The sequence below is a fragment of the Pseudomonas vancouverensis genome (genome assembly GCF_004348895.1).
Lineage (GTDB): Bacteria > Pseudomonadota > Gammaproteobacteria > Pseudomonadales > Pseudomonadaceae > Aquipseudomonas > Aquipseudomonas vancouverensis.
Genome location: NZ_RRZK01000022.1, coordinates 1 through 57,671, shown reverse-complemented (window position 1 = coordinate 57,671; position 57,671 = coordinate 1). Strand labels below are relative to the sequence as shown.

At 62.8% G+C, this 57,671-nt stretch carries 45 protein-coding genes (1 of these 45 running past the window's edge); 13 read left to right on the top strand and 32 right to left on the bottom strand.

The features are described 5' to 3' along the window. The 5 genes from EIY72_RS16410 to EIY72_RS16390 form a co-directional block, all read right to left on the bottom strand. Positions 1–179: the start of an NAD/NADP-dependent octopine/nopaline dehydrogenase family protein gene (locus EIY72_RS16410; protein WP_093221105.1), read on the bottom strand. Its footprint begins 931 nt before the window's first position; the window shows 179 of its 1,110 coding nt (coding positions 1–179); the start codon lies at positions 177–179; its stop codon lies off the left edge, out of view. 95 nt (positions 180–274) lie between these two features. Next, on the bottom strand, positions 275–1,249 hold the full coding sequence (locus EIY72_RS16405) for an AraC family transcriptional regulator (protein ID WP_093221107.1): 975 nt from the start codon (positions 1,247–1,249) through the stop codon (positions 275–277). Between the two features lie 84 nt (positions 1,250–1,333). Further along, positions 1,334–2,689, bottom strand: a complete 1,356-nt coding sequence (locus EIY72_RS16400; protein WP_093221110.1) for a spinster family MFS transporter — start codon at positions 2,687–2,689, stop codon at positions 1,334–1,336. 489 nt (positions 2,690–3,178) lie between these two features. Continuing rightward, complete coding sequence (locus tag EIY72_RS16395) at positions 3,179–3,874, bottom strand: tRNA (adenine(22)-N(1))-methyltransferase (protein WP_279433211.1); 696 nt, start codon at positions 3,872–3,874, stop codon at positions 3,179–3,181. A 150-nt stretch (positions 3,875–4,024) separates the two neighbouring features. After that, positions 4,025–5,098 carry an NAD(P)-dependent alcohol dehydrogenase gene (locus EIY72_RS16390; protein ID WP_093221112.1) on the bottom strand — a complete coding sequence of 358 codons (1,074 nt, stop codon included), beginning with the start codon at positions 5,096–5,098 and terminating at the stop codon, positions 4,025–4,027. Positions 5,099–5,295: 197 nt separating this feature from the next. Between EIY72_RS16390 and EIY72_RS16385 the strand changes: the two genes are divergently transcribed. Further along, positions 5,296–6,579, top strand: coding sequence for an arsenic transporter (locus EIY72_RS16385; RefSeq protein ID WP_093221120.1), 1,284 nt, complete (start codon positions 5,296–5,298; stop codon positions 6,577–6,579). 9 nt (positions 6,580–6,588) lie between these two features. On the opposite strand, the gene EIY72_RS16380 is transcribed toward EIY72_RS16385, so the two are convergent. From EIY72_RS16380 to EIY72_RS16345, 8 genes are all read right to left on the bottom strand, one after another. Continuing rightward, the gene (locus EIY72_RS16380) at positions 6,589–7,011 is read right to left on the bottom strand and encodes a heme-binding protein (RefSeq protein WP_093221123.1); all 423 of its coding nucleotides are present in this window, start codon (positions 7,009–7,011) and stop codon (positions 6,589–6,591) included. Positions 7,012–7,033: 22 nt separating this feature from the next. Then, entirely contained in the window at positions 7,034–8,677 is a 1,644-nt protein-coding gene (locus EIY72_RS16375) for an ABC transporter ATP-binding protein (protein ID WP_093221126.1), read from the bottom strand. Beyond that, entirely contained in the window at positions 8,667–9,539 is an 873-nt protein-coding gene (locus EIY72_RS16370) for an ABC transporter permease (RefSeq protein ID WP_093230531.1), read from the bottom strand. Before EIY72_RS16370 ends, EIY72_RS16375 begins: the two co-directional genes overlap by 11 nt. A 32-nt stretch (positions 9,540–9,571) precedes the next feature. After that, the gene (locus EIY72_RS16365) at positions 9,572–10,528 is read right to left on the bottom strand and encodes an ABC transporter permease (protein WP_093221129.1); all 957 of its coding nucleotides are present in this window, start codon (positions 10,526–10,528) and stop codon (positions 9,572–9,574) included. 55 nt (positions 10,529–10,583) lie between these two features. Next, positions 10,584–12,185, bottom strand: a complete 1,602-nt coding sequence (locus EIY72_RS16360; RefSeq protein WP_093221132.1) for an ABC transporter substrate-binding protein — start codon at positions 12,183–12,185, stop codon at positions 10,584–10,586. Positions 12,186–12,286: 101 nt separating this feature from the next. Next, on the bottom strand, positions 12,287–13,780 hold the full coding sequence (locus EIY72_RS16355) for an aldehyde dehydrogenase family protein (RefSeq protein WP_093221135.1): 1,494 nt from the start codon (positions 13,778–13,780) through the stop codon (positions 12,287–12,289). Continuing rightward, positions 13,777–14,883 (bottom strand): mandelate racemase/muconate lactonizing enzyme family protein, encoded by a 1,107-nt coding sequence (locus EIY72_RS16350; protein ID WP_093221138.1) that lies wholly within the window; start codon positions 14,881–14,883, stop codon positions 13,777–13,779. Before EIY72_RS16350 ends, EIY72_RS16355 begins: the two co-directional genes overlap by 4 nt. Further along, positions 14,864–16,519, bottom strand: a complete 1,656-nt coding sequence (locus EIY72_RS16345) for a GMC family oxidoreductase (protein ID WP_093221141.1) — start codon at positions 16,517–16,519, stop codon at positions 14,864–14,866. Before EIY72_RS16345 ends, EIY72_RS16350 begins: the two co-directional genes overlap by 20 nt. A 165-nt stretch (positions 16,520–16,684) precedes the next feature. On the opposite strand from EIY72_RS16345, the gene EIY72_RS16340 reads away from it, so the two are divergent. From EIY72_RS16340 to EIY72_RS16330, 3 genes are all read left to right on the top strand, one after another. Further along, positions 16,685–17,578 (top strand): LysR substrate-binding domain-containing protein, encoded by an 894-nt coding sequence (locus EIY72_RS16340; protein ID WP_093221144.1) that lies wholly within the window; start codon positions 16,685–16,687, stop codon positions 17,576–17,578. A gap of 165 nt (positions 17,579–17,743) precedes the next feature. Then, the gene (locus tag EIY72_RS16335) at positions 17,744–18,793 is read left to right on the top strand and encodes an alpha/beta fold hydrolase (RefSeq protein WP_093221147.1); all 1,050 of its coding nucleotides are present in this window, start codon (positions 17,744–17,746) and stop codon (positions 18,791–18,793) included. Positions 18,794–19,077: 284 nt separating this feature from the next. Further along, positions 19,078–20,019 (top strand): helix-turn-helix transcriptional regulator, encoded by a 942-nt coding sequence (locus EIY72_RS16330; protein ID WP_197678836.1) that lies wholly within the window; start codon positions 19,078–19,080, stop codon positions 20,017–20,019. A gap of 56 nt (positions 20,020–20,075) precedes the next feature. Here the strand turns inward: EIY72_RS16330 and EIY72_RS16325 are convergent, their stop codons facing one another. Next, the gene (locus EIY72_RS16325; RefSeq protein ID WP_093221155.1) at positions 20,076–21,995 is read right to left on the bottom strand and encodes a tyrosine-protein phosphatase; all 1,920 of its coding nucleotides are present in this window, start codon (positions 21,993–21,995) and stop codon (positions 20,076–20,078) included. A 473-nt stretch (positions 21,996–22,468) separates the two neighbouring features. On the opposite strand from EIY72_RS16325, the gene EIY72_RS16320 reads away from it, so the two are divergent. Both EIY72_RS16320 and EIY72_RS16315 read left to right on the top strand, forming a co-directional pair. Then, positions 22,469–23,971, top strand: a complete 1,503-nt coding sequence (locus EIY72_RS16320) for a DUF1254 domain-containing protein (protein WP_093221158.1) — start codon at positions 22,469–22,471, stop codon at positions 23,969–23,971. 19 nt (positions 23,972–23,990) lie between these two features. Next, positions 23,991–25,277 (top strand): peptidase MATCAP family protein, encoded by a 1,287-nt coding sequence (locus EIY72_RS16315; protein WP_093221162.1) that lies wholly within the window; start codon positions 23,991–23,993, stop codon positions 25,275–25,277. A 6-nt stretch (positions 25,278–25,283) separates the two neighbouring features. Here EIY72_RS16315 and EIY72_RS16310 read toward each other — a convergent pair whose 3' ends face one another. From EIY72_RS16310 to EIY72_RS16230, 17 genes are all read right to left on the bottom strand, one after another. After that, positions 25,284–26,426, bottom strand: coding sequence for an acyl-CoA dehydrogenase family protein (locus EIY72_RS16310; protein ID WP_093221166.1), 1,143 nt, complete (start codon positions 26,424–26,426; stop codon positions 25,284–25,286). 13 nt (positions 26,427–26,439) lie between these two features. Continuing rightward, complete coding sequence (locus EIY72_RS16305; RefSeq protein ID WP_093221170.1) at positions 26,440–27,633, bottom strand: acyl-CoA dehydrogenase family protein; 1,194 nt, start codon at positions 27,631–27,633, stop codon at positions 26,440–26,442. An 85-nt stretch (positions 27,634–27,718) separates the two neighbouring features. Then, positions 27,719–28,801, bottom strand: a complete 1,083-nt coding sequence (locus EIY72_RS16300; RefSeq protein WP_093221175.1) for a Zn-dependent alcohol dehydrogenase — start codon at positions 28,799–28,801, stop codon at positions 27,719–27,721. 28 nt (positions 28,802–28,829) lie between these two features. Beyond that, positions 28,830–30,182 carry a coniferyl aldehyde dehydrogenase gene (locus EIY72_RS16295; RefSeq protein WP_093221180.1) on the bottom strand — a complete coding sequence of 451 codons (1,353 nt, stop codon included), beginning with the start codon at positions 30,180–30,182 and terminating at the stop codon, positions 28,830–28,832. A gap of 132 nt (positions 30,183–30,314) precedes the next feature. Beyond that, on the bottom strand, positions 30,315–32,264 hold the full coding sequence (locus EIY72_RS16290; protein WP_231985564.1) for a helix-turn-helix transcriptional regulator: 1,950 nt from the start codon (positions 32,262–32,264) through the stop codon (positions 30,315–30,317). A 614-nt stretch (positions 32,265–32,878) separates the two neighbouring features. Then, the gene (locus EIY72_RS16285) at positions 32,879–34,246 is read right to left on the bottom strand and encodes a DUF1329 domain-containing protein (RefSeq protein ID WP_093230534.1); all 1,368 of its coding nucleotides are present in this window, start codon (positions 34,244–34,246) and stop codon (positions 32,879–32,881) included. A gap of 44 nt (positions 34,247–34,290) precedes the next feature. Next, positions 34,291–36,123: a DUF1302 domain-containing protein gene (locus EIY72_RS16280; RefSeq protein ID WP_093221184.1), complete on the bottom strand. Its 1,833-nt coding sequence runs from the start codon at positions 36,121–36,123 to the stop codon at positions 34,291–34,293. A gap of 166 nt (positions 36,124–36,289) precedes the next feature. After that, positions 36,290–37,078 carry a crotonase/enoyl-CoA hydratase family protein gene (locus EIY72_RS16275; protein WP_093221188.1) on the bottom strand — a complete coding sequence of 263 codons (789 nt, stop codon included), beginning with the start codon at positions 37,076–37,078 and terminating at the stop codon, positions 36,290–36,292. A gap of 9 nt (positions 37,079–37,087) precedes the next feature. Further along, positions 37,088–38,077, bottom strand: coding sequence for an acyl-CoA dehydrogenase family protein (locus EIY72_RS16270; RefSeq protein WP_093221191.1), 990 nt, complete (start codon positions 38,075–38,077; stop codon positions 37,088–37,090). A gap of 25 nt (positions 38,078–38,102) precedes the next feature. Then, complete coding sequence (locus tag EIY72_RS16265; RefSeq protein WP_093221195.1) at positions 38,103–39,260, bottom strand: acyl-CoA dehydrogenase family protein; 1,158 nt, start codon at positions 39,258–39,260, stop codon at positions 38,103–38,105. Next, positions 39,257–40,465 carry a lipid-transfer protein gene (locus EIY72_RS16260; RefSeq protein WP_093221199.1) on the bottom strand — a complete coding sequence of 403 codons (1,209 nt, stop codon included), beginning with the start codon at positions 40,463–40,465 and terminating at the stop codon, positions 39,257–39,259. The genes EIY72_RS16265 and EIY72_RS16260 overlap by 4 nt, the downstream gene beginning before the upstream one ends. 28 nt (positions 40,466–40,493) lie before the next feature. Next, positions 40,494–41,633 carry an acyl-CoA dehydrogenase family protein gene (locus tag EIY72_RS16255; RefSeq protein WP_093221203.1) on the bottom strand — a complete coding sequence of 380 codons (1,140 nt, stop codon included), beginning with the start codon at positions 41,631–41,633 and terminating at the stop codon, positions 40,494–40,496. A gap of 236 nt (positions 41,634–41,869) precedes the next feature. Beyond that, entirely contained in the window at positions 41,870–43,393 is a 1,524-nt protein-coding gene (locus EIY72_RS16250; protein WP_093221208.1) for a long-chain-fatty-acid--CoA ligase, read from the bottom strand. Next, positions 43,384–43,824: a PaaI family thioesterase gene (locus EIY72_RS16245; protein ID WP_093221213.1), complete on the bottom strand. Its 441-nt coding sequence runs from the start codon at positions 43,822–43,824 to the stop codon at positions 43,384–43,386. The genes EIY72_RS16250 and EIY72_RS16245 overlap by 10 nt, the downstream gene beginning before the upstream one ends. Then, positions 43,824–45,380, bottom strand: coding sequence for an acyl-CoA synthetase (locus tag EIY72_RS16240; protein WP_093221220.1), 1,557 nt, complete (start codon positions 45,378–45,380; stop codon positions 43,824–43,826). Before EIY72_RS16240 ends, EIY72_RS16245 begins: the two co-directional genes overlap by 1 nt. A 51-nt stretch (positions 45,381–45,431) precedes the next feature. Further along, the gene (locus EIY72_RS16235) at positions 45,432–46,235 is read right to left on the bottom strand and encodes an enoyl-CoA hydratase/isomerase family protein (RefSeq protein ID WP_093221224.1); all 804 of its coding nucleotides are present in this window, start codon (positions 46,233–46,235) and stop codon (positions 45,432–45,434) included. Between the two features lie 56 nt (positions 46,236–46,291). Continuing rightward, complete coding sequence (locus EIY72_RS16230; protein WP_093221227.1) at positions 46,292–47,452, bottom strand: CaiB/BaiF CoA transferase family protein; 1,161 nt, start codon at positions 47,450–47,452, stop codon at positions 46,292–46,294. A 196-nt stretch (positions 47,453–47,648) separates the two neighbouring features. Here EIY72_RS16230 and EIY72_RS16225 point away from each other — a divergent pair, with 196 nt between their 5' ends. The 7 genes from EIY72_RS16225 to EIY72_RS16195 all read left to right on the top strand — a co-directional run bounded on the left by EIY72_RS16225 (position 47,649) and on the right by EIY72_RS16195 (position 56,759). Continuing rightward, positions 47,649–50,477 (top strand): winged helix-turn-helix domain-containing protein, encoded by a 2,829-nt coding sequence (locus tag EIY72_RS16225; protein WP_093221230.1) that lies wholly within the window; start codon positions 47,649–47,651, stop codon positions 50,475–50,477. Between the two features lie 316 nt (positions 50,478–50,793). After that, entirely contained in the window at positions 50,794–51,894 is a 1,101-nt protein-coding gene (locus EIY72_RS16220) for an acyl-CoA dehydrogenase family protein (RefSeq protein ID WP_231985594.1), read from the top strand. Positions 51,895–51,919: 25 nt separating this feature from the next. Then, complete coding sequence (locus EIY72_RS16215) at positions 51,920–53,104, top strand: lipid-transfer protein (protein ID WP_093221241.1); 1,185 nt, start codon at positions 51,920–51,922, stop codon at positions 53,102–53,104. Between the two features lie 27 nt (positions 53,105–53,131). Further along, positions 53,132–53,572, top strand: a complete 441-nt coding sequence (locus EIY72_RS16210; RefSeq protein WP_093221246.1) for a MaoC family dehydratase N-terminal domain-containing protein — start codon at positions 53,132–53,134, stop codon at positions 53,570–53,572. Positions 53,573–53,586: 14 nt separating this feature from the next. Then, the gene (locus EIY72_RS16205; RefSeq protein ID WP_093221251.1) at positions 53,587–54,003 is read left to right on the top strand and encodes a MaoC family dehydratase; all 417 of its coding nucleotides are present in this window, start codon (positions 53,587–53,589) and stop codon (positions 54,001–54,003) included. A gap of 30 nt (positions 54,004–54,033) precedes the next feature. Next, entirely contained in the window at positions 54,034–54,858 is an 825-nt protein-coding gene (locus EIY72_RS16200) for an SDR family NAD(P)-dependent oxidoreductase (RefSeq protein ID WP_093221255.1), read from the top strand. 314 nt (positions 54,859–55,172) lie between these two features. Continuing rightward, positions 55,173–56,759, top strand: coding sequence for an arylsulfatase (locus tag EIY72_RS16195; protein WP_093221260.1), 1,587 nt, complete (start codon positions 55,173–55,175; stop codon positions 56,757–56,759). A 157-nt stretch (positions 56,760–56,916) separates the two neighbouring features. Here the strand turns inward: EIY72_RS16195 and EIY72_RS16190 are convergent, their stop codons facing one another. Next, positions 56,917–57,372, bottom strand: a complete 456-nt coding sequence (locus tag EIY72_RS16190; protein ID WP_093221265.1) for a YMGG-like glycine zipper-containing protein — start codon at positions 57,370–57,372, stop codon at positions 56,917–56,919. Positions 57,373–57,671: the final 299 nt, after the last annotated feature.

Below are 57,671 nucleotides of genomic sequence, written 5' to 3'. Positions count from 1 at the left end.
TGGCCGACAGACAATTGCCGGGTGCCACGATAGTCCTTGATGATCAGGCTGCCGATGTCCAGCAGTTGCTTGAGCGCTGCACTGTCACGCCGCCACAGGCGGGTCTGGTACCCTTTCTCAGCCATCTCGACCGCCGCGGCGTAACAGCCATGGCCCCCTCCCAGTACGGTGATGTTCATGCACAGACTCCTTTGGTAAGAGACTTGATGCTATCGGGCAGCCCGCGTACCGGCTTATCCGATTGCGCAAGCGAATGACGGAATACGCAACAGTCTCAATGCTTGCGCCGGCGCAGGGTGTCCGACGGCAGGCAGCCATAACGTTGCCGGTAGGCGCTGGAAAAATGCCCGAAACTGTTGATGCCGTGACGCAGCAGGATATCGGTGACGGTTTCTCCGGCCCTGCCCTGCTTCAGCGACTCATGGATCATCGCCAGGCGCCTGTCGCGGATGTACTCGACCGGCGCTTGCTGGAGGAACTGGTTGAAGCCGTTTTGCAGGGTGCGCACTGAAACGCCACAGAGTTCGCTCAGGGTCGTGAGGCTGATCGGTTGGTCGAGGTGTTCCTCGATGTAGTCACGGGCCTTCTTCACGTGGTGGGGCAAGGGTGCGCGGGTATCGCTCAGCAGATCCGCCGAATAGTTGTGCGGCAGTTGGGTGAGCAGTAACTGCATCAGGTATTCGGACAGGCTGTCGGCGATCCGTGGCCCTTCCACGCCGCTGCCGTACAGGCGGCAGATGTAGTCGAGGGTGTGATAGAGGCTGACGACGCCGGCACCCAAGTGATCGACGCTGACGTCGAAAATCACCGACTGTCGCAGGCTGCGCCCGAGCAGGCGTTGCAGTTGCGTTTCCAGGGCATCGCGATCAACCCGCAGGATCAGGTTGCGGCACTGGCCATCGGTGACGATACGGCTCTGGGCAAAGGGCGAAGACACGCTGAGGTTACCCGTTTGCATCGCCGCACTGCGTCGGCCATGGGCCACTTCGCAGTGGCCTTGCAAGGTGATGCGAAACAGGTACTGGTCGGCTATGTCGCCCACGGTGATCTCCACCGGTGCGCCGTAATGCAGGTCGAGCAGCGCCGAATCACCGAAGAACACGCCGTTGAGTCGCGTATGAATCGGTTCGTCACGCAGGACGTTGAAGCTGTGTGGACACAGGTAATGGCTGACCTTGTCCTTGATCTCGCGGTAATCGGCCGAGCTGAGCAGGCTGTGCCGTTCCAGCAGGTGTACGTCATTCAACATCGAGGTTCTCCTGACCTGAAGCGGGTCGGCCCCGTTCCTCTGAAAAGGAACGGGGCCGTGTCAGTGATGGTGAACGCTGGGGTGTCAGGCCAGCGTCGGGTTGACCCGGGCATAGCTCTCGCGGAAGTGACGACAGCCCTGCCAGAGCAGGAGCACAGTCAACACCGACGCGCCGATGATCACCAGCGACATCGACGAGCCCACCGCTGCCGGCGAGCCGAAGTAACGGTCGGTCAACAGCGCCACCAGCGTAGTGCCCAGGCCCAGGCCCAACAGATTGCTGATCAGCAGGAACACCGCCGAGACCTGCGCCCGCACCTGGTTCGGTGCAAGGATCTGCATGGCCGCGGTGGACGCCGGCATCGGGAACGAGGCGAAGAACATCGCCGGCACCAGCAGTGTCACTGACAGCCACAGTTGATCGACCTGCGGAAACAACACCGCCGGTACCGTCATGCCTAGAGCACCGATGACACCGGTACGCATGGCGGCGTCGTGATGACCGCGCTTGGCCAGGTAGTCGGTGAGCCAGCCACCGAACAGTACCCCGGTGGTGTTGGCCAGCAACAGCACAGTGCCGAGCATGTAGCCTGCCTCCACGGGCGTCAGACCGAACTTGCGGATGTACAGCGCCGGGCTCCAGCTCATCATGCAGAACAGCACCATCGCATAGAAGGAAAAGCCCAGGTAATGGCAAGTGAAGGTCGCACGGTGCCGAGCGAGAAAACGCAAGCCATCACTCAGGGCGACTTTCTTTGCCCGACCCTGCGCATCCACCTGCAAGCCTTTGCGCGCCGGATCGCGCACGGTCAGCCAGATCAACAGGCCAACCAGCACACCGGGCAAGCCGACAATGAAAAACGCCAGTTGCCAGGCTTTCATCGCGCCGAAAAAAGCCACGTCGATGGTGTGCAGGTCCTTGAGCAAGGCGATCACGTAGCCGCCGACCAGGAAGGCCAGGCCACCACCGACGAACGAGCCGATCGAATAGATGCCCACCGCACGCCCGAGCTTTTCCTTGGGGAACATGTCGCTGAACATCGAATAGGCCGAGGGTGACAATGCCGCCTCGCCGACACCCACGCCAATCCGGGCGAGGAACATCTGCAGGAAGTTCTTGCTCAAACCACAGGCTGCCGTAGTCAGGCTCCAGAACACCACGCCGACGGCGATGATCTTCGGTCGCGAAAAACGGTCGGCCAGGTAGGCGATGGGCATGCCCATAAAGGCGTAGAACAGGGAAAACGCCAGCCCGTGCAACAGGCTGAACTGGGTGTCACTGATTTGCAGGTCGGCCTTGATCGGCTCGATCATCAACGCGAGGATCTGCCGGTCCACAAAGGAAAAGATGTAGGCGACCATGAACAGGCCCACCACGTACCACTCATACACGTAAGTCTTGTTGCGTTGCAGGACGGGGTCATCAACCTTGATATTCACGGGTGTTTGCTCCTTATGAAATCCATTCACGTGCGCGTTATGCGGCACGAGGGTGAACAGCAGTTTTCTGCCCCGCAAAGGCGGATGGCATAAGGAACATCGGGGGTGACGGCTTTGAACATGGTCTGGCCTCTTATTGTTATGGGTGTCATCGCCAGGCGGACGCAATAAAGCGGCTCGCGCTGCCGGCACGCAGGTTGCCTATGCAAGGTAAGTCAGCAGACGCCTTATCGGTATCAAGATGAACAGCATCCATTGAGGGGTATTCGTGCAGTCGGCTAAAGGTTTCCCTTAGTCGACTCAAAAACGAAAGGTGGTGCGCACCGAGAGATACATAAGCCTTCCTGTAGCAAGGTCTTGTTATTGGGTGGCCCCTAACCTAGCTATTGCCGTGCTTGCCAGCTTCCCCGAATGCGCAGGCGACTCCCCGATTGCGCAGGTGTTATCCCCGCCCTGCTCGACGCTTTTTCATCTGTACCAAGGGTTCGTTCAACCCAACAGCGCGGTGATCCAGCCTGTCTGCCGGACCAGCTCTTGGCGTTTCTCTTCAGGCACGGCAGTGTTTGCCCGTGTGAGATGCGCCAGGGTCTTTTGTTTCTGTCGCAGCCTGCGCTGCCATTTGCCGAGAAATGCCGCCGTACGTGCTTGCATCTGCAACGGGCCGAAGTACAGCTCCTGCTCGGTGTACGACACCGGGTCGCCACGCTCGGCGACGATGATTTCATAGTCGAAACGGTTTTCCCGCAGCACCTCTTCGCAGAGGATGCGGTAGTCGTTGTCCATCAACCACTGACGCAATGGCTGCTCGCCGCCGTTGGGTTGCAGGATCAGACGCTCCAGGCCGCTCAGGCGAGCCTTGCCGCTCTCAAGGATGTCACGAATGGTCTCGCCACCCATGCCACAGAGGCTGACGGCGGTGATGCCGTCGCCCGGTTCAATGGCATCCAGTCCATTGGCCAGGCGCACAGTGATTTGCTGTTCGAGGGCATTTTCATGCACGGTGCGGGTGGCTGCGTTGAATGGCGTCAGTGCAACCTCACCCGCCACGGCAGCCGCAATCACCCCACGACGCATGAGCGCCACCGGCAGGTAGCCGTGATCGGAGCCGATATCGGCCAGGTGTGCGCCTGCCGGTATGTGTGCGGCCACGCGCTCCAGGCGCATGGACAATGTCTGTTCGTTCAACTGCCCTTCCTTCTCACCGCCGATGTGCGGCCTGATGGCCGAACCGGGGGATTCTGGCGAGCATCGCGCTGCATTTCAAATTTATGCGACCAGGACCAGGGCTGGGTGACCTGCAGTACAGCCGCAGGCCAACCAACCCTGCCGAGGTGATCAAGGGGTAATGGCTATTTTCATCACGCCATCGCGCTGATGGGCAAACAGGTCATACGCCGCCTCGATGTCTTCCAGCTTGTAGTGGTGCGTCACCAGGGGCGACAGGTCCACGCCCCCGCTGTCGACCACCGCCATCAACCGGCGCATACGTTCTTTGCCGCCCGGGCACAGCGTGGTGATGATGCTGTAGTCGCCCAGCCCGGCGGCGAATGCATCCAGCGGAATACGCAGGTCACTGGAATACACCCCGAGGCTGGACAGCCGACCGCCGGGGCGCAGCACACGCAACGCAGATTCGAAAGTACCCTGGGTGCCGAGGGCTTCGATCGAGACATCGACGCCACGGCCATCGGTCAGCGCCATGATCTGCTCGACCACGTCGCCGTCCTTGAAGTTGACCACATGGGTGGCGCCCAGTTTTTTCGCCACGGTCATGCGCTCGGCCACCGCGTCGACACCAATGATGGTGGTCGCGCCCTTGAGGCGTGCACCGGCCACAGCGCAGAGCCCGATGGGGCCGAGGGCGAACACCACCACGCTATCGCCGATCTCGACATTGGCGCGCTCGGCGCCGGAAAAGCCGGTGGACATGATGTCCGGGCACATCAACACCTGTTCGTCGCTGAGGCCGTCCGGGATAGGGCAGAGGTTGGCCAGGGCATCCGGCACCAGCACGTACTCGGCCTGGCAACCGTCGATGATGTTGCCGAACTTCCAGCCACCGGTGGCGCGAAAGCCGTGTCGCGTGTCGGGGCCGTCCTGGGAGCCGCAGCCGCACAGGCACGCGTAACTCTGCCCGCTGGGGGTAATGGCGCCGGCAATCACCCGTTGCCCTTCGCTGAAGCCGCGCACCTGGGAGCCCAGCTTTTCAATGACCCCTACCGGCTCGTGACCCACGGTCAGCCCTTTGGCGACCGGATACTCCCCGCGCAGGATATGCACGTCGGTGCCGCAGATGGTGGTGGTGGTAATGCGCACCAGTGCATCGAGCGGGCCGACTTCCGGTATCGGTTTGTCGTCGAGCACGATGCGGTTCTTTTCAACGAAGATTGCCGCTTTCATGGTGGCCATGATGAATCCTCCTGTGTGAACTGCGGTTGAGTTCAGCAGGTAATCGAGGTTCTGCCTTGTTGTCCGATCAGAGGTTCGCCGCGCTCTGACGCGCTGTCACACAAGCTTCATGCCCCGCCATTTATTCAGCAGTTGCACGCGGCAGCTGGATATCCGTACATTCCCACGCTCGACCTTGCCGGTAGCCGAATCCCGATATGCTCATTGCCCTCAGTATTTTCCTGTTCACCATGGTGCTGGTCATCTGGCAGCCCAAGGGCCTCGGCGTTGGCTGGAGCGCTGCACTGGGCGCAATCGTGGCCTTGCTGGCCGGTGTGGTGACTCTGCAGGACATACCCGTGGTCTGGGGCATTGTCTGGAATGCCACCGGCACCTTCATCGCGTTGATCATCATCAGCTTGCTGCTCGATGAGGCCGGTTTCTTCCAGTGGGCGGCCTTGCATGTGGCGCGCTGGGCCAAGGGCGATGGCCGCCGCCTGTTCGTCTTCACGATCCTGCTCGGGGCGGCGGTTTCCGCGTTGTTTGCCAACGACGGCGCGGCGCTGATCCTCACCCCTATCGTGATTTCCATTCTGCTGGCCCTGCGTTTTTCGCCGGCCTCGACCCTCGCCTTCGTCATGGCCGCCGGGTTTATCGCCGACACGGCCAGCCTGCCGCTGGTGGTGTCGAACCTGGTCAACATCGTTTCGGCCGACTATTTCGGCTTGGGCTTCAGCCAGTACGCCTGGGTCATGGTGCCGGTCAACTTCGTTGCCGTGGCCGCGACACTGGTGGTGCTGTACGGGTTTTTCCGCCGCGACATTCCACGCCAATACTCACTGGAAGACTTGCAGGACCCGCGGCGCGCCGTGCGTGATCCGGCGACCTTCCGCGTCGGCTGGGTGGTGCTGGGCCTGTTGCTGGTGGGCATGTTTGCACTGGAACCGCTGGGGATTCCGGTCAGCGCCATCGCCGCGGTCTGCGCGGCGCTGCTGTTTGCGGTGGCGGCGCGCGGCCACGTTATTTCAACCCGTCGGGTAATGCGCGAAGCGCCCTGGCAGATCGTGATCTTTTCCCTGGGCATGTACCTGGTGGTGTACGGGCTGAAAAATGCCGGGCTGACCGCCTACCTCACCCTGCTCCTCAATCGTCTGGCCGATTCCGGTCTCTGGGCCGCGACCCTGGGCACGGGCGTGCTCACGGCGCTGCTGTCATCGGTGATGAACAACCTGCCGACGGTATTGATCGGCGCCCTGTCGATCCAGGCCAGCGATGTCAGCGGCGTCGTGCGCGAAGCAATGATCTACGCCAACGTCATCGGCTCTGACCTCGGGCCGAAAATCACCCCCATTGGCAGCCTGGCCACCCTGCTCTGGCTGCATGTGCTGGCGCGCAAGGGCATCAGGATCACCTGGGGCTACTACTTCAAGGTCGGTGTGGTCCTGACCGTGCCGATTCTGCTGATCACCCTGTCGGCACTGGCGTTGCGCCTGAGCCTTTGACTCAGCAGATCAAGTGGGCTCGGACAAATGCGCCAGTGCAGCGGCGCCGGCCCTGGCAATCTGCGCATCCTGTTCCGGCTTGACTCCGGAAACACCGATAGCGCCCACCACCTGCCCCGCCACATGGATCGGCACGCCACCTTCGAGGGTGGCGCTGAGCACCGGTACCGACAAAAACGCCGTGCGCCCGCCGTTGATCATGTCTTCGTAGGCCTTGCTTTCCCGACGGCCGAGGGCCGCCGTGCGCGCCTTCTCGGTGGCAATGTAGGCGCTGACCGGCGCGCAGCCGTCCAGGCGCTCCAACGCCAGTGGATGGCCGCCGTCGTCAGCCACGGCAATGGTCACCGCCCACTGATTGCGTTGGGCCTCTGCCCGTGCTGCCTGGACGATGAGTGAAACCTCAGTCTGTGTCAGTACCGCTTTGCTGTGCATGGTTCGGTTTCCTTTGGAAAGTTCAGACAGTGCCCGGCACGCGTTCGGCCAGTCGGCGGGTCAACCACTCGGGGTCCATTTGCGGAACCGACGCGAGCAGTTTCGCCGTGTAGTCGTGGTGCGGCGGGCTGAAGACCTGGGCAATTGGCCCCTGCTCGACAATCCGCCCCTTGTGCATCACCACCACCTGGTCGGCGATGCCTTTCACCGTTTCGATGTCGTGGGTGATGAACAGGTAGGAAATGCCCAACTGCTCCTGCAAGCGCTCGAGTAATTGCAGAATACCCTTGGCGACGATCTGGTCCAGCGCCGAGGTCACTTCATCGCAGATGATGACCTTGGGCTCGGCGGCCAAGGCCCGGGCAATGCAGATTCGCTGCTTCTGCCCGCCGGACAGTTCGCCGGGATACCGGTCGATGATCCGTGCCGGCGACAGTTCGATCTGTTCGAGCAATTGATGGATGCGTGCCTCTTTAGCCTTGCCGGTCAGCCCCAGGTAGAACTCCAGCGGCCTGCCGAGGAAGTCACGGACCCGTTGACGCGGATTGAGCGCGGTGTCGGGCATCTGGTAGATCATCTGGATGTGCCGCAAGGTGTCGCGGCTGCGCTGGCGGTAATCCAGCGGCAGGACTTGCCCGTCGAAATGCAGTTGCCCCTGACTCGCCGGCAACAAGCCGGTCAGCACACGGGCCACAGTCGATTTGCCGGAACCCGACTCGCCAACCACCGCCACCGTCGCGCCTTTGGGCACTTCAAGGGAAATATCGTGGAGGATCGGCAGCCCACCGTAGCCGGCCTGTATCCCTTGCAGTTTCAGTACCGGTGCTGCTTTGGCGAAAGTCTTCGGTTGATGGCACAACTCACGCACGGCCCACAGCGTCTTGGTGTAGTCCATCTGCGGCGCGCTGAGCATCTGCGCCGTTTCGGCCTCTTCAACGGTGTTGCCGTGGCGCAGCACCATGATCCGGTCGGCCATCTGTGCGACCACCGCCAGGTCGTGGGTGATGTAGATCGCCGCCGTACCGAACTGTTCGACCACATCACGAATCGCCGCCAGTACCTCCACCTGGGTGGTGACGTCGAGCGCCGTGGTCGGCTCGTCGAAGATGATCAGGTCCGGCCGGCACGCCATGGCCATGGCGGTCATCGCCCGTTGCAGTTGCCCGCCGGAGACCTGATGCGGGTAACGAAAGCCGATCTGTTCCGGGTCAGGCAGGCGCAGGCGTCGATACATCTCGACGGCATCGGCTCGCGCCTGTTCTTCGCTGAGCACGTTGTGCAGCACTGCGGTTTCGACGTACTGGTCGATCAGGTTGTGCGCCGGGTTGAACGCGGCGGCCGCCGATTGGGCGACGTAGGCTATCCGTGAGCCCCAGAGTTTCAGCTTGTCCTCTTGAGGTGCCTGCGTAAGGTCGGTGCCATCGAAGACGATCGAGCCTTGAGTGATACGGCATCCCGGCCGTTCGAAACCCATCGCCGCCAGGCCCAGGGTCGACTTGCCCGCGCCGGACTCGCCGATCAGGCCGAGAATCTCGCCGCGATGCAGTTCCAGGTCGATGCCTTTGACGATCTCCTGCCAGCCGCCCCCGCTCTGCGCCTCGATGTGCAGGTCGGTGATGGTCAGCAGCGTTTCCCGTGGGGTGTGCTTGTGGTTTTCATTGGTCATCGCGCAGGCCACTCGTCAGATGCAGGAACCAGTCCACGACAAAGTTGACCCCGATGGTCAGCAGCGCAATGGCCGCCGCGGGCAACAGGGGCGTGATGTCGCCGTAGGAAATCAGCGTCGCGTTGTCCCGCACCATCGAGCCCCAGTCCGCCGTCGGCGGCTGGATGCCCAGGCCGAGAAAACTCAGGGCGCTGATGAACAGGAAGGTGAAGCAGAAGCGCAGGCCGAACTCGGCCACCAGCGGCGCCATGATGTTGGGCAGGATCTCGCGGAACATGATCCACAGGTTGCCCTCGCCACGCAGCCGCGCCACTTCGACGAAATCCATCACCGCGACGTTACTGGCGACTGCGCGAGTCAGGCGGAACACCCGCGTCGAATCGAGCACGGCAATGATGATGATCAGCGTCGGGATCGAGGTGCCGAACAGCGTCAGCAGCATCAGGGCGAAAATCAGTTGCGGGATGGCCATCAACACGTCGACCACCCGCGACAGGATCTGGTCGACCCAGCCGCCCCGCGCTGCGGCCAGCAAGCCTGCTGCGCCGCCGAGCAGAAACGCCAGGCAGGTGGCCAGGGCGACGATGCCGATGGTATTGCGCCCGCCGTAAAGCAGACGGGTGAGCATGTCGCGGCCCAGATTGTCGGTGCCCAGCAGGAACTGCGGGCCCCAGGGTTCGAAGGCTTGCGCCACCACCTGCGACTCGCCGTAGGGCGTCAGCCACGGTGCGAAGATCGCCCCCAGGGTATAGAGCACGATCACCAGCATGCCCAGGCGCGCGGTCCACGGCGCCGAGCGCAATCCGCGCCACAGGCGCTGGCGCAGGTTCGTTTGTGAAGAAGGTTCCAGCACGGCAGTCATGCCCGGTGCCCCGATGTTCATGGTTGGCTTGGTCATTTTGGATGCCTCAGCCGTGGGTTGGTCAGGACCGACAACACATCCGCCGTCAGGTTGAGCAGGATGTAGGTGGCCGCGAACACCAGGCTGCAGGCCTGGACCACGGGCATGTCGCGTTTTTTCACCGAGTCGACCATCAACTGGCCCATGCCCGGATAGACGAAGACCACCTCGACCACCACCACGCCAACGATCAGGTACGCCAGGTTGAGCACGATGACGTTGATGATCGGCGCCCAGGCGTTGGGCAAGGCGTGGGTCAGGATCACCCGCCAGCGCGGCACGCCCTTGAGGGTGGCCATTTCGATGTAGGGGCTGGCCAGCAGGTTGATGATGGCCGCTCGGGTCATGCGCATCATGTGCGCGGTGACCACCAGGGTCAGGGTCAGCGCCGGCAGGATCACCCGATAGACCCGCTCGAACAGCGGCTGGGACGGATCGACATTGGCCAGGCTGGGCAGCCAGCCGGCCTTGACCGAGAACAGCAGGATCAGCAGGTAGGCGAGGAAAAACTCGGGGAAGGATATGAACGTCAGCGTGGCGCTGTTGATCATCCGGTCGAAAAAGCCGTTACGGTAGATCGCGGCCAGAAACCCCAGCCCGAGGGCCAGCGGCACAGCGATCACCGCCGTCACCGAGGCCAGGAACAGGGTGTTGAGCAAGCGGCTGCCGAGCAACTCGGCAATCTGCCGACCGTTGGCCAGCGAGCTGCCGAAGTCACCCTGCACAAAGGCCCCCAACCAATGGATGTAGCGAATGTGCAGCGGTTGATCGAGGCCCAGCGCCTGGCGAAACGCGGCGACCGCTTCGGGGGTGGCCGACTGGCCGAGGATTTCCGTGGCGATGTCGCCGGGGAGGAAATCCACCCCGAGCAAGATGATCACCGAGACAAACCACAGGCTGAGCAAGCCCAGCGCCAGACGCTGGGCCAACAGGGTGCTGATCTTGTTCATGCTGCCCTCCTTCTACGGTCACTGCGCGCCTTGCGGCGCATACCGCCCCGGCCGATCACGCGAACCACCAGCGTTCAGCCGCACGCAAACCATCGAGGTCCCAGTTGCTGGCGAGTTTGTCGTGACCGATGCGCCGCGAGATGCCATCGACGTAGTTGGCGAACAGCGGTATCAATGCGCCGCCGTCGTCGCGCAGGATGCCCTGCATCTCGCCGTACATTTGCCGGCGTTTGCCGTCATCGAGTTCCGAGCGCGCCGACAGCAGCAGCGAATTGAACGCTTCGTCATCCCAGAAGGTTTCGTTCCAGCTCGCGCCCTTGCCGTACACCAGTGAAAACGCCCAGTCCGCCGTGGGCTTGCCGCCCCAGTAGTCCATGCTCCAGGCCTTTTTCATCCAGACGTTTTTCCAGTAGCCGTCATTCGGTTCACGCACGACGTTGATGTCGATACCGGCCTTGGCCGCGTGCTCCTTGAACAGCACGGCGGTGTCGACCGCCCCGGCGAACGCGGCATCGGCGGCACTCAGGTCGACCTTGAGGCTGTCGAGCCCGGCCTGTTTGAGATAGAAGCGCGCCTTGTCCGGATCGTATTCACGCTGGGCCAGGTCCTTGTTGAAGTAGCGGTAGCCGGAGCTGATCGGGTGATCGTTGGCCACTTCACCGTGCCCGTGGAGGATGGTCTCGAGCATGGTCTTGCGATCCACCGCATGCTTGAGAGCCAGGCGCACGTTTTTGTCGGTGAAGGGCGCCATGGTGGTGTTCATCGGCAGGCTGTAGTGCTGGCCACCGTTGATCGAGGAGATTTCCAGTGCGTTGTTGCGCTTGAGCAGGTGCACGGTCTTCAGGTCGCAGCCGTTCATGGCGTGGATTTCGCCGGTGCTCAAGGCATTGGTGCGCGCGCCGACGTCGGCAATCACAAGGAACTCCACCGAGTCGAACCAGCCGCGATTGGGTTTCCAGTAATTGGGGTTGCGCTTGACCAGGGTACGCACGCCCGGGTCGAACGCCTCGCGCATGTAAGCACCGCAACCGATGCCGTCGGTGGCATTGACCTTGCCGTCCTGGGCCGGCATCACCGGCAAGTGGTAGTCGGACATCAGGTACGGGAAGTCGGCGTTGCCGCCATTAAGGGTAATGACCACGGTGTCCTTGCCGTCGGCCTGAATGTCGACGATGGGCGCCAGCAGGCTGTTGGCGGCGGATTTCGAGTCGGGGCCACGGTGGTGATTGAGCGAGGCCACGACGTCGCTGGCTTCCAGGGCTTTGCCGTTGTGGAACTGCACCCCCGGGCGCAACTTGAAGCGCCACACTTTCGCATCCGGCGAAGGCTCCCAGCTCTGCGCCAGTTCACCGACCAGCTCGCCGGTGTTGGTGACTTCAGTCAGGTAGCTGTGGATCGAGTGCCCCACCGACTGCATGTAGTTGTCGCCGTAGGTGCCGGGGTCGAAGGAGTCGGTGGTCGAACCGCTGGCAATGCCCAGCTTGAAGTTGCCGCCACGTTTTGGCGTCGACGCGGTCGTGTCGGCCAGGGCGTTCCCCGGGAAGCTGGTGGCCAGTGCCACACCGGCACCAGCGGCCAGCATGCACTGCATGAAAGTACGTCGATCGATTCGCCCTTGTTGCAGGCCCAGTTTCAGATCGTCAATGAGTTTGCTCATGAGGTGTCCCCGTTATTGGCTGTTGTTATCAGGAGTTGCCCTGGCGGACGGTCTTGCCGTCGCCGGGCCCACGCACGTGTCGCCGTACCTCTAACCGCTGTTTATATCCGCGCTGTCACCGCCTTGACCCGGCAGTAGCTGCGCAAGCCTTCCAAGCCCTTTTCCCGACCGAAACCGGACAGCTTGTTGCCGCCGAACGGTGTCTCGACACCGCCGGCGTAATATTCGTTGATGTAGACCTGGCCGGCATCGATATCCCGTGCCAGGCGCAACGCCTTGGTGATGTCGCGGGTGTAGATGCCCGCCGCAAGACCGAACGCCGTGCCGTTGGCCAGGGTCAGGGCATGTTCGACCGAATCGGCCACTTGCACCGACAGCACCGGGCCGAAGATTTCCTCCTGGACCAATCGATCCGCCGCCGCGACCCTATCAAGAATCGTCGGGGCAAAAAACCAGCCAGCGCCGCTGCGTGGATCGCTCAGGCGCGTGCCACCGGCGGCGACCTTGATGTCACGGGCCTTGGCGTCTTCGACAAAGGCGCTGATCTTTTCCAGTTGCTCCAGCGAGCTGATCGCGCCGACGTGGGGGTTGTGCAGGCCATGGCCGAGGGTCAGTTGGTTGGCCCGCGCCGCCAGGCGCTCGATGAACTCGGCATGGATACTGCGCTCGATCACCAGGCGCGAACCGGCCGAGCAGATCTGCCCGGCGTTGGAGTAGATCGCCCACAGCGCGTCTTCGACCGTGGCGTCCATGTCGCAATCGCTCAACACCACCATCGGCGATTTACCGCCCAGCTCCAGGGTTACGCTGGTGATGTTGCGTGCCGCAGCCTGCATGACGGTGCGCCCGGTTTGCACCGAACCGGTGAAGGTCACGTGACGCACCTTGGGATGCGCCACCAGGGGCGCGCCAACCTTGGCGCCGGTGCCGGTGACCACGTTGCAGACACCCGCCGGCAACCCGGCGTGGTGGAGGATTTCCGCCAGCAGCAGTGCAGTCAGCGGTGTCTGCTCGGCCGGTTTGAGCACTGCCGTGCAACCAGCGGCGAGCGCTGGCGCCAGGCCACGGGCCGCGGTGGAGAACGGGTAGTTCCAGGGAATGACATGGGCAGTGATACCGACCGGTTCCAGGCTGGTCTGCGACACATAATCCGGGCCCAAGGCCATGGTCTCGCCGTGCAGCTTGTCGGCGGCGCCGGCGTAATACTCGAACAGCCGCGCTGCGGAACGCACATCGGACTGGGCTTCGCTGAGGGTCTTGCCATTGTCGAGGGTCTCGATCACCGCCAGACGCTCGGCGTTGGCGCGAATGCCTTCGGCCGCGCGGTACAGGATCCGGCTGCGTTCGACAGGCGTCGCCTTGCCCCACACACCTTGCTGGGCACGCTCGGCGGCGTTGACCGCGCGCTCGACGTCGGGCTCGTCACCGGCGGCGAAGCTGGCAAATGCCCGGCCAAGCCCCGGATCGAAGGTTTCCATCTGCCCACCGTTGAGCGGCGCGTACCATTGCCCGTCGATCCAGTGGTTATGCGGCAGGCCTTTGAGCGTGCCCGTGGCAAAGTACTCGGCGATCAGCGCCTCGGTTTCGGCACTCATGAATTGACCTCGCTGACTTGATAGGTGGAACGTTCCAGCCACTGTGGCGAAACTTCGATGCCCCAACCCGGTGCCTCGCTGACGGTGACATGGCCGTCTTCAACGGTGTACGGCGATTCGACGAACAAACCGTCCTGCCACGGGTAGTAATCCAGGCCTTCGATGGACAGCTCCAGGTACTTGCCGGCATTGGGTATGGCCTTGAGGAAGTGCATGGTGAACAGGGTCACCAGCGACAGGTTGGCGCTGTGGGGCGTGCATGGCAGGCCGGCCTTGGCGGCCATCGCCGCGACTTTCAGCGAGCGACTGATGCCGCCCAGGTACAACACGTCCGGTTGCACCACATCAACTGCGCGCATCTCGATCATGCGGCGCCAGGTCGACAGGTCGCAGTCCTGCTCGCCGCCAGTAACGTCCAGGCTCAAGGCTTCAGTCACCTGACGGGTTTGCTCCAGCTCCCAGTAAGGGCACGGTTCCTCGAAATGCTCGATGCCGTAGTCCTGCAACAGGCCGCCGACCTCGATCGCACGCTTGGGCGAGAACCCGGAATTGCCATCCACCAGCAACGACACCTTGTCGCCGAGGGCTCTGCGCACGGCCGGCACGATCTGCTCGGTGCGCCCCGGCCACTCATCGACATCGTGACCGCACTCGCGACCGACGCGGAACTTGAAGGCATCGAAGCCGTAGGTGTCACGCAAACGCAGCAGGCGCTGGGCTTCGTCTTCGGCGCTGATGTCGCGACGCATGGACGAGGCGTAAGCACGCAGTTTTCCCGGCGTGCCGCCGAGCAATTCGACGACCGGTTTGCCTTCGACCTTGCCGCGCAAGTCCCACAGCGCCGTGTCCAGCCCAGCCATGGCCCGGCACAGGTAGGTGCCGGGAAACTTGTGCTCGCGCTCGGGGATCAGGGTGATCAGGCTGTCGATGTCCAGCGCATCGGCGCCCAGGGCCCAGGGCGCGACCTGACGGTGAAAGATCTGCGCGGTGATGTCGGCGTTGTAGGTCGACAACTGGCCCCAGCCAACCGCCCCGCTGTCACTGGTGACGCGGACAAAACCCACGTAGGGATCGCAAAAGGTCTCAAGCTTCTTGATGCGCATCACGCCTCTCCATTGTCTTGTTGTCAGCCAGAATCATGTCCGCCGCTTTCTGCGCGACCATGATGGTCGGTGCATTGGTATTGCCCGAGGTAATCGAAGGGAAGATCGAGGCATCGACCACGCGCAAACCGTCGAGGCCATGGACCCGCAAACGCGTATCGACCACCGATGTCGCCGGGTCCGGCCCCATGCCGCAGGTGCCGATGGGGTGGAACACCGAGCCGCAGCGCTGGCGGAAATCTTCAAGGATTTGCTCATCGGACATCTGGCCCAGGTCCGGTGCGATGGGTTCCTTGATCAAAGCCTGCAAGGCGCGGGTGCGGACCATCTTCTGGATCAACCGGCCACCGGCGATGACGCTGGCGACGTCCTCGGGATCGGACAGGTAATTGGGACGAATCTGCGGACCGACCCGCGGGTCGGCGCTGCAAATATCGATACGGCCACGGCTCTTCGGTCGGCAGGGCTGAAAGGAAATGATGAAGCCGGCAAAGGGGTCCGGGTTCATCAATGGGCGCTTGCCTTCCGGCGCCGTCGAATAGGTGACCGGGTTGAAGTACAGTTGCATGTCCGCTGCGCTGCTCGAAGGCAAGGAGCGGACGAAGCCGCCGGACTGATTGACGCTGACGCTCAGCGGGCCCTTGCGGGTCAGCACATAGCGCAGGCCGGCCCAGAGTTTGCCGTGCAGCGGGTACAGCAGGTTATTCAGGGTCGGCTCGGTGGCCTTGTAGTAATAGTTGATGCCCAGATGGTCCTGCAGCTGGCCGCCGACGGCCTCGTTGTCCAGCAGCACCTTGATGCCATGACGGCGCAACAAGGCTGCCGGGCCGACACCCGAGAGTTGCAGCAACTGCGGCGAGTTCACCGCCCCGGCGCTGAGAATGACTTCGCGCCGGGCCTTGGCCACCTGGACCTGACCGTCGTGCTCGTATTCGATCCCCACGGCGCGGCGCCCCGAAAACAGCACGCGGTGCGCCAGGGCATGGGTAAGCAGTTGCACGTTGCTGCGTTGCAGGGCCGGACGCAGGAACGCATCGGCCGCCGAACAACGCATGCCTTTATAGGTGTTGATCTGGTAGACCCCGACGCCTTCCGGGCTGCTGCCATTGAAGTCGCGGGAATACGGCAGCCCGACTTCCTCGGCGGCGGCAAAAAAATGCCGTCGCAACGGGTGCAGTTGCGCCGAGACATCGGAGACATACAGCGGACCACCCTGCCCTGCACGGCCCTCGGCGTCGACGCGGCATTCCGAGCGCTGGTAGTACGGCAGCACGTCGCTCCAGCCCCAACCGCTGTTGCCCTTGTGCACCCAGGCTTCGAAATCCACCGGCAGGCCACGGCAATAGACCATGGCATTGATCGAGCTGGAGCCGCCGATCACCCGGCCCCGAGGCCAATAGCTACGGCGTGAATCAATGGCTGACTCGGGTTCGGTTTCGTACTTCCAGTTGACCCGCTCGTCGAAGAAGGTGCGCCCGTAGCCAATCGGCATCTTGATCCAGAATCGGCGGTCGCTGCCTCCAGCTTCCAGGACCAGCACCCGGGCCTGCCCGTCGGCGGAAAGCCGGTCGGCAAGTACCGAACCTGCCGAACCGCTGCCGACGATGATGTAGTCAAACTCCCCCGCTACCGCCATGTTACCTGCCCCTTGTAGGAGGTTCGCTGCAGAACCCCGCAGGATTCCAACAGGCCCTGGATTGTTCTTATGGCCTACTTGTTCGCCCCCATCTTTTCGGTAAAGCTGCGTCAAGACAAACAAGAAAAAAATGGCCTTTGGGTCAAAAATATTTAAGGCAGGCCGATGTCCTACAAACTCCCGCATCTCCCCTGGTTGCGCACCTTCGAAGCGGCCGCGCGCAGTTTGAGTTTCACCGCCGCAGCCGAAGACCTGCACATGACCGCCGCAGCGGTCAGCCTGCAAATTCGCTCGCTGGAGCAGTACCTGGGCTTCCAGTTGTTCGAGCGATTGCCCCGTGGCGTGCGCCTCACCGACATGGGCAGTGCCTACCTGCCTTCGGTACGCAAGGCCTTCGATGAATTGGCGGTATCGACTGTGGGCCTGTTCGGCAGTCGCGGCGACTGCTCGATCACCGTTCGCTCCACCGCGGCCTTTGCGGTGCTGTGGTTGGCGCCGAAGCTTCAGGGGTTTCTCGATGCCTATCCCCATGTCGAAGTGCGTTTGCTGGCCGACATCTGGGCGGACGCCCAGGGCGCGGACCAGAGCGCCATCGACATCCGTTTCGGTGACGGTCAGTGGGAAGGCTTTGATGCCGAGCTGATCCAGAAAGAGGCTTCGATCCCGGTGTGCAGCCCGCGCTGGCTGGAACGGGCGCAGTCCCCGGAGGCGCTGGCCAGCCTGGCGCAACAGAACCTGATTCACATCATGGGTTGTGAGGATCTGTGGACCCGCTGGTTTCGTCGCGCCGGCATCCAGGAAGACAGTAGCCGCAAGGGCTTGCAGGTCGACACCTCGCTCACGGCGCTGGAACTGGCCAGCGCCGGCTCGGGCTTCGCCCTGGTGCTACGCAGCCTGACCCGTTCCTACACCGATTCCGGGCGGCTGATTTCACCGTTCGAAGGCGAATTGCCGATCGAGCAGGCGCATTACCTGCTGCAACCGAAAGCCGGTAAACGTCCGAGCCCCGAGGTACTGTCCTTCAGGCAGTGGCTGCTGGACACGGCCCGCACGCCTTGAACAACGGGTTTGTATCGCTGTGTATCAACGCTTGGCGTCGATACACAATCTTTCAACCTGGCGAGAAATCGACACAGAGCAGATACCTCAGCGCGTTCCAATGCACCCAAGGCTTGAAGGGGATCAGCCAGACCCCGGCCAACGGCTTGCAATGGAGACATCACCATGAACAAGGTACTCACCCAAACCCGCCGCTTCGCCGTCCCATCGATGCTCGCACTCGGTCTGTTCTGCGCGATTGGCGCGGCCAAAGCGCAAACCGCTGCGTCTGCTGAGCCAGCGACCAGCACTGTCAGCACCCCCCATGCTGCGCCATCCCCCTTCGGTCCGCTCAAGCACATCAAGGCTGGCCTGCTCGACGTGGCCTACGCTGAAACCGGCCCGGCCGATGGCCCGGTGGTGATTCTCCTGCACGGCTGGCCCTACGACATTCACAGCTATGACGAGGTCGCACCGCTGCTCGCGGCCAAGGGTTATCGCGTACTCATGCCTTACGCCCGCGGCTACGGCGACACGCACTTCCTCTCTGACAAAACCCTGCGCAACGGCGAGCCGGCGGCACTGGCCAGTGACGTCATCGACTTCATGGATGCCCTGAAGATCAAGCAGGCGGTGCTCGGCGGCTACGACTGGGGCGCACGTTCGGCCGACATCGTCTCGGCCCTGTGGCCGGAGCGGGTCAAGGCGCTGGTGTCGGTCAGCGGTTATCTGATCGGCAACCAGGCGGCCGGGAAAACCCCATTGCCGCCCAAGGCTGAACTGCAGTGGTGGTACCAGTTCTACTTCGCCACCGAGCGCGGTCGTGCCGGTTACGAAAAAAACACCCATGACTTCGCCAAGCTGATCTGGCAAACCGCCTCGCCGAAGTGGGCTTTCGATGACGCCACTTTCGAGCGCAGTGCCAAGGCGCTGGACAACCCGGATCACGTTGACATCACCGTGTACAACTACCGCTGGCGCCTGGGCCTGGAGCCGGGCGAACAGCAATACGCGGCCCTTGAGGCGAAGCTGGCCACCGCACCGGCGATCAGCGTGCCGACCATCACCCTGGAGGGCGACGCCAACGGTGCGCCGCACCCGGCGCCCGAGGACTACGCCAAGCGGTTCACCGGCAAGTACCAGTTCCGCTTGATCGACGGCGGCGTCGGCCACAACCTGCCCCAGGAGAATCCGCAGGCTTTTGCCAAGGCTGTGATCGACGCCGATCACCTTTGAGTCAACCGCCTCACCTCAGGTGTGCGGCTCGGATTTGTGGCGAGGGCTCTAGCACGGCCCCCGCCAAAGCCTGCGCCGTTCGAGCAACAAACCGTGAAAAAAGACAACCCTCAAACATGGGTCGTCACGGGACTGTCACTAGTCCTTGATAACGTCCTCGCGCTTTTTGATCCACGCCCGTTCAAATCCGATCGACCGTGCCCTGCGTGCAGGGCCCAGCTCAAGGCGACACTGCGGTGTACTCAAGCTCGACGCGTAAATCATTCATCCTCAGGTCCGGCGACATGCGCAGCGACGACTTCGGCCTGCTGTTCTCGAAAATGTTCGGCAATCTCTATGCCGATTCCCCGCCACCACCCAAGGACATCATCATCGGTGGCGTCTACGGTCGACACGATGGCGTAAGTTTCCGGCGCATGCATTACCGGGGGGATTTCTCCGTAGCATTTCCCGCACCGCTGGACGAAATCTCCTTTGTCATCCCCACCGCCGGCACGATCATTTTCAACCATGCCAGCGAGTCGGTCGGCTATACCCAGGTCGGCCTGGCCATCGACAAGGCCGAGGTGCGTTCGGCACGTTTCATCGACAACCATGCGCAGCACGGCATCTCGATCAATCGCGGCCTGCTCACCGAACGACTGTCGACCCTGCTCGGCAAACCCATCGTGCAAAAGCTGTGCTTCGAACCCGTGGTCGATTTGAACGCCTCGGCGTTCCAGGGCATTCGCGCATTGATCGAACTGGCAACAGGCAATGAATTCGATTTGCTGCTCAACGCAGGATCATTGATGCCCTCGCGCCTGCGGGAAATGCTGATCGACGCGGTGCTGGAAAGCTGGCCGCACAATTTCACCGAAGCCCTGCAACGCCCGACACTGCTCATCGCACCACGGCATGTAAAGCTGGCGGTCGAGTACATTCAGGAGCATCCCGACAACCTGGTCAGCGGCACGGACCTGGCGCGGCTGACCAACGTCAGCTTGCGCGCATTGCAGGAAGGGTTTCAGCGATTCGTTGGCACCTCGATCGTTGCCTACCAGCGGCAAGTGCGTCTGGAGCGGGCGTACGCGGCACTGGCTGAAGGCGCTGCACCTTCGGTGACGGACGTCGCCTTGCAGTATGGGTTCAGCAACGTCGGCCGGTTTTGCCAGTATTTCCAGAACGCTTACGGCATGAGCCCCGCCGAGGTCAGAAAAGGCCTGCGGATGCGGCACTCGGCTTAATCCCTGCCCTTGGGTTCACAGCACCAGCGCGATGCTGCGAGCCCAGGGATATCTCATCAGAACAGGTAGCTGGCCTTCAGGCTGCCATAACCGCCATGGCTGTCACCGCCACCAGCGGCACCGACTTCAGCACCCACACTGAACGCGCCCAGATTGGCCATGACATTCACGCCACCGGTGAACTGGTCGCGGTTGTCGAACGCGGCGCGTTGCTCAATGTCCAGGCCCAGCAAGTGCCCCTGGCTGTCGACTTCGTGATCGCCCAGCACGTGTTCGTAGCCCACCTGCACACCCGGGACCAGTTGCCAGGCACCCATCGGAATGGCAGCGAATGAAGCGTTGAGGTTGGCCACGGCGCTCTTGCGGGTTTCGTTGATACTGTCGACATCGAGGGCCAGCTCGCTGCCTTTTTCCTGGAAGCTCGCAATATTGACATGGCTGACACGCACGCCAAGGCTCGGTTCCAGGGTCACGCTCTGCATCGGCATGCGGTAGCCGACGGCCAGGGTCAGCCCCGTCAGGTCGCCATGGCTGTCGCCCTTGGCCCGACCGAGGCCGCCGCCGATATCGCGTTTGCTCGAGTAGTCCAGATAACCGGCACTGGCGTCGGCATCGATGAACACGCCGCGCTCCAGACCGTCCGGGGCAAAACGCGCACCGACGCTGAAGAAGGTCAGGTCGGTATCCGCTTCGCCACCGGCACCACCGACGTTGCCGTTGCTATAGCCGAAGCCGCCGTGGGCGCTGAGCTGCTCGGAGAAACGCTGGGTCAGGCCGATCATCACGCCCTGGCTGTGCTCGTTGCTGCTTTGTGCCTGGGACGAACCGTCGGTGCCCAGGTAACCCACCAGCGCGGTGCTCCACAAGCGGTACTGGCCGGCCTTGAGGTCGGTGCCGCTGGTGAACGGCGCAGCGGCCTGATCGATCATCGCCGTCTGACGCAACAGGTAGCTGGCTGCGTCGGCGTGCACCTGGCCACCCACCGTGGACTCGACACCCCCGAGGCTCTGGGCGTCGATGGCCGATTGCAGGTAGTAGTTGTAGTCGCTGTAGGTGCCCGACAGGCTGCTGTTCTGCAGTTGTTGCAACAGGCCCGCGCCCGCCGCGGCGTTGCCCGACAGCCCGGCCTGACCCGGCAGGCTGTTGAAGAACACCATCTTGCCGCGCAGCACGTAGATGGTTTCCTGGGACAGGCCCAGGCCCTGCTTGAGGTAGTTGTCCATCGTGCCGTACTGCGCGGTCACCTCATCCAGACCCGCTTGCAGGTAGCTGGCGTCGACCCCGATCAGCGGCGCGTAGATGGCCGCCATGCTCGGCGGCATCGCCGCCAGCGTCGCCTTCATGCGCGCGGCGGTGTAGTCGTTGGTCGCCAGGTAGTTGCTCATGATGGTGGCGCTGTCGACCCCGGCGATGCTTTGCAGCACGGCGGCGGTCCAGCCGGTGCGGTCCTTGCCGGCGGTGCAGTGGAACAGCTCGGCGCCGTCGGCGGCAGCCAGGTCATTGAACAACTGGCTGAACTGGCTGCGCATGCCCGCGTTGCGGACGAAGTCGCGGTTGGTGTCCTGCATCATCTGCGTGGCTTCGGCGGCGCTGTGGAAGGCCACGTTGGTGATGTTCGCACCGGAAGTGGCACCGCCGACGATGTCGATGTTGATGTAGTTCGCGCCACTGGGCAGGGTGTCGGGGGTGGCGGCGATTTCGGCGGGGGTGCGCAGGTCGTAGACGGTCTTGATGCCCAGGCTGTTGAGGGTCGCCAGGTCCGCTGCCGACGGGGTCAGGGCATTGGAGCGATAAAACACCCCGGCGCGCATGGTGCCGTCATTGGCCGTGTTATAGGCCGTGGTGGTGCCGGCGATGTCGCGGAAGTTGTCCAGACTCTTCAGGCGTGGGGTATTGAGGGGGACCGTCTCCGCGGCTTGGGCGGCAGCGATGGACAGGCTTAGAACCGAGAAGGAAAAGAGAAGACGTTGAAACACGATGCAGCCTCATTGATGAAACGTTGGGCTGGCCACTATTGGGCAGTGATTCGACGCTGAATATTACAAAACCGGGTTTTCGGGAAATGCCTGCGCGATGTGTCCGGGAAGCTCGTTTTCTGTCCGTGGGAGCAGCAAAAATCCTGCTCGGGGCAGGAGTTCTGGTCGCCTAAGAAAATCTTCAGCCTTTCCAGTTCTTGTGGCGAGCGAGCTTGCTCGCGTTGGGCTGCGCAGCGGCCCCAAAAAGATGGTACTTCAGCACCTTTTTTTGTGAGTGCTGCGCACTCAAGCGTCGGAACGCCGCCCGGAGCAAGCTCGCTCGCCACAGGTTTTTCATCGCCTAAAGAATTTTCAAGTGAACGGCATTCTCCGCAGGGCACGGTTTTCGTCGTTTGCCCCGCGCAGCATTTGATGCAGCTGAAGATGAGCTATCTTTTCCTGCATCAGCTGACTGTCAACGGTAAGGACGCTTTATGACCCCACTGCACCGGTGCCATGTGCTTTTCGCCCTGACGCTCTGCGCCACCGCGCTGCTGAGCGTCCCGGCTCACGCGACACAAGCCAAGCCAAAACCCAAGCCCAACACCATTGCCATCGCGCCTGCCACCTACACGGTCACCGGTCCCGTTGCCGGCACCAAGGTGACCGAGTCCTACGTGCGCATGATGGCCCGCGAGGCGTACTTCTGGGGTTGGCCGATGGCCAACATCTACAACCGGCGCCAGGCCTTCAAGAGCGTGCCCGAGCCGGGACTGATGGGCGGCATCGTGCCGGTTGCCCCCGTCAACCGTTTGGCGATGCTCAGTGACTACATCGACCCCGCGCAACGGCTGGTGGCCTGCCCCAATCAGGACGTGGTGTATGGCGCCGGCAGCATTGCCCTGGATTTCGAGCCGGTGGTCTTGCAAATACCGGATTTCAACGGTCGCTTCTGGGTGTACCAGGTGGTCGACCTGCGCTCCGACAGCTTTGCCGAACTTGGCAAGATGTATAACACCCAGCCGGGTTTCTACCTGCTGGTCGGCCCGGACTGGAACGGCAAGGTGCCGCCCGGCATCACCAAGGTCTACCGTTCGCGCAGCAACACCGGTTTCGTGATTCCGCGGGTGTTCCAGGACGACACCCCCGCCGACCGCCAGGCGATACAAACGACCCTGGCCGGTATCGACATGTACCCGTTGTCCCAGTACGACGGCAAGGTCAAGCGACGCGACTGGGCGCGCTTGCCGAAATTTCCCGCCCAGGCCGGCGACGGCAAGGGCGAAACCCGTTGGGTGCAACCGGAGCAGTTCTTCGATGACCTGCCGGTCTTGCTCAACGATGCCAAGCCATTGCCCGGGGAAGAAGTGCGCTATGCGCAAATGACCGCCCTGGCCAATATCGCCAAGTCCGACCCGGCACTGCGCGCGGCCATGATCGACGAAGCCAGGAAAGCCGACAGCGAAGTGATAGACCCGCTGCTGCAGTTCAGCAACTACGGCCTGCAACTGTCCGACCACTGGAGCACCGTGAGCAACGGCGCCGCCTTCGGCACCGACTACTTCACCCGCACTGCCGTGGCCCGTTCGAACATCTTCGTCAACCAGAACAAGGAGACCAAGTACTTCTACCAGGACCTCGACGAGAACGGCGTGCGCCTCAACGGTCGCTACGACTACAAAGTGACCTTCGCCAGGAACAAATTGCCGCCGGTTCGGGGCTTCTGGTCGCTGACGCTGTACAACGAACAGCATTTCTTCGCGCCGAACGATTTGAAGCGCTACTCAATCGGCACCAAGAACAAAACCCTGCAAACCAACCCGGATGGCTCGTTGACCCTGTACGTGCAAAGTGAGTCGCCGGGCAAGGACAAGGAAAGCAACTGGCTGCCCGCGCCGAAAGACGCCGACTTCTCGCTGTACCTGCGCGCCTACTGGCCGGAGGTCGACGCCATCGATGGCAGCTGGACGCCGCCGGCCGTGGTCAAAACCGAATGATATTCCCGAGGTACACGCCATGAGCGCTGCGTCGCTGTCCGAACTGGATGCCGCCCTGCCGGGGCTGGCCCGCAAAATCCGCGTGCTGCCTGCCCTCGCCTGGCCAGACGGCGTCGAGGAAGACTTTCTGCAGCACTGGCGCAACGGCAAGGCGCAAATGCCCAGGGTCGAGCTGCAACCCCGCGACCACAGTGCGGACATTCAAGCCCTGGAAGCCTTTATCGGCTGCTGCGACCGGGGGCATCCCGCCGGCAATTACCTGGCCATGACCGCCCAAAGCTACGCCACGGCCGGGCGCATGCTGGGTGCCATCGGCACGCCGGACTTCACGCATTTTTCGGCGGCCTTGTACCGGCGCCCGGATTTCGTCTACCCGCGTCAGGAACTGAACATGCTCGACGCGGCGCGGTTCTTCCTCGACACCACCGATGCACTGCTCGGTGGCGCCCGGATTCCCTCGACTGAAAGTGATATCACTGCCGAGGACTTCGCGGCGTGGATGCAACCGGAACTGGACGGTTTTTTCGGCCCGGGCCAGATCAATGTCATCCTCGATCCGACCTTGGCCTCAAAGGCCATCGCCGGAGCGACACGTGTTCGCTTGCGCGCCAGCGCGCTGTTCTCGGAGCTGGACAAACAGCAGTTGCTGCAACACGAAGCCTTCGTGCACGTTGCCACTGCACAGAACGGCGCGTTGCAACCCAACCTGAAAAGCATGAGCCTCGGCGCGCCACGCACCACCCAGACCCAGGAAGGCATCGCCACCCTGGCCGAACTGTTCACCGGCAGCATGGACATCAACCGCTTGCGGCGTTTGGCCCTGCGCGTGCTCGCCGTGCAACAGGCGCTGGACGGTGCGGATTTCATTCAGGTGTTCGAAGGGTTTCTCGCCGGTGGTCAGTCGCCGGAAGAGTCCTTTCGCTCCAGTCAGAGGATTTTTCGTGGCGCCGACCTGCGTGGCGGTTCGGCCTTTACCAAGGACGCGGCGTACCTGACCGGACTGCTTGGCGTGCACACGTTGCTGCGGGTGGCGATCCGCGACAACCGCCCGGAACTGGTCGGCCACCTGTTTGCCGGACGCCTGAGCCTGGGTGATACCGTGCGCCTGGCGCCGCTTTTCGAATCCGGCTGGCTGCAGGGGCCGGTGCACGTACCGGCCTGGGCCAGTGACTTGCGGCGCCTGGCGGCCAACCTGGCGTTCTCGGCGTTTATCTCGCGAGTGAAACTCGATGTACTCGATCTCGAGAAATTCCTCGCCTTCGCCGACGAACACGAGGCGGACGCCAGTGGCCAAGCCGCCCCATGATGTGCACTACGCCACCTGCATCAGCTTCGCATACGCCTGCAAATGGTGATCGTCATCGCCGAACTGGCGCGCCACCATCAATAGATGCTTGGCATGGTGCGACAGCATGTATTCCCAGGTCAGTCCAATGCCGCCGTGCAATTGGATGCCCTGATCGGCGACAAAGCGGCTGGCACGGCTGACGATGAACTTGGCTGCCGCGAGTACGCGGCTACGTTCGTCACTGTCTTCCTGATCCGCCACGCAGGCGGCAAGCAAGGTCATTGAGGTGGCCTGATCCAGCTCGATGCGCATGTCGACCATGCGATGCTGCAAGGCCTGGAACTTGCCGATCGGCTGGCCAAACTGCTGACGGGTTTTCAGATAGTCGAGGGTCAAGGCGCAAGCGGCTTCCATGCTGCCGACCGCTTCTGCGCATTGCGCGGCAATGCAACGACCTTGCTGGTAACGCAAGGCAGATAAGGCCTGGCCCAGGTCGCCAAGTACCGCGCTGCTTTTCACAAACACATCGTCCAGGTACAACTCACAGGCCATGCGTCCGTCCATGGTGGCGAAGGCGCGGCGGGTGACGCCCTTGTCCTGGGGGTCGATGAGGAACAGGCTGATGCCCTGCTCGTCCCGAGCTTCATGGCTGGTGCGCGCCGACACCAGGATCAGCCCGGCGCTGTGCCCGCCGATGATCACCGATTTACGCCCGTTGAGTGTCCAGCCACCGTTCACCGCTTCGGCACGGGTCTGCACGTCGTGAAGCTGGTAGTGACTTTGCGGTTCTTCCAGTGCCACCGCCACTTGCAGACCGGCGCTGGCGATCTGCGGCAACAGGGTGTCTTTCTGCGCAGCGCTGCCGAGCTGATCGATCAGGCCCCCGGCAAAAATCACTGAATGCAGGTAAGGCTCCAGGCACAGCCCGCGGCCCAGTTCGGTCATGATCAGCATGTTGTCCACGCCGCTGCCGCCGTAGCCGCCATAAGTTTCGGCGAAAGGCACCGCGCATAGCCCCAGGTCGCCCAGTTGCTGCATGAATGCATTGCTGAAGCCGTTTCTGCTCTGGCGATACTGCTCGCGATGCTCGAACCCGTAGACGTCACGCACCAGGCGCGCGGCCGTGTCCTGCAGCATCAGCTGTTCTTCTGTCAGTTTGAAATCCATGGTCGTGGGCGCCTTACAGTTCGAGGATCATTTTCGCGATGATGTTCTTCTGGATCTCGTTGGCTCCGCCGTAGATCGAAGCCTTGCGTGCATCCAGGTACTGGTAGGTCGCGGCGCTGCTGTAGTCGGTGTACAGCAAGGGCTCGCTGCCATAACCCAGTTCGTCCTCGATGAACGGCAATGCATAGGGACCGACCGCCTTGCTGATCAGGTAGGTAATGGCCTGGCGGATCTCGGTGCCCCTGATTTTCAGGAACGAACTTTCCGCGCCCGGCGCATCGCCATTCTGCGTAGCGGCCAGGGTGCGCAGGCTGCTCATCTCCGCCGCCATCAACTGCATCTCGACCTCGGCCACCTGTGCGCGGAACATTGGCTCTTCGATCAAAGGCCGACCGTTGCGCAGCTCCGCGCTGGCAATGCGTTTGAGCCGGCCGAGCAGCGCCTTGTTCTGCGCGATACCGCCGATGCTGGTGCGTTCGTGGGTCAGCAGGTACTTGGCGCAGGTCCAGCCCTGGTTTTCTTCGCCGATCAGGTTGGTGACCGGCACCCGCACATTGTCGAAGAACACTTCGTTGACCTCGTGCTCACCGTCCAGGGTGATGATCGGGCGCACGGTAATGCCCGGGGTCTTCATGTCGATCAGCAGGAACGAGATGCCCCGTTGCTGGCGTGCCTCGGGATCGGTGCGCACCAGGCAGAACATCCAGTCGGCAAAATGCGCCAGGGTGGTCCAGGTCTTCTGGCCGTTGACCACGTAGTCATCACCCTCGCGTACGGCGCGGGTTTTCAAGGAGGACAGGTCGGAGCCGGCACCCGGCTCGGAGTAGCCCTGGCACCACCAGTCTTCACAGGTGAGGATCCGTGGCAGGAAATGCGCTTTCTGTTCGGCCGTACCGAACTTGATGATCACCGGCGCGACCATTTTCAAACCAAAGGACAACACTTTCGGCGCACCGGCGGCGAAGCACTCCTCGTCGAAGATATGCTTTTGCACATCCGTCCAGCCGGTGCCGCCGAACTCGACGGGCCAGCCCGGCGCCAACCAGCCCTGGCGATTGAGGATACGCATCCATTGCACCTGATGCTCTTTGCTCAGGCGCTTGCCCAGGGCGATCCGTTCGGACAGCTCGCTTGGCAAATGGTCACGCAGGAAGGCCCGAACGTCCTGGCGGAAGGCCTGTTCGTCCGCGGAGAAATCAATGTTCATCCAGCTACTCCACAAAGCAATGGGACAACACCCGCCCCTTGTGGGAGCGAGCAAGCTCGCTCCCACAGGTTATCGGCAGGTCCGATCAGTCGAAAACGATCACCGAACGCGCCAGTTCACCACGACGCAGTTCATCGAAGGCCTCGTTGATCTGGTCCAGGCGAATGCGCTGGGAAATCATCTCGTCGAGCTTGAGCTTGCCGCTCATGTAGAAATCCACCAGTCGTGGCATGTCCACCGGGAAACGGTTGGAACCCATCAGCGAACCCTGGATGCGCCGCTCTTGCAGGAGCTGGAAAGGATCGAGCTCGATTTTCAGGCCGGGCTTGAGCATGCCGATCACGGTGGCGGTACCGCCCCGGGCGAGCATGGCGAAAGCCTGTTCGGCGGTCTGTTTTAGGCCAATGCATTCGAAGGCGTGGTGCACGCCGCCACGGGTCAGTTCCACCACCTGCTTGGCGGCATCGCCGTCGCGGCCGTTGATCACATCGGTGGCACCGAACTGCCTGGCCAGCTCAAGCTTCGAGTCGAGCATGTCGATGGCGATGATCCGCCCTGCCCCGGCCAAGGCGGCGCCGTTGATGGCGGCCAGGCCGATGCCGCCGCAACCGATCACGGCGACGGTTTCGCCCGGACGCACCTTGGCGGTGTTGAACACCGCACCGGTGCCGGTGGTGACCGCACAACCGAGCAGCGCAGCACGGTCCAGCGGCATGTCACGGCGAATGGCGACGCAGGCGTTCTCGTGCACCAGCATCTGCTCGGCAAACCCCGACAGGTTGACGAACTGCGGCATCGGCTTTTGCACGTAAGTCAGGCGTGGCTCTTCGTCCTTGCCACGTTTGGTTTCCGGCGACACGCAGCGGGCCAGGTGACCGGTAACGCAGTGGTCGCAGTGACCGCAGAATACCGTCAGGCAGGTGACCACATGATCGCCCGGCTTGACCGAACGCACTTCAGAGCCCACCTGCTCGACCACGCCGGCCGCTTCATGACCCAGCACCATGGGGCCCGGGTACGGAAACGAACCGTCGATCACGTGCAGGTCGGAGTGGCAGACCCCCACGGCCTTGGTGCGGATCAACACTTCACGCGGGCCCGGTTTGCTGATGCCCACCTCCTCAATGACCAGTGGGGCACCAACCTTGTGGAATACGGCAGCTTTCATGGCATTTCTCTCAAGAATGTTCGGGGATTCAGGCCAGGTTGGCCGCAGTGCGCAAAACCGCCTTGGCGTGGCTGAAGGTGCGGAAGCCGTCGATGCCGTGATAGGCACCCATGCCGCTGGCACCGACCCCGCCAAATGGCAGGCCTTCGCTGCTGGCATGGCTCATCACGCCGTTGAGGGTCACGCCGCCGGAACAGGTTCGACTGAGCACCCGGGCTTCTTCGTCAACGTCCTGACCGAAGTAGTACAACGCCAGCGGCCGGGGCCGCGCGTTGATCCGGGCAATCACCTCGCCGATGTCGTCGTAGGCGATGATCGGCAGCAAGGGGCCGAAGATTTCGTCCTGCATCACCTGCAGATCGTCTGCGGGATTGAGCAGCAAGGTCGGCATGACCTTGTTCAGGGTGCCCTGACTGAAGTCTTCGCCGGCCGCGTTCAGTTCGATCAGTTCGACGCCGGCCTCGCGGGCTTCACTCAGGTAGCCTTGCAGGCGCTGGAAGTGACGGGCGTTGATGATCGAGGTGTACTCGGGGTTGTCCTTCAGCGTGGGGAAGAACTTCGCTACCACCGCCTTGGCCACGGCGACGAAGGCATCCAGCGACTCCCGCGCCACGTAGACATGGTCGGGCGCCACGCAGAGTTGACCGGCATTCAGCAACTTGCCGATGACCACTTTGGCCACGGCATCCTTGAAATCTGCGCTGCGGGAAATGATCGCTGGCGACTTGCCCCCCAGCTCCAGGGTGACCGGCACCAGGTGCTCGGCCGCGGCGCGCAGCACATGCTTGCCGATGCTGGTGGCGCCGGTGAACAACAGATGGTCGAAGGGCTGGCCACAGAAGGCCTGGCCGACTTCCGGCCCGCCAAGCACCACCGCCACTTCTTCTTCGGCATACACCGAGGCAATCAAACGGGCAATCAGTGCCGAGGTGTGCGGGTTGAATTCCGAGGGTTTGATGATCACCCGGTTACCGGCCGCGAGGGCACCGGCCAATCCGCTGAAGACCATGTAGGCCGGTACGTTCCACGCCGTGACTATGCCGACCACACCCAGCGGCTGGTATTGCACCCAGGCTTCACCGCCACGGGCCTGGCGTTTCTCCGGTTGCATCCATTGGGCCAGTTCGGCCTTGGTCTGCTTGAGGGTAGCCAAAGGTGAAAGCACTTCGCTGCCCTTGGAAAAAGCCGGGCTGCGGTGACCGAAGTCGGCGGTCAGAGCATCGATGATTGCCTGTTCGTTGTTGACCAGCAGGCCCATCGCCCGGTCGAGCAATTCGCAGCGTTCTTCGAGGGTGTAAGGTTCACGGGCCAGGAAAGCGGCCCGTTGTTTTTCCACAATCGCGCGGATGTCGACACCCGGTGAACTCTCGATGGCGCTCATCTGTACCTCTCTTGTTGTTGTAAGGACGCAGCGGCACACGGACGACGCTGCACAGGTCTGCCCGCATGGTTGATCATCGACGTGGGCCAGGCCGCCACCCGGATCAGGTGGGTGGCGGCAGATCGAGTGGTTTCAGGCGAGGATGCCCATGGCCTTGGCGCTGTTGATCGCCTGGGTGCGACGACAGGCGCCGAGCTTGACGTTGATGTTCTTGGCGTGGGTCTTCACGGTGTTTTCCGAGATGAACAAGCGGTTGCCGACCTCACGCACGGACATGCCTTCGGCGAGCAGCTTGAGCACCGACACTTCCCGGGGTGTCAGATCGTCCTGGTAATCCGGCACACCGCCGATACGCGCCAGTGAAGCCTTGCCGCTGTCGGCCGGCTGTTCGCGGGCCAGCATGCGCTCCCTCTGCCGGGCAATCGCTGCCTGATAGAGCGCGCTGTCGATCCTGCCCCAGTGCATCCGCCGCTCGGCCTCGTGCAACAGCAGCTGGGCTTTTTGCGGGTCGTGATTGCGCGAGGCGATCTCGGCGAGCAAGAGATAGCCATTGAGCACGAACGGTGCGCAACAATCGCGCACGTGCAACAGCCCGGCCTCGCCGACCACTTCAGCTTCGCTGAGATGGCCCTGTTGCAATAACAGCTCACCACGCAGGAACAACAAGCGACCGAGCAACGGCAACGGTTGCGTGTACGTCAGGCGGTCAAGCTCGGTGCGCAGCAATGCCTGGGCGAAACTGGTCTGCCCCTTGAGCATCATCAGGCGCACCCGGTCGGCGTTGATCAGCACTTCCGACTCATGGCTGCCCTGGCGTCGGGCCAGTTCCAGGGAGTGGTCGAGCAAACCTTGCGCCTGTTCGAGGTCACCGGTGTCCATGGCCAGGCGCGCCAGAATGCAGTGGCACAGCAACACCGACAACCAGTCCTCGCCACTCAAGCTTTCCATTGCAGCCCGGCAATGGGTACGCGCCGGTCCTGAATGGCCGCGCAGTGCCTGCAAGGTGCCGAACAGCGCCTGCCAGTTCGCCAGCAGGCGTTGGTTGCGCGCAGGATCTGCCATCGGCAAAAAATGTCCGAGACGCGCCAGGCACTCTTCGGCTTCGTCCAGTCGCCCACTGAACAGCAACGCCTTGGCGCACAGGTAAATCAGGCGCGGGCTGCTGTAGAGCAACTGCGGCTCGATGCGCTCACGCCAATCCATCAGTTTGCTCAGGTGGCGCTCGCTGAGAATCCAGCTCAGCCACAGGCGCTCCATGTAATTGGCGGCAACTTCCGGCTGGTCGGCGCTCAGCGCGTGTTCGACCGCGTCGTCAACGTGGCCCTGCACACTGAGCAAGTGGCAGGCACGCAGGCGCAGGCGATTCAGCGCGGCGCCGCTCAAATGCTTTTGCAACGCCTGGGCCACCGACGGCACCAGCCGATACCAGCGCGCTTGCAGGTCGATGGGCAGCAGGAACGCCTCGCACGCCAACAGGCTGTCGAATACCCGCCCACGCTGCTGGCCTTCCCAGAGTTGTTCGCAAAAATCGGCATTGGCCCGGGACAGATGGGCCAGGCCGATCAGGACTTCGCACTGTTCCTGGCTCAGGCGCGCCAGCAGTTCGCGCTCCAGGTATTGGCCAAGCAATGGGGTCGGTTGTGCCTGAACCAGCGACAGGCGCACACCGGCGCACCAGCCTGCGCTGTCGTGCCAGAGTTTTTCCCGGGAAGGTGCATCCGTTTCGGGTGCCAGCGCTTCGACCAGCGCTTCGAATTCATCCGGACGCAATGCCAATTGGCGGGCATTGAGCTCCAGCAGTTGCCCGGTGAGCATCAGCCGCGGCAGGTTCCAGTCGGGGCGCTGGCGGCAGGTGACGAAGATCTGCAGCTGCGGGTTGTGCAGGGCCAGGAGTTGGTCGAACCAGTGGTTCAAGTCGTCCGGCATGGTTGCCGGGAGGTCGTCGAAAACGATGTGGATCGGGCCGGGTTGACGAGTGTTTTCTGTCGACAGGAATGCGTTGGCCTTCAGGGCCTCATCGCGAGCAAGCTCGCTCCCACAAGGGAATGCGCTCAACTGTGGAAACGGTTCGGCCGGATGCATGTTTTTTGTCGACAGGATTGCACTGCCTGCCAGGGCCTCATCGCGAGCAAGCTCGCTCCCACAGGGGAATGCGCTCAACTGTGGAAACGGTTCGGCCGGATGCATGTTTTTTGCCGACAGGAATGCTCGGGCGGGCGGGGCCTTCTCGCGGGCAGGCTCGCCTTCACAGGGGAATGCGGTCAACTGTGGGAGCGAGCTTGCTCGCGATGACGATGGCTCAGGCAATAGAGAGCCTGCCTGCAGAAACGCAAAAACTTCATCCACCGCCACCCCAAGGGCACCGGCCAAGGTCCCGCGCACATCCGCAAGCGTCTGTACCTGCCCCCCCAGACACACCCACACCACCCGCCCGGGCGGTGCAATGCCCTGCAGATACTGATGCACGATCGATGTTTTTCCGTATCCGGCAGGTGCGCAAAGCAGTCGCAAGCGGCAGGGCTTGCGGTGGAGTACATCGCACAGATGCGGTCTTGGCACCAACATGGCGGACCTCGCTGATGGAGAGTGGATTCCATCATTGGCCCAAGCGCCCTTTTGTGCGCCACCCGCATCAGGTGGGTGGGCAACGCACAACGCCCTGCAGGCAGGGCGTTGGTTATACGCGGGACGAACGGTCAGCGAATGCCGTCGTTACGCAGTGCCGCCGGGGTGAAGTCGTTCATTTTCGCCATCATGCCGTAGGTGGTCGCGTGCTTGGACTCGTTGGTCATGGCCAGCACGTTGTAGCGACCGGCGATCAGGTCATAGATCCCCATCATCGCGTAGCCGGCTGCGCCGCGTTCGTAATCGTTGACGCCATACCCCTCACCGACTCGCCACAGCTGACCACGGCCATCGTAGTGATCGACCTCGGCCAGTTGCCAGGTGTCCTCGTCAAAGTACAGATCGCGCTTGGCGTACACGTGGCGCTGGCCAGGCTTGAGCGTGGCCTCGACGTGCCACACGCGATGCAGTTCGTAGCGGGTCAGGTCCTGGTTGATGTGGCCCGGCTTGATGATGTCGTCGTACTTCACTTTCGGCGACTGCAAGCGGTAGTTGTTGTACGGAATGTACATTTCCTTCTTGCCGACCAGTTTCCAGTCGTAGCGGTCCGGCGCGCCGTTCATCAAGTCGGTGTTGTCGGCGGTACGCATGCCGTCGGAACCGTTGCCCGGACCGTCGTAGGCTACCTGAGGTGCACGGCGCACGCGACGCTGACCGGCGTTGTAGACCCACGCCAGGCGCGGTTCCTTGACCTGGTCGATGGTCTCGTGGATCAGGATCACACTGCCAGCCATGCGCGACGGTGCGGTGATTTCCTGCTTGTAGTAATACAGGACGTTGTCGGCCTGACCGGCGGCGATGCCTTCCATCAACTGCGGAAAGGCCAGTTTGTCTTCGTATTCGACGATGGAATACGCACCGTTCGCTTGCGGTGCCGCCTGCGCCGCCACACGCTCCATGTTGCCGCCACGATAACGGTTGGTGTGGTTCCAGTAGATTTCCACGCCGTTCTTCGGGATCGGGAATGGGTAGTAACGGGTCTGGGTGAAGTTCACCAGGCCGTTGCCGTCCGGCGTCAGTTCGGTGGTCACCGCGCTCTTTTTCGCGATCTCGTAGATGTCCTGCGGGTTGGCCGCAGTGCGCTGGGTCTTGTACACCGGGATCCTGTAGCTGTCCGGATAGCGCTTGAACATCGCCAGTTGGCCCGGGGTCAGCTTGTCCTTGTACTGCTCGGCGTTGGCCGCGGTGATGACGAATTGCGGTTTCTCACCGGCAAACGGATCGCCGAGAAAGCCGTTGTCCAGGGGGGCTGCACCGGGTTTCAAGCCGCCGGTCCAGGCCGGAATGCCAGTGGCGGCATCGCCGGCTTTTTCCGCGCCGAGGGGCGTCAGGGTGGTCCCCAGCTGCGCGGCTTCCTGAGGGGTGACGGCGGCCATGACCGAACTGGCCAGCAGCGACAGACTCAATGCGCCAGCGCGCAAAATCAAACGTGCATTCATGTTCAGATTGTTCATGTTCAAATGACCTCTGGGGCAAAGTTGCATCAGAAATTCACGCCGAGGCTCAACGACACGTAGTCGCGATCGACGTTGGTGTTGAAGTCGCCGCCGAAGTAGTTGGTGTAACTGAGGCTGGCGGTATAGGTGTTCAGGTAATCGGCATCGACACCCAGGCTGACGGCCTTGGAGCCTTCATCGAAGTTCGGGCCGTAACCCTCGACGTCATGGGACCAGGCGAGGTTCGGCGACAGGTTGATACCGGCGATCACGTTCGGGTAATCGAGCTTGCCGCGCAGGCGATAGCCCCAGCTGTTGCTGGTGTAGAAGCCGTTGCCGTTGCACTCCTGGGCCGGGTTGCTGGCGGTCGGCAAGCCCGGGGCTGTGCCCAGGCACGTGGCCGCACCGGCGACGCCCGGCAGTTCACCGGAGCCGAAGGCCGGGCTGCGGCCAAAGCGCAGGTCCGTGCCGTCCGTCCTGCCCAGGCCGCCGATGTGGTTGTAGCCGACCTCGCCCACCAGGGTCAGGCGGTTGGCGCCGAAGACCTGATCGAAGAACTGGGTGGCCGTCACTTGTGCCTGGGTCACCGGCATGCGCTTGTAGCCGTTGACCTCGGCACCCAGATTGCGCCCGGCGAACCCCGTGGTGATCAGTGGCGAGGTGGCGCCAAAGGTGGCAGCGGACAACAGGTCGGCGGTGTTCAGTTGCAGCGGCATGTTCGGCCGGTAGCTGACTTCACCACCGAGGGAAACACCGGCGACGTTGGTCTGGAAGCTCAGGCCGTAAAGGCGAATGTCTTCCGGGTAGTCGATGAAATAACGGGCACTGCGCGCCGACGCCAGGCTGCCGGCCGGGTTGGTCATCTGCACGATGCTCAGGTACGGGTTGCGGCTGTGATAGTTCATCGCATAGGCGCCGAACTCGGTGTCGTTGGCCTCGGGCACATACCAGCGCAGGGCCAGGCCGTATTGGCCGCTGTTGCGCGCATCGTTGTCTTTCAGGCGCGGAATGTAGGCGTCGTCGGTACCGGCGGCGAGGGCCGCGAGGCTGCCGGTGTTCTTCGCCACGCCCGGTGCCAGATCCTGCCCGGCGATCACCAGACGGTCGTTACAACCCTGGGCTACACCATCGCTGCCGAAGAAGGTGCCGCAGTTGTCCACCACCGACTTGTCCCACTGCAGCTGGTAGAAACCTTCGGCGGTGATGTTGTCCGCCAGGCCCTGTGACACGTACAACAGGTTGACCGGAACCAGCCCCTCCTTCACTTCCGCACCGGGACGGCGCAAGGCGGCGACGTCGATCGGGTTGATGCTGTTGATCGAGTTGCCGATAAAGGTGCTCTCGCCCCAGCTCACCACTTGCTTGCCCAGACGCACGTTGCCGATCTGATCGCCAATCGTGTAGTTGTGATAGACGAAGCTGTCGAGGAACATCGCACCCGACGACTTGGCCGCACGGTCACGCCCGCTGTCGTCGATGTCGTAGAACGGACGGTGCTCGTCCATCAGTTCGAAGTCGTACCAGTATTTGCCACGGACGAAGGCGCCGCTGTCGCCGTACTTGAGTTCCAGGTCATGCACGCCCTTGAAGATCTTCGAGAAGGTGTCGCCCTTCTCGAAGTTCAGGCGGTTGTCGTCGGTGGTGCGCGATGCAGACTCGCCGCCCTTGACGCCCTGGGAGTTGAAGTTGGAAATGAACTGTTTGTCCGGATTGGCCGTGGACCAGCTCTGGCCCACCGACAGCGACGAGTCGAACTTGCCCTGAATCTCGCCGATATTGAATTCAACAGCGTGAGCCTGATTGCTCGCACCAGCGGCAACCATCACAGCAACGGCCAGCAGACTCGGCTGGAAGACTCCGCGCATTGTTTTTGTTGTCATGCGGTTCTCCGGTTAAGGATTAAGTGTTGGAGTGCCCATGCTAGCGACGCTCCGGCGAGGCCCTCACACCCGAACGGGTGATTTGGACCGGTGTTGTTCATGGGGTTTTGCCTGACTTCAGGCCCACGACCGAAACCTGGGTCGCGGGCGTTACGCTCGGTGACACTCAGCCGGTAAAGCTCGGCGCACGTTTGTCGATAAAGGCCGCCACTGCTTCACGGTGATCGGCGGTCTGGTGCGATAACACCTGGAAGGTCGCGGACATTTCCAGCAGAGTGTCGAGCCGGGTGTGCAAGGCTTCGCGCAGCAGGCGCTTGGCCAGACGCACGGCGTGGGGCGGGTTGGCGGCAATCGCGGCGGCGATTTCCCGGGCGCTGTCCAGCAGTTGCTCTGCCGGTACCACACGGGAGACCAGGTTCCACTGCTCGGCCTGGCGGGCGTCGATCATTTGCCCGGTCAGGGTCAGTTCGGTGGCGCGGGACAAACCGATGATGCGCGGCAGCAACCAGGCACCGCCGTCACCGGGAATGATCCCCAGCTTGACGAAGCTCTCGGCGAACTTCGCTTGCTCCGAGGCGACACGGATGTCACACATGCACGCCAGATCCAGCCCCGCGCCGATCGCCGCACCGTTGACCGCGGCGATCACCGGCACTTCCAGGTTGAACAACGCCAGCGGCAGACGCTGGATGCCGGTGCGGTATTCCTGACGCAACTGCATGCCCGACATCTGCGCGTAGCGGTCCATGTCCCGCACATTGCCGCCGGAACAAAAGGCGCTACCGGCGCCGGTGATGATCACTGCGCGCACGCTGCTGTCGCATTCGATGCGCTCGATGGCTTCGAGGAATTCAGGCACGGCAGTGTTGCCGGTCAGCGGGTTGCGGCGTTCGGGGTCGTTCATCGTCAGGGTGACGACGTGACCCTCCTGTTCGTATTTCAGAAATGCGCTCATGGTGAATCCTCAGGCCGGTTGAGTCAGGGCGACGTGACGCACGAAATGGCTGGCGCAGGTGCCGGGCTGGTCCAGAAAGGCCTGGCCGACAATGCCGTTCCAGTAACTTTCCGAGCCTTCGCTGATGCGCCACTCGTGCAGGCGCCGGGTGAACAGTTGCAGGTCGAGTTCTTCAGTGATGCCGATGGCGCCAAACAGCGCGTGAGCGATGGCACTCACTTGAGGGACGGCCATGCTGGTACGGGCCTTGGCGATGGCCGCCGGCAGCAATTGCGGTACTTGCAGCGCGGCGCTAAACGCCAGTTCCGCAGCAATACGCGAGGCGGCCACCTGTTCGGCCATCACGCTGAGTTGATGCTGCACCGCCTGGAACTTGCCGATGGCCTTGCCGAACTGCACGCGGTCGTTGCAGTACTCCAGGGTCATGTCCAGCACCCGCTCCATGGCCCCGGCGATGGTCGCGGCATGGATGGCTGCATGGAACACACGGACCTCTTCACCGTTGTTGCCAATGGCCTTGCCCACCGACTCGGCCGGCCAGAACAAGGTCGCACATTGGCTGCCATGAACGCCCATGGACTGGCGCCGGGCCAGGTGGCAATCGAGCAGCAGCAACTCGCCTTGCAGGTTGACCAGGGCAAAATCGGCGAGCAGACCAAAGGCCACTTGCGGCGCACACAGGCTGCCGTCGGCCTGGCGCCAGGCGCTACCGGCGAGGGTCAGCATCCCGGTCGGGCAATCACGCAGCAGTGCGCGAGCGGCAATGCTTTGCGCGGCGGGAACCGGCAAGGCGTAGCGCCCGAATGCAGTGAAAATCGGCAACAGTGACTCAAGCGTGAGCCCTGCACCGTCTTGCGCTTCCGGGGTCAATAATTCGAGGAATCCGCTGTCTTGCAAAGCGTTCCACAGCAAGGTGGCGTCACCGCCCTCTTCCACTGCCCGCACCCTCGTCGGTGTGCACAGGTCCGCCAGAATTTTCTCAATCGCTTCAGTAAACATGCAGTGTCTTCCTATTCGAGCGGTTTCAGCGCAGGCCGAGGCCGCGGGCGATCATGCCGCGCAGGATTTCCCGGGTGCCGCCGCGCAACGAGAAGGTCGGTGCCACCTGGTTGAGGTAGGCGACGGTGCGGTACAGCGCCTCATCAACCGGCTTGTCCGGATGGGCGCTGATCGCCGCGGCGATGGCCGTTGGGATCGCCTGTTCGAACTCGGTGCCGATGTCCTTGACCAACGCGGCTTCCACCACTGGGCTTTCACCCTTGGCGAGCAATGCGGTCAACGCCAGTGACAGATTGCGCAGGCAGGTCAACTGGGTGAGGAAACTGCCCAGCAGCGCCGTTTCCTGCGCCGTCGCACCGTTGCGCCGCAAGCACTCGGCCCACAGGTCAAGCAACACCACGCTGGAATAGAAACGCTCCGGCCCGCTGCGCTCGAAGGCGAGTTCGGCATTCACCTGTTTCCAGCCACTGCCCTCCTCACCCACCAAGGCGTCTTCGCCAAGCAGGACGTCGTCGAAGGCCACTTCGGAAAAGTGCGCGTCACCGGCCAGGTCGACAATCGGCCGCACGCTGATGCCCGGTTGCTTGAGGTCGATGATGAATTGCGACAGGCCGCTTTGCCGGTCCTCGGGCGAACCGCTGGTGCGTACCAGGGCGATCATGTAGTCGGCGTGATGGGCGTTGGTGGTCCAGATCTTGCGCCCGCTCAGCCGCCAGCCTTCCGGGCAGCGGGTGGCACGACTGCGCACGCTGGCCAGGTCGGAACCCGAGTTCGGCTCGCTCATGCCGATGCAGAAAAACGCCTTGCCGGCGCAGATCCGTGGCAGGTAGAAATCCTTCTGTGCGTCGCTGCCGAACTTGAGGATCAACGGCCCGCTCTGACGGTCGGCGATCCAGTGCGCGGCCACCGGCGCACCGGCGGACAGCAGCTCCTCGACCAGCACGAATCGACTGAACGCATCCAGCCCGGCACCGCCATATGCCGCGGGCAAGGTCAGGCCGACCCAGCCACGTTGCGCCAGTTGCCGGCTGAAATCTGCGTCGAAACCGGTCCAACTGCGGGCCCGCACATCGACAGGCACCTGCGGCAGGTGCTCGGCCAGGAAGGCTTTGACTTCAGCGCGAAAGGCCTCGGCATGGGCTGGCAGGCCGGTCAGGCGAAAGGCATCGAGCAGGCTGCTCACCGGGCACCTCCGTCAACCTTGCCGTACAGCGTCACCACGCAGGCACCGCCCAGGCCGAGGTTGTGGGCCATGGCCAGGCGAGCGCCCTCGACCTGACGCTGATCGGCGTTGCCGCGCAATTGCTGGGTCAACTCGTAGCACTGCGCTAGACCGGTCGCACCCAGCGGGTGCCCCTTGGACAGCAGCCCGCCCGACGGATTAATGACAATTTGCCCGCCATAGGTGTTGTCGCCATCCAGCACGAACTTCTCGGCGCCGCCTTCCGGGCAGAAACCCAGGGACTCGTAGCAGATCACTTCGTTCTGGGCGAAGCAGTCATGCAGCTCGCAGACATCGATATCCTGCGGGCCGACACCGGCCTTCTCGTAGACCTGGCCCACGGCGGCGTGGGTCATGTGGGTGCCGACCCAATCGAGCATCGACGGCTGGTCGAAGTTGAAGGATTCCGGGGTGTCAGTGGTCATCGACTGCGCGACGATTTCCACGTCACGGCGCAGGCCATGTTTTTTCGCGAAACGCTCGGACACCAGAATCGCCGCCGCACCGCCACAGGTCGGTGGGCACGCCATCAGGCGGGTCATCACCCCCGGCAGGATCACCGGGTCGTTCATCACGTCTTCGACGCTGAGTACCTTGCGGAACAGGGCCAGCGGGTTGTTCGCGGCGTGACGGCTGGCCTTGGCGCGCACCGCGGCGTAGGTCTCCATCTTCAAGCCGAACTTGTCCATGTACTCGCGCCCGGCACCGCCAAAGGTACGGATGGCTTGCGGCATGCCTTCCATGTCGGCGGTCAGGCCGCGCAGGATCGGCAGGAAGCGTTCGCGGGTTGGCGGGCGGTCGTCCCAATGGGACTTCAACGCGCCGGCCTGCATCTGTTCAAAGCCGACGGCCAATACGCAATCGGCAGCACCGGACTCGATGGCCTTGCGCGCCAGGAACAACGCGGTAGAACCGGTCGAACAGTTGTTGTTGACGTTGACCACCGGGATGCCGGTCATGCCCACTTCATAGAGCACGGTCTGGCCGCAAGTGGAATCGCCATAGACATAACCGGCATAGGCCTCTTGCACCAGTGTGTAATCGATGCCCGCATCGGTCAGGGCGCGGCGTACCGCTTCGGAACCCATCTGCACGTAGGTGCCGCTTTCGCTGGGCTTGCGGAACGGGATCATGCCGACGCCGGCAACCAGTACTTTTTCGCTCATGGTGTCACCTGAATTCAGAAAGGAAGGATCACAACTGGCGCGCGATCAGCTCGCGCAGCACTTCGCTGGTGCCACCGAAAATGCGCGTCACGCGCATGTCGACGAAGGCGCGGGCAATCGGGTACTCGAGCATGTAGCCGTAGCCACCGTGCAACTGGACCATGTCGTCGATGCACTGCCACAGCGTCTCGGTGGCATAGAGCTTGGCGATGGCCGACTCCTGCACCGTCAGGCGGCGACGCATGTGCTCGGCGATGTAGTGGTCGATGGTCAGGCGCACAGCAGTGGCCTTGGCCTTGATGTCCGCCAGCTTGAATTTGGTGTTCTGGAAGTCCCACACGGTCTGGTTGAACGCCTTGCGGTCCTTGACGTATTCGACGGTCTGCTCCAGCAGGCGCTCGAGCTTGGCGGCACAGTACAGGGCAATCACCAGACGCTCCTGGGGCAGTTCTTCCATCAGGTGCATGAAGCCCTTGTTCTCTTCGCCGAGCAGGTTGCCCACCGGCACGCGCACGTTATCGAAGAACAGTTCGGCGGTATCGGCGGCGTGCTGGCCGACCTTTTCCAGCTTGCGCCCGCGACGGAAGCCTTCGCGGTTGCACTCGACCATGATCAGGCTGCAGCCCTTGGCGCCGGCACTCGGGTCGGTCTTGCACACGACCACGACCATGTCGCAGGTCAGGCCATTGCTGATGAAGGTCTTGCTGCCGTTGATGACCCACTCGTCACCGTCACGCACGGCGGTGGTGCGGATCGCCTTGAGGTCGGAGCCGGTGCCCGGTTCGGTCATGGCCACCGCCAGTACGGTTTCGCCGGAGCAGATCTTCGGCAACCACTGCTGCTTCTGCTCCTCGGTGCCCAGGCGCACGATGTAGGGGGCGACGATGTCAGAATGCACGCCCAGGCTCCAACCCGAGACGCCGGCGCGGTACAGTTCCTCGATCAATACCGCCGAATGGCCGAAGTCGCCGCCACCACCGCCGTACTCGGTCGGCACGGTCAGGCACAGCAGATTGTGGCGCCCGGCCTTGAGCCAGGTCTCGCGGTCAACCTGCCCGGCCTCGTCCCATTGCGCCTGTTTCGGCAGGCATTCACGTTCGAAAAAACGCCGCGCGGTTTCACGCAGCATTTCGTGGTCTTCACGGTAGACGGTACGGTTGATGTGCATCGGGATCTCCAGTGGATGGCCAGGCAGGCATGCGCCTGGTTCGTGGAGTCACTTTAGGGAGCGCGGGTGGGGGGTGAAGCCACCCGGATTGGGTAGCGAAAGTCTGGAGATCCAGACACGAAAAACTGTAGGAGCGAGCATGCTCGCGATAGCGGTGGTTCAGGCAATGGGATGTCGACTGACCCGACGCCATCGCGAGCAGGCTCGCTCCTATAGGGGACAGTGGCGTATGGGAGTTATTTGCGCAGTTCGCGCTTTAGCACTTTGCCCGCCGCCGACAGCGGCAGCTCATCGCGAAACTCAACGGTTTTCGGGCATTTGTACGGGGCGATAAATTCGCGGCAGTACAAGCGCAGCTCATCCTCGTCGACCTCGACGCCAGGCTTGCGCACCACCACCGCATGCACCGCTTCGCCCCATTGCGCATGGGGTACGCCGATCACCGAGCACATCGCCACCGCCGGGTGTCGCGCCAGGACATTCTCGACCTCGGCGGAATAAACGTTCTCGCCGCCACTGACAATCATGTCCTTGAGCCGATCGACGATGAACAGATAACCCTGCTCGTCCATCCACGCGGCGTCGCCGGTGTACAGCCAGCCATCGCGCAGCGCCCTGGCGGTTTCCTCAGGCCTGTTCCAGTAGCCCTGCATGATATTGGCGCCACGCACGATGATTTCGCCGACCGTGCCCCGGGGCACCTCGTTGCCCTGGGGATCGACAATCTTCACGTTGACGCCCAGCCCGCCACGCCCGACCGAACGGGACAAGCCGCTGATGCGTGCCTCGGGCGTGTGGTTGCACGGCAGGTTGCTCGACACCACCGGGCAGGCCTCGGTCAAACCATAGGAATGAGACAGCTCGATGTCCGGCAAGCGCGCCAGCACCTGCTCGACCATGTCACTGGCGCTGGGCGAGGCGCCGTAGGTCAGGCGCTTGAGACTGCTGAGGTCATGCCGGTCAAACGCCGGATCAGCGAGCAACGCGAGGATCATGGTCGGCACCAGCAGGGTTTCGGTGACCCGCTCGCGCTCAATGATCTGCAACGTTTGCAGGGGTTCGAAGCTGGACACCAGCACATGACTTTCACCGGCGAGGAACTGGATCAAGGCCCGGGCCATGCCGGCCACGTGAAACAACGGCGCGACGTGCATCAGTAGACCGCCGCGTATCGGCGGCATGTCGACCATGCGCGGCATACAGGCCGCCCACAGGTTCAGGTGCGACTGCATCACGCCCTTGGGAGACCCGGTGGTGCCGCCGGTGTACATGATGCAGGCAAGGTCCTCGCCGCCACGCCCGGCGTCTTCAACAGGCGTGGCGGCCGCCAGCAACTGTTCGTAACCGAGCATGCCGTCCGGCACCTCGCCGTCGCCTGCGTAAATAAACAGCGGCGCGAGCCTTGCCCGGGCGGCAATGGCCGAAGCCAGGCCGGCAAAGTGCTCGTCGACGAGCAGGATCGCGGTCCCACAGTCATCCAGTGAATAGACGATTTCCGCCACGCTCCAGCGGGTGTTCACCGGGTTGAGCACACCGCCGCCCCACCAGACACCCATGATGTATTCCAGGTAGCGGTCCGAGTTGAGCCCGAGCATGCCGACCCTGTCCCCGGCGGCCATGCCCAATTGCTGCAAGGCATGCGCCAGACGCGCCACGCGGTCGCCGAACTCGCGGTAACTGCGCCGGCGGTCGCCGAAAATCGTCGCGATGTGCTCCGGGTCCTGTTGCAAGGTGCGTTGCAGGCACTGGGTCATGTACATGGCAGCGGGCCTTTCCACGGTGTGAAGATGCCGCCCGCACGCAGCGCCAGGCGCTCACCCACTTTCAACAGACAATTGGCATGGGTGAAGTGGCGACCGGTTTTCAGGATCTCGACATGGGCCTCCAGCCAGTCGCCCTCGTGCACGGCGTTGAGGTAATCGACGTTGAGGTTGATGGTGATCGCCGGCACCTCGCTCTTCGACAGGCGTCGCAGCATCACGCCAAAGGCGGTATCGGCGATTGTGGCGAGAAATCCGCCATGGGCGATGCGCACGTAGTTGAGATGGTGCGCTTGCACCCGGACAGCCAGGATCGGCCTTATCTCGTGAACATAGACCTCAGCGCAAACTCGCAGAAAATCCGAACGCTGTTCCAGCAGGGAGAAACCCGCGGGAACATCTGCCGATACCTCGCTGCTGATCGTCGTCATCAGCTCACGCCCCGGTCTGTGCCCTGCCAGAACGGCTCGCGCAAATCGCGCTTGAGTACCTTGCCAGCGCCGGACAACGGCAATGCCGCGCGGAATTCCACGGATTTGGGCGTCTTGTAACCGGCGATCTGCCGGCGGCAATGCTCGATGATCTGTGCGCCGGCAACCTGGTTGTCGGGTTTGAGCACGACCACCGCGTGCACTGCTTCGCCCCATTGCGCGCAGGGAATACCGATGACCGCACAAGCGGCGACGGCCGGGTGACTGGCGATGGCGCTTTCGACTTCGCCGGAGTACACGTTCTCGCCGCCGCTGACGATCATGTCCTTGAAGCGGTCGACGATGTAGATATAGCCGTCCTGGTCCATGTAGGCGCCGTCTCCGGTGTGCATCCAGCCGCCGCGCAAGGCCTTGGCGGTTTCTTCGGGTTTGTTCCAGTAACCGAGCATGATGTTCGGGCCACGCACGATCACTTCGCCGACCGTACCGTAGGGCACCTCGTTGTCGTTTTCGTCAACGATGCGCACGGTCACCCCCAGTCCCGGTCGTCCCGCTGAGCGCAGACGGCCGTTGGCAATGCCTTCAGGCGAATGGTTTTCCGGACCGTTGGCAGAGATCGGCGGTGCGGCTTCGGTCATTCCGTAGCCTTGGGTGAACTCGACGTTCGGCAAGGCCTTCAAGGCCATTTCCAGCAAGGGCACGGCAATCGGCGAGGCGCCGTAGGTCAAGCTGATCAGACTGCTCAGGTCATGCCGGGCGAAGTCCGGGTGCATGATCAGCGCTTGTAGCATGGTCGGCACGATCAGGATCTCGGTGATGCGCTCGCGTTCGATGGTGCGCATCACGTCCAGTGCGTCGAAGGCCGGCACAAAAACACTTGGCAGGCCCAGCAGGGAAATCAGGATGACCCGCGACAACGCCGCCAGGTGGAACATCGGCGCGATGTGCAGGGTCAATGCATCTTCCGGCACCGGGACATCGGCGGCGCGGGCCACCGCCGCGCTCCACAGGTTCATGTGCGACAGCATCACGCCCTTCGGCTGGCCCGTCGTACCGCCGGTGTAGAGGATGCTGGCGAGGTCGTCGCCACTGCGAAACGCGTCGTCCACCGGTTCGTTATCGGCAATCAGCTGTTCGTAAGAGAGCATGCCCGCGGGCAACGGGCCGTCGCCGATATGCACCAGCAATGGCCGTACTTTGGCAGCGCTGGCAATGGCTTCGGCCATGGGCAGGAAGGTGTCGTCGATCAGCAGGATGCGCGTGTCGCAGTCGTCCAGCGAGTAGACGATTTCCGCCACGCTCCAGCGGATGTTCACCGGGTTGACCACACCGCCGCCCCACCAGGTGGCGAGGTAGTACTCGAGGAAGCGGTCGGAGTTCAGGCCGAGCAAACCGACGCGATCGCCGGCGTGCATCCCCAGTTTCTGCAACGCGCCAGCCAGGCGTGCGACCCGGTCGGTCAGTTCGCTGTAGGTGCGGCGCCGATCACGAAATACGGTGGCGATGGCATGGGGACGTTGCTGCAGGACACGGTGCAAGCCTTGAGTCAGGTTCATGGGGCTCTCCTGTAATTATTGTTGTCAGGTCAGAACGATTACGCGGCGTGATCAGGTGCCGGTGTATTTCGGCGGGCGCTGCTCGGCCTGGGCCATGCGCCCTTCGGCGTGGTCGCCGCTGTCGCGCAGCAACCCCCAGTGCAGATGGGCCTGATTGACGAAGTCCCGGGGGGCGAGATGAGCGGTCTGCAGCGCCAGGCGCTTGATCGACTGCACCGCCAGCGGGCCATTGGCGGCGATGCGCTCCGCCAGGCTGAGCGCGGCGGACAGCAGTTGTTGCCGGGGCAGTTGTTCAATGATCAAGCCCATGTCCAGGGCTTGTTGTGCACTGACCGGATCGCCGGTCAGGGCCATTTTCATGGCGTGAGCAGCGGGAACGGCGCGTAGCAGGTATTGCACGCCGCCCGCCGCCGGAATCGTCGCGTCGCAGACTTCGGGCAAACCAAAAGTGGCGTCTGTCGCCGCCATGCGCAGGTCGCATTGCAACGCCAGTTCCAGACCGCCGCCCAGGCAGGCACCGTTGATGGCGGCGATCATCGGTTTCCACACATCCAGGTCGCTGAGGTCGAACAGGCGGCTGGCGCCCCCCTCCTCGGCTTCGGTTTCACGGCTTTTCAGGGTGGCGGCGACGAACCCGCTGGCGGAGAGCAATAAATCCTTGTGACTGGCGCCGCTGCAAAAGGCGCGGTCGCCAGCGCCGGTGAGGACGATGACCCGCACCTGCTCGTCATCCTGACAGGCACACAGGGTCTTGCGCAGACTGCTCAGGTCGCCGAGCGACAGCGCGTTGTTGGACGCTTGCGCATCCAGAGTAATAAGTGCCACGTGATCGATGATCTTGAACTGAATGGCCATGGGCTGTTTCCTGGGTTCCGGGGATCGTTGAGGACAGTGATTCAGGACCGCGCCATTCAAGCGCCGGTCTTGAAGCCCAGGCCCAGTTCGCGCAAGCGTTCGATGGCCGCGCTGTCGAAGCCCCAGTCACGCAGGGCCTGCGCACCCTGCCCACCGCGCTCAGGTGCCGGTTTTGGTTGAGCCGAAGGAGTGCCGAGGAAACGTGGCGCCGGCACTGGTTGTACGACGCCGTCGACCTCGATGAAGCTGCCGCGGGCAACGCTGTGGGGGTGTTTCGACGCTTCGGCAAGGCCCAGCACCGGCGCGACACAGGCATCGCTGCCGTCGAACGCTTCGACCCATTGCGCCCGGGTGCGGCTGCGAAATGCCGTGGTGAAGGCCTCACGCAGGCACGGCCAGCCACTGCGGTCGTGTTGCTTGGGCAGATCGGCATCGCACAAACCGAGAACTTCGAGCATCTGCCCGTAGAAACGCGACTCGATCGGTCCGATGGCCATGTACCGACCATCGAGGGTTTCGTAGGTGTCGTACCAAGGCGCGCCGCCATCGAGCAAGTTGCTGCCACGCGCTTCCTGCCAGTGCCCACCGGCCAGCAGACCCCAGATCACCGAGCCCAACTGTGCCGCGCCTTCGGTCATGGCGGCGTCGACCACTTGTCCGGCGCCGCCACGCTGCACGTTGACCAATGCCGCCAGCACGCCCAGCGCCAGCAGCATGCCGCCACCGCCGTAGTCACCCACCAGGTTCAGCGGCGGCACCGGGCGACCACCGGCGGGGCCGATGCTCGACAACACACCCGACAAGGCGATGTAGTTGAGGTCATGCCCGGCGCGATCGGCCATGGGCCCTGTCTGCCCCCAACCGGTCATTCGTGCGTAGATCAGGCGCGGATTGCGCGCCAACGCCACGTCCGGCCCCAGTCCAAGACGCTCCATGGTCCCGGGACGAAAGCCTTCGATCAGCACGTCGGCGCGCTCGATCAATTCCAGTGCAGCGGCCACGCTGTGCGGGTTTTTCAGGTCCAGGGTGACCGAACGACGATTGCGCCCGGTGATGTCGGCCCGCTTGCCTTCCAGTTTCGGCCCCAGATCACTGGCCTTGACCGGTCGGTCGATGCGCACCACATCGGCGCCCATGTCCGCCAGCAGCATGGTGCCGAACGGCGCCGGCCCGATTGCCTCGAATTCCACTACGCGAATGCCGCTCAGTACGCCCATCACCACCGCTCCGTTGTTCTGCTGGAGCGCCACAGCACTCCTATTCTTGTGTTTTCCAGTAGAACAATCGCGGCCCTGACGACCACCACCCGGATCGGGTGGCGGCCGCCAAAGTCACAGCCATGGGGTGTAGGGTCTGGGTTACACTCGATGAGATTCGAGGCACTCACAAAACAAAAAAGAATCGGACAGATCCATGGATAAATACATTCAGTCCAATGCATCGGACGCCCATGCCAGCCAGGTTTTCACTCCGGTTCAGTCGCCTATCGTCAGCACCAAGCTGATTCCACCGCGCAGTGGCGGGCGCCTGATCTCCCGCGAGCGCCTGCAGGAACAAATGCTCAAGGCACGACGCCTGCGCTGCATCGTGCTCAAGGGCCCGGCCGGATGCGGCAAGACCTCGACCCTGATCGCCTGGCGTCAGGCGCTGCTGCCGTTGAACTTCGACGTGGCCTGGCTGACGTTGTCGGCGGACGACAACGAACTCACCCGTTTTATCGATTACCTGCTGGCCAGCCTCGGCCAGATCGACCCGAGCCTGGTGCACGAAGCCACCCAGCTGGAAGGTCGCGGCATCGACAGCGAAGCCGTGGAGCGCACCATCATCACCCTGGTGCGCAGCATCGCCAGCCGTGGCCGGGAGCTGGTGCTGGTGCTCGACGACCTTCATCACCTCACCGATGTCGGCATCCATCAGGCCCTGCAATGGCTGCTCGACTACGCCCCACCCAATCTACATTTGGCGCTGGTGTCACGCAGCGCAGTGCCGTTGTCACTGGCACGCTTGCGCAGCCAGGAGCTGGTACTGGAGCTGAACCTGCGCGACCTGCGCTTCACTCAGGCGGAATCCGAACAGTTCCTCAAGGCGCAACTGGGCGACATTACTGCGCGCGACGCCAAGGTGATGCATGAGTTGACCGACGGCTGGGTCGCCGGGCTGCAACTGCTTGCCGTCAGTCGCAAGAAGAACCGCCCGCCAGTGACCACTGATGCTTCGTCTGTACAGGCGCAACTGCGCGACGATCAGGCTTTCGCCAAGTTCTTTGAAGTCGAAGTGCTGTCGCACCTGTCGCCCACCGACCTCGACCTGCTGTTGCTCATGGCCGTGTGCAACCGCTTCTGCGCCTCTCTATGCGCAGCCCTCAGCGGTCAGCCGCAAGCAGTCGGCGAAGCCACCGCGCTACTGGCGCGACTGGAGCGAGACAATCTGTTCCTGATCCCGGTGGACAGCGCGGAGCGGGAAACCTGGTATCGCCTGCACCCGTTGCTGCGCGAGACCCTGCTCAAGTACTTCGACTCGCGCACCCCTGCTGAACAGCAAGCCGTGCACGTGCGGGCCTGGAACTGGTTCCGCGAGCACAACCACCTGGATGAAGCCGTGCACCATGCGGTCCTCGGTGGCGACCCGTCGGCGGCTGCCGACCTGGTGGAACAACACGCCGAAGCGCTGTATGCCCACGGCGACTTGCGCATGCTGATCGAGCTGGTGCGCTTGTTGCCGGTCGAACAGGTGCAGGCACGGGTCAAGCTGCGCATCCTCAAGGCGCGCATGCAGCTCTATGCCCGGGATTTCGCGGCCTGTTCAGCGACCCTCGAACAACTGTCGCGGGATGTGCCGGACAGCGAAGTGCATGATCGTTTCATGGTGTCGATACTGCGCGCCTCCCTGGCCTTGCAACGCGACGACACCGATGCAGCGATGGCCGTGTTGCCACAATTGCTCAACCCGCCGCCCGACAGCAACAGCATTGCCATCGGCTCCTGCACCAACATCCTGTCCTGGCTGTACATGCACCGGGGCGAGTACGAAAAGGCGCGGCAGGTGCAACTGGAGCGCCCGCTGCTGCTGATCAATGGCGAACCGCTGCAGGGCACCACCGCCGGCACCTTGCAGGGGCGCTGCTTGATCGGCCTGAGCCTCGCCCTTGAAGGCCAGATGACCCAGGCCGAACGGGTTTACCGTGACGTGCTGCATGAAGCCAACCAGTGTGGCAAGGGTGGTGCCGACGCGACTTACCTGTCCGCCGCGCTGCTGGGTGAGGTGCTCTACGAAACCAATGACGTCGACGCCGCGTTCAAGATGCTCTCGGGCTGGATCGACATTCTCGAGCGCATCTCGATTCCCGATTCGGTGCTGCGGGTATTGCAGGTGTTGTGGAACGTGCAGTGGCTGGCCGGCAACCATCAGGAAGCGCTGGCGTTTGTCGAGCGACTGGATGAGTACGCGACCAAGTTGGGCCTGGAACGACTGCAAGCCTACTGCCTGACCTGGCAGGTGCGCTGGCTGCTGATCCTCGGCGAAACCACCAAGGCAAAAGACAAACTGGCGCGGCTGGAGGCCATCGATGCGCGGCATCCGGATGCCGGGCATACCGCGCTCAAGGAAATCCATATCCTGGCCGAGAACGCCCGTGCGCGCTGGCAACTCCATCAGGGCGATCTGGACGGTGCCCTGGTGCGGATTGAACAGCTGATTGAAACCTGTGAATTGCATCGACGCCAACTCGGCACGGTGCGTCTGTTGGTGCTCAGCGCGGTGATCGAAGCGCAACGCGGTAACCGCGGCGCAGCACGGGACAAGGTGCTGGAGGCCTTGCGCCGTGGACAACGCTTCGGTTTGCTGCGTAGCTTGCTCGACGCCCATCCGGATGCCCTGCGCCTGATTTCGTCCATCGCCAGCGAAGAGAGCCTCGACCCGGTGCTCGCGTTCTATGTCGAGCGCTTGCAGGCTGCCGATGTCACTGCCCCAGCCGTATCCAGAAGCAAACCGAAAGCGGTCGCCACCAGCAAACCGGTAACGGCCGGTATCGAACCGCTCAGCGAGCGGGAAATCGAAGTGGTCCGTCTGCTCGCCCAGGCCTTGCCCAACAAGAAAATCGCCCGGGCCTTGGGATTGTCCCCGGAAACCGTGAAATGGCACCTGAGCCATATCTATAGCAAGCTGGGCGTCAGCAGCCGTGATGAAGCGGTGGCGCGGGTGAGGGATCTGGAGTCGCAGAGCGATGGGGGTTCAACTACCTGACTAACATTCAAGGCCACTGAACAACCTGTGGGTGCGAGTTTGCTCCGGGCGGCGATCCGACGATGACTGGCTACCAACCCGACTGACAGTCCGTCATCGCGAGCAAGCTCGCTCCCACAGGGATTGCGTTACCGGCAAATTATCAACCAGCCACCCACCTCGGGTGGCGTTCCCTCCCAACCCCCAAGCCTATCGTAACCCTCAGAACACAGGCGCAAGTCGCGCCTTGCGTAAGCGCTCGGCCTCTGGCCGGCCTGCCCTTCCTGAGGAGTCTTGCGTGCACATCGCCCGAACCGTTTTCCGCGACGACCATGAAATGTTCCGCACCACCGCGCGGCGCTTTTTCGAACGCGAATGCCTGCCGCGCCAGGCCGCCTGGGATGAGGCCGGCCAGGTCGACCGGGAAACCTGGCTCAAGGCCGGGCGTGAAGGCTTGCTCGGCATCACCCTGCCCCTGGAATACGGCGGTGGCGGCGGCGATTTCGGCCACAGCGCGGTATTCAACGAAGAGTTCGCCCGGGCTGGGGTGAGCGGTGCCTACTTCGGCATGCACTCCGATGTCATCGCCCCCTACATCAACCGCTGCGGCAATGAAGAGCAGAAACAGCGGTGGCTGCCGGGCATCTGCTCCGGCGAGATCATCCTCGCCATCGCCATGACCGAACCGGGCACCGGCAGCGACCTCAAGGCCGTGCGCACCACCGCCATTCGCGACGGTGACGAGTACGTCATCAATGGCAGCAAGACCTTCATCAGCAATGGCCTCTGCGCCGACCTGGTGATCGTGGTCTGCAAGACCGACCCCGCCGCTGGCGCCAAGGGCATCAGCCTGATTGCCGTGGAAGGTCACCGCGCCGGCTTCAAGCGCGGGCGCAAACTGGAGAAAGTCGGCCAGCACGCCCAGGACACCGCCGAGCTGTTCTTCGACAACGTGCGCGTGCCGGTGGGCAACCGCCTTGGCGAGGAAGGCCTGGGCTTCAGCTACCTGATGGGTGAACTGCCCCAGGAGCGCTTTTCCATTGCCGTGTCGGCCGTCGCCAAGCTTGAGCGCCTGCTCGAGCAAACCATCGAATACGTGAAGGACCGCAAGGCCTTCAACCAGACCGTGTGGGACTTCCAGAACAGCAAATTCAAGCTCGCCGACATCAAGGCTCAGGCCACCGCCATGCGGGTGATGGTCGACTACTACCTGGGTGAACACCTGCGCCGGCGCCTGACCCTCGAAGAGGCGGCCATCGCCAAGCTGCACACCACCGAAACCCTGTGGAAATGCATCGACGACATGGTCCAGCTGCACGGTGGCTACGGCTACATGCTCGAGTACCCGATTGCCCGCGCTTTCGTCGACATGCGCGTCAACCGCATCTACGGCGGTACCAGTGAAGTCATGCGCGAATTGATCGCGCGCAAGCTCTGACCCTCAAGACAACAAGGAAAACACGATGAGCAATAAAGTGTTCGTGGCTGGCGTCGGCATGATCCAGTTCAAGAAACCGGGGACCAACGAGCCCTACGACATCATGGGCGAACAGGCGATTCGTCAGGCCCTGGCCGATTCGGGCCTGGACTTCAGCGACATCCAGCAGGCCTATGCCGGCTACGTCTACGGCGACTCGACCTGCGGGCAAAAAGCCCTGTACCGCGTGGGCATGACCGGCATCCCGCTGGTCAACGTCAACAACAACTGCGCCACCGGCTCCAGCGCCCTGTTCCTGGCGCGTCAGGCGGTACAGAGCGGCGCGGTGGATTGCGCCCTGGCGTTCGGCTTCGAACAGATGAACCCCGGCGCATTGAAATCCGCCTGGACCGACCGCGCCCCCGCCACCGAACGTGCCTTGAAACTGACCAACGAACTGGTGGGCATGCCCGACCTGCCGACGGCGATCCGCCAGTTCGCCGGTGCCGGCTACGCGCACATGCAGAAGTACGGCACCAAGCTGGACACCTTCGCCAAGATCCGCGCCAAGGCCAGCCGCCACGCGGCCAACAACCCGCTGGCAGTGTTCCGCAACATTGTCAGCACCGAGGAAGTCCTTGCCGCGCCGATGTTGTGGGAAGGCGTGCTGACCCGTCTGATGGCCTGCCCGCCGACCTGTGGCGCTGCGGCGGCCATCGTGGTCTCCGAAGCCTTCGCGAAAAAACACGGCCTGCGCACCGACGTGCTGATGGCCGGTCAGGCGCTGACCACCGACCTGCCGAGCACCTACGACGCCAAGGACATGATCCGCGTGGTCGGTTTCGACATGACCCGCATGGCCGCCGACATTGCCTACAACCAGGCCGGCATCGGTCCGAAAGACATCGACGTGATCGAGTTGCACGACTGCTTCGCCCAGAACGAGCTGCTGACCTATGAAGGCCTGGGTCTGTGCGCAGAAGGCGGCGGCGAGCAACTGGTCAACGATGGCGACAACACCTACGGCGGCGAATGGGTGACCAACCCGTCCGGCGGCCTGCTCTCCAAGGGTCACCCGCTGGGCGCCACGGGCCTCGCCCAGTGCTACGAGCTGACCCATCAACTGCGCGGCACGGCCGAGCAGCGTCAGGTCCAGGGTGCGCGCATCGCCGTGCAGCACAACCTCGGCCTGGGCGGCGCCTGCGTGGTCACCGTGTACCAGAAGAACTGACGCGCCGGTAAACAGGAGCCATTTTCGATGATCGACAAAAAACACATCGGCAGACAACTGCCCACTTTTCTCGCCACCGCCGAAGCCGGGCAACTGCGCTTTTTCGCCAAGGCCACCGGGGAAACCAACCCGATTTACTTCGACGAGCAGGCTGCCCGTGACGCCGGTTATCCCAACCTGCCGTTGCCACCGACCTTCCTGTTCTCGCTGGAGTTCCAGATACCGTCCAACGCTTGGCGCGACGAGCTGGGCATCGTTACCGCGCGCATCCTCCACGGCGAAGAGTCGTTCCGCTATCACCGCATGGCCTATGCCGGCGACACCTTGCGCTTCGATGTGCGCATCGCCGACATCTACGACAAAAAAGGTGGCGCGCTGGAGTTCGTGGTGCGTGAAACCCGAGTCACCAACCAGCACGGTGAACACGTTGCCGACCTGCGCAGCGTGCTTGTGCAGCGCAACAGCTGAAGCGGAGAACCCTGATGAACGCCATAAGCCTGGAAAAGATCAACATCGGCGACAGCCTGCCACCGCTGGCGCTGCCGCCGATCAACCGCTTCACCCTGGCACTGTTTGCCGGGGCCTCGGGTGACCACAACGCGATTCACATCGACACCGACTATGCGCGCCGTGCCGGCATGCCCGACGTGTTCGCCCACGGCATGTTGTCGATGGCCTACCTGGGCCGCCTGCTGACCCAGTGGGTCGATCAACGCCAGTTGCGCGAGTTTGGTGTGCGCTTTCTCGGCATTACCCACCTGGGCCACCAGATCACCTGCACCGGCACCGTCGTCGACCGTTTTGAGGTCGAGGGCGAGCAACGGGTCAAGGTCGAAGTGCGCACCACCAATCAATACGGCGAGACCAAGATCGTTGGCGACGCCGTGATCGCTCTGTAAACAAAATCGATAACTGAGGAGCAACACCCCATGGCAAAACTCGAAGGCAAAGTCGCACTGGTCACCGGTTCAGGTCGTGGTATCGGCCAGCAGATCGCCCTGAAACTGGCGCGCGAAGGCGCACGTATCGTGATCAACGACCTGGACGCCGATCCGGCCCACGAGACCGCTGAGCTGATCCGCAAGCTGGGTGGCGAAGCCGCCGTGTGCCACGGCAACGTCAGTGCCCCGGACTTTGGCGATCGCTACGTCAAGACCGCAATGGACAGCTTTGGCGCCATCGACATCATCGTCAACAACGCCGGCTACACCTGGGACGACGTGATCCAGAAAATGACTGACGAGCAGTGGTACGCCATTCTCGACTGCCACATGACCGCGCCCTTCCGCATCCTGCGTGCCGCCTACCCGATCATCAAGGCACAAGCCCAGGCCGATGCCGCCGCCGAGCGCGAAGTGTTCCGCAAAGTGGTCAACATCTCCTCGGTGTCGGCCTTGAAGGGCAACGCCGGGCAGATGAACTACTCCTCGGCCAAGGCCGGTGTACTCGGCATGACCCGTGCGCTGGCCCGTGAATGGGGCCGCTTCAAGGTCAACGTCAATGCCGTGGCATTCGGTTTCATCGAAACCCGCATGACCAGTGCCGACGCCCATGCCGGCGCCACGGTACAAATCGAAGGCCGCGATATCCGTGTCGGCATCAGCCCGGAAGCCGCCAGATCGTTCTCCCAGCGCAACCCGTTGGGCCGCCCGGGCACCGTGCAGGAAGCAGCCGACGCGGTGTACCTGTTCTGCTCGCCGGAGTCGAACTACATCACCGCACAGACCATCGCGGTGGCCGGCGATTTGCAGTAAGCCTGGCATCCCGCTGCGAGGTTGTCTTTTTGTGGGAGCGAGCTTGCTCGCGATGGACGTCAACGATCACGCGGCTCACCTGAATGACCGCGTTACCCTGACGTTTTCGCGATCAGGCTCGCGCCTGCATTTGGCCGCTGTTGTGGCTGGCCAGTGACGCGGGGGCGGTGTCACCGGCGCAGTGTTACGACGAGCGCCACCGCCAACACCGATAACCGCCCGCCACCTGATACGGGTGGGGTTTTGACGCTGACGAGCCTTGAACATCGGACCTGATCGCCTCGCGCGATGCCCGTCAATCAGGAGCCAGTCAGATGACTCGCATAACAAAGTGGCTGCCGAAACTCGCCCTGCTGGCGACTACGGTCATGGCATTGTCGGCACCCGCCGGCGCTGCGGAAAAACCCAACATCCTCGTCATCTTCGGCGATGACATCGGCCAGACCAACATCAGCGCCTATTCCATGGGCGTGGTCGGCTACAAAACGCCGAACATCGACCGCATTGCCAAAGAGGGCATGCTGTTCACCGACTACTACGCAGAAAACAGCTGCACCGCTGGACGCTCGTCGTTCATCACCGGCCAATCTCCCCTGCGCACCGGTCTGACCAAGGTTGGCGTCCCAGGTGCCCCCATCGGCATCCAGAAGCGCGACATCACCATCGCCCAGGCGCTGAAATCCCAGGGTTACGCCACCGGCCAGTTCGGCAAGAACCACCTGGGTGACCGCGATGAATTCCTGCCGACCAACCACGGCTTCGACGAGTTCTTCGGCAACCTGTATCACCTCAACGCCGAAGAAGAGCCGGAACGCCCCTACTGGCCCAAGGACGACCCGGATTTCGTCAAGACCCGCACCCCCCGTGGCGTGATCCACAGCTACGCCGACGGCAAAATTGAGGACACCGGCGCCTTGACCACCAAGCGCATGGAAACCATCGACGACGAAACCACCGGCGCCGCCCAGGCGTTCATCGAGAAGCAGGTCAAGGCCGACAAGCCGTTTTTCGTGTGGATGAACACCACGCGCATGCACGTGTTCACCCATGTGCGTGATTCGATGAAGGGCCAGAGCGGCATGCCCGGCAATGAATACGCCGACGGCATGATCGAGCACGACGGTGACGTGGGCAAGTTGCTCAAGACCCTCGACGACCTGAAAATCGCCGAGAACACCATTGTCGTCTATACCACCGACAACGGCCCGAACCAGTTCTCCTGGCCGGATGCGGCGACCACGCCTTTCCGCAACGAGAAAAATTCGAACTGGGAAGGCGCCTACCGTGTGCCGGCCATCGTGCGCTGGCCGGGCAAGATCAAGGCCGGCGAAGTGTCCAACGAGATGTTCTCGGGCATGGACTGGTTTCCCACCCTGCTCGCCGCCGCCGGCGATTCCGACGTGAAGGACAAGCTGCTCAAGGGCTGGGCACCGACGTCCGGCGGCACCAGCTTCAAGGTGCACCTGGATGGCTACAACCAGTTGCCTTACCTGACCGGCAAACAGCCTAAAGGCGAGCGCAAGGAGTTCTACTATTTCAACGACGACGGCGTGCTGGTGTCGATGCGCTACGACAACTGGAAAGTGGTATTCGCCGAACAGCGCGAGCCCGGCGGCTTTGCCGTGTGGAGCAGCCCGTTCGTGCCCTTGCGCGTGCCCAAGCTGTTCAACCTGCGCATGGACCCGTACGAGCGTGCCGACATCGTTTCCGATCAGTACAACGACTGGCTGGTGAAGAACTCCTACCTGCTGGCAGCGGGTGTGGCCAAGGCGGCGCGCTTCCTGCAAACCTTCATCGAGTACCCGCCAAGCCAGAAACCGGCGAGCTTCAGCATTGACCAGATTCGTGCGGCGGTGGATGCGAAGATCGAAGAGAAGGCCCGGGCGCAGGTGAAGCCGTAAACAACCCTTCGGCCCTGAGATCCCCCCCTTGTAGGAGCGAGCATGCTCGCGATAGCAAACTGTCTGACACATAGATGTTGAATGTGCAGCCACCATCGCGAGCATGCTCGCTCCTACAGGGGAATTGTGAATGTTCCAGGTTGAACAACGCGATGGCTCAAGGATTAACCTGATACCCCTTGCCCTGCAAACAACTGCTGTAGGCCGACGCCGTGTTCGCCTGGGTGTTTCGCGCATCCGCCCGACGCTCCTGACGCTGGCGCGCGCCACCGACCATGGCACCGGCCGCTGCGGTTTCCTTGGCGCGGTTCTGCCGATAGTTCTGCTTGGCGTCGTCACCGACGCGATCATAGATTTCTTCGTGCTGATTACCGCGCACCTGCGCCGCCGTGGCCCCCGCCGCAGCACCTACCGCCGCGCCCTTGACCCGCCCGCCGGACGGTGTCGACGACGTCGAAGCCGCCTGACTGTTGGCAATGCTCTGGCATTCGGACATGTCGGCCTGGGTCTGCTGCGAACTCTGGCCTTTCATCGGCACCACCGATTGCGCCCAGCCCGGGGCGCTCAAGACCGTCATGGCACAACACACGCCCAACAAGGTAAACCTGTTCATGATGACCTCCGGCAGGCTGGCCGCATCGGGCCAGCCCGGGGTCTATAAGCGCACGACAGCGACAACTTCCATTGCCCTGCCAATCGGGTGAAGCAATAAAAAAGTGTAGATCATCACCCGCCCCGCCTGACTGGCCCAGGGTTTTGACTATCAGTTCTGCTAGTACCGCAAAAACACCATCACGCAGACACTAAAGCAGCACCCGCCTTCCACAATCAGGAACGTGCCAGATGTCCTCCCCTCAGCAAATCTTGCTCTGCCAGTATCGCTACGACCCGCTGGATCGCCTCACTGGCCAT

Excerpts from the sequence above, each read along its gene's own strand:
- EIY72_RS16360 (WP_093221132.1), bottom strand. The coding sequence starts at position 12,185 with ATGAGCAAACTCATTGACGATCTGAAACTGGGCCTGCAACAAGGGCGA.
- EIY72_RS16195 (WP_093221260.1), top strand. The coding sequence starts at position 55,173 with ATGACTCGCATAACAAAGTGGCTGCCGAAACTCGCCCTGCTGGCGACT.
- EIY72_RS16260 (WP_093221199.1), bottom strand. The coding sequence starts at position 40,465 with ATGAGCGAAAAAGTACTGGTTGCCGGCGTCGGCATGATCCCGTTCCGC.
- EIY72_RS16365 (WP_093221129.1), bottom strand. The coding sequence starts at position 10,528 with ATGAACAAGATCAGCACCCTGTTGGCCCAGCGTCTGGCGCTGGGCTTG.
- EIY72_RS16335 (WP_093221147.1), top strand. The coding sequence starts at position 17,744 with ATGAACAAGGTACTCACCCAAACCCGCCGCTTCGCCGTCCCATCGATG.
- EIY72_RS16230 (WP_093221227.1), bottom strand. The coding sequence starts at position 47,452 with ATGGGCGTACTGAGCGGCATTCGCGTAGTGGAATTCGAGGCAATCGGG.
- EIY72_RS16305 (WP_093221170.1), bottom strand. The coding sequence starts at position 27,633 with ATGAACATTGATTTCTCCGCGGACGAACAGGCCTTCCGCCAGGACGTT.
- EIY72_RS16285 (WP_093230534.1), bottom strand. The coding sequence starts at position 34,246 with ATGAATGCACGTTTGATTTTGCGCGCTGGCGCATTGAGTCTGTCGCTG.
- EIY72_RS16270 (WP_093221191.1), bottom strand. The coding sequence starts at position 38,077 with ATGTTTACTGAAGCGATTGAGAAAATTCTGGCGGACCTGTGCACACCG.
- EIY72_RS16250 (WP_093221208.1), bottom strand. The coding sequence starts at position 43,393 with ATGTACATGACCCAGTGCCTGCAACGCACCTTGCAACAGGACCCGGAG.
- EIY72_RS16190 (WP_093221265.1), bottom strand. The coding sequence starts at position 57,372 with ATGAACAGGTTTACCTTGTTGGGCGTGTGTTGTGCCATGACGGTCTTG.
- EIY72_RS16255 (WP_093221203.1), bottom strand. The coding sequence starts at position 41,633 with ATGCACATCAACCGTACCGTCTACCGTGAAGACCACGAAATGCTGCGT.
- EIY72_RS16320 (WP_093221158.1), top strand. The coding sequence starts at position 22,469 with ATGACCCCACTGCACCGGTGCCATGTGCTTTTCGCCCTGACGCTCTGC.
- EIY72_RS16350 (WP_093221138.1), bottom strand. The coding sequence starts at position 14,883 with ATGCGCATCAAGAAGCTTGAGACCTTTTGCGATCCCTACGTGGGTTTT.
- EIY72_RS16280 (WP_093221184.1), bottom strand. The coding sequence starts at position 36,123 with ATGACAACAAAAACAATGCGCGGAGTCTTCCAGCCGAGTCTGCTGGCC.
- EIY72_RS16370 (WP_093230531.1), bottom strand. The coding sequence starts at position 9,539 with ATGACTGCCGTGCTGGAACCTTCTTCACAAACGAACCTGCGCCAGCGC.
- EIY72_RS16345 (WP_093221141.1), bottom strand. The coding sequence starts at position 16,519 with ATGGCGGTAGCGGGGGAGTTTGACTACATCATCGTCGGCAGCGGTTCG.
- EIY72_RS16240 (WP_093221220.1), bottom strand. The coding sequence starts at position 45,380 with ATGAACCTGACTCAAGGCTTGCACCGTGTCCTGCAGCAACGTCCCCAT.
- EIY72_RS16235 (WP_093221224.1), bottom strand. The coding sequence starts at position 46,235 with ATGGCCATTCAGTTCAAGATCATCGATCACGTGGCACTTATTACTCTG.
- EIY72_RS16275 (WP_093221188.1), bottom strand. The coding sequence starts at position 37,078 with ATGAGCGCATTTCTGAAATACGAACAGGAGGGTCACGTCGTCACCCTG.
- EIY72_RS16330 (WP_197678836.1), top strand. The coding sequence starts at position 19,078 with ATGCGCAGCGACGACTTCGGCCTGCTGTTCTCGAAAATGTTCGGCAAT.
- EIY72_RS16245 (WP_093221213.1), bottom strand. The coding sequence starts at position 43,824 with ATGACGACGATCAGCAGCGAGGTATCGGCAGATGTTCCCGCGGGTTTC.
- EIY72_RS16375 (WP_093221126.1), bottom strand. The coding sequence starts at position 8,677 with ATGACCAATGAAAACCACAAGCACACCCCACGGGAAACGCTGCTGACC.
- EIY72_RS16315 (WP_093221162.1), top strand. The coding sequence starts at position 23,991 with ATGAGCGCTGCGTCGCTGTCCGAACTGGATGCCGCCCTGCCGGGGCTG.
- EIY72_RS16310 (WP_093221166.1), bottom strand. The coding sequence starts at position 26,426 with ATGGATTTCAAACTGACAGAAGAACAGCTGATGCTGCAGGACACGGCC.
- EIY72_RS16290 (WP_231985564.1), bottom strand. The coding sequence starts at position 32,264 with ATGCATCCGGCCGAACCGTTTCCACAGTTGAGCGCATTCCCTTGTGGG.
- EIY72_RS16405 (WP_093221107.1), bottom strand. The coding sequence starts at position 1,249 with ATGTTGAATGACGTACACCTGCTGGAACGGCACAGCCTGCTCAGCTCG.
- EIY72_RS16205 (WP_093221251.1), top strand. The coding sequence starts at position 53,587 with ATGAACGCCATAAGCCTGGAAAAGATCAACATCGGCGACAGCCTGCCA.
- EIY72_RS16355 (WP_093221135.1), bottom strand. The coding sequence starts at position 13,780 with ATGAGTGCCGAAACCGAGGCGCTGATCGCCGAGTACTTTGCCACGGGC.
- EIY72_RS16215 (WP_093221241.1), top strand. The coding sequence starts at position 51,920 with ATGAGCAATAAAGTGTTCGTGGCTGGCGTCGGCATGATCCAGTTCAAG.
- EIY72_RS16200 (WP_093221255.1), top strand. The coding sequence starts at position 54,034 with ATGGCAAAACTCGAAGGCAAAGTCGCACTGGTCACCGGTTCAGGTCGT.
- EIY72_RS16390 (WP_093221112.1), bottom strand. The coding sequence starts at position 5,098 with ATGGCCACCATGAAAGCGGCAATCTTCGTTGAAAAGAACCGCATCGTG.
- EIY72_RS16295 (WP_093221180.1), bottom strand. The coding sequence starts at position 30,182 with ATGAGCGCCATCGAGAGTTCACCGGGTGTCGACATCCGCGCGATTGTG.
- EIY72_RS16225 (WP_093221230.1), top strand. The coding sequence starts at position 47,649 with ATGGATAAATACATTCAGTCCAATGCATCGGACGCCCATGCCAGCCAG.
- EIY72_RS16380 (WP_093221123.1), bottom strand. The coding sequence starts at position 7,011 with ATGCACAGCAAAGCGGTACTGACACAGACTGAGGTTTCACTCATCGTC.
- EIY72_RS16300 (WP_093221175.1), bottom strand. The coding sequence starts at position 28,801 with ATGAAAGCTGCCGTATTCCACAAGGTTGGTGCCCCACTGGTCATTGAG.
- EIY72_RS16220 (WP_231985594.1), top strand. The coding sequence starts at position 50,794 with ATGTTCCGCACCACCGCGCGGCGCTTTTTCGAACGCGAATGCCTGCCG.
- EIY72_RS16210 (WP_093221246.1), top strand. The coding sequence starts at position 53,132 with ATGATCGACAAAAAACACATCGGCAGACAACTGCCCACTTTTCTCGCC.
- EIY72_RS16340 (WP_093221144.1), top strand. The coding sequence starts at position 16,685 with ATGTCCTACAAACTCCCGCATCTCCCCTGGTTGCGCACCTTCGAAGCG.
- EIY72_RS16385 (WP_093221120.1), top strand. The coding sequence starts at position 5,296 with ATGCTCATTGCCCTCAGTATTTTCCTGTTCACCATGGTGCTGGTCATC.